The 42,347-nt window shown below is 60.7% G+C and carries 37 protein-coding genes, 1 tRNA gene and 1 pseudogene; 24 read left to right on the top strand and 15 right to left on the bottom strand.

Annotated features, from left to right (window positions below):
- Window positions 1–468, bottom strand: a 468-nt coding sequence (locus tag K7431_RS28075; RefSeq protein WP_370636187.1) for a glycine betaine ABC transporter substrate-binding protein, incomplete at its 3' end; no start/stop codon positions are given.
- 14 nt (window positions 469–482) lie between these two features.
- Window positions 483–2,543 (bottom strand): ATP-binding cassette domain-containing protein, encoded by a 2,061-nt coding sequence (locus tag K7431_RS28070; protein WP_043206189.1) that lies wholly within the window; start codon window positions 2,541–2,543, stop codon window positions 483–485.
- A gap of 323 nt (window positions 2,544–2,866) precedes the next feature.
- Between K7431_RS28070 and K7431_RS28065 the strand changes: the two are divergent.
- A pseudogene (locus K7431_RS28065) lies at window positions 2,867–3,016 on the top strand (helix-turn-helix domain-containing protein); the annotation flags it as partial.
- On the opposite strand, the gene K7431_RS28060 reads toward K7431_RS28065, so the two are convergent.
- The 5 genes from K7431_RS28060 to K7431_RS28040 are packed head-to-tail and all read right to left on the bottom strand — an operon-like array spanning window position 3,004 to window position 8,899.
- Window positions 3,004–3,879: an alpha/beta fold hydrolase gene (locus K7431_RS28060; RefSeq protein ID WP_012723457.1), complete on the bottom strand. Its 876-nt coding sequence runs from the start codon at window positions 3,877–3,879 to the stop codon at window positions 3,004–3,006. The pseudogene K7431_RS28065 and the gene K7431_RS28060 overlap by 13 nt on opposite strands.
- On the bottom strand, window positions 3,872–5,518 hold the full coding sequence (locus tag K7431_RS28055) for a dipeptide ABC transporter ATP-binding protein (protein WP_012723456.1): 1,647 nt from the start codon (window positions 5,516–5,518) through the stop codon (window positions 3,872–3,874). Before K7431_RS28055 ends, K7431_RS28060 begins: the two co-directional genes overlap by 8 nt.
- Entirely contained in the window at window positions 5,515–6,342 is an 828-nt protein-coding gene (locus K7431_RS28050) for an ABC transporter permease (protein ID WP_012723455.1), read from the bottom strand. The genes K7431_RS28055 and K7431_RS28050 overlap by 4 nt, the downstream gene beginning before the upstream one ends.
- Window positions 6,342–7,319 carry an ABC transporter permease gene (locus tag K7431_RS28045; RefSeq protein WP_012723454.1) on the bottom strand — a complete coding sequence of 326 codons (978 nt, stop codon included), beginning with the start codon at window positions 7,317–7,319 and terminating at the stop codon, window positions 6,342–6,344. Before K7431_RS28045 ends, K7431_RS28050 begins: the two co-directional genes overlap by 1 nt.
- Window positions 7,316–8,899 carry an ABC transporter substrate-binding protein gene (locus K7431_RS28040; protein ID WP_012723453.1) on the bottom strand — a complete coding sequence of 528 codons (1,584 nt, stop codon included), beginning with the start codon at window positions 8,897–8,899 and terminating at the stop codon, window positions 7,316–7,318. Before K7431_RS28040 ends, K7431_RS28045 begins: the two co-directional genes overlap by 4 nt.
- A 317-nt stretch (window positions 8,900–9,216) precedes the next feature.
- Between K7431_RS28040 and K7431_RS28035 the strand changes: the two genes are divergently transcribed.
- Window positions 9,217–10,557: a tetratricopeptide repeat protein gene (locus tag K7431_RS28035; RefSeq protein WP_012723452.1), complete on the top strand. Its 1,341-nt coding sequence runs from the start codon at window positions 9,217–9,219 to the stop codon at window positions 10,555–10,557.
- Window positions 10,558–10,660: 103 nt separating this feature from the next.
- On the opposite strand, the gene K7431_RS28030 is transcribed toward K7431_RS28035, so the two are convergent.
- A complete protein-coding gene (locus K7431_RS28030; RefSeq protein ID WP_012723451.1) occupies window positions 10,661–11,653 on the bottom strand; it encodes a P1 family peptidase in 993 nt (330 codons plus the stop codon).
- Between the two features lie 310 nt (window positions 11,654–11,963).
- On the opposite strand from K7431_RS28030, the gene K7431_RS28025 reads away from it, so the two are divergent.
- The 7 genes from K7431_RS28025 to K7431_RS27995 are packed head-to-tail and all read left to right on the top strand — an operon-like array spanning window position 11,964 to window position 20,777.
- Entirely contained in the window at window positions 11,964–14,399 is a 2,436-nt protein-coding gene (locus K7431_RS28025; RefSeq protein WP_012723450.1) for a TonB-dependent receptor plug domain-containing protein, read from the top strand.
- A 57-nt stretch (window positions 14,400–14,456) separates the two neighbouring features.
- A complete protein-coding gene (locus K7431_RS28020) occupies window positions 14,457–15,791 on the top strand; it encodes an LLM class flavin-dependent oxidoreductase (protein WP_043205149.1) in 1,335 nt (444 codons plus the stop codon).
- Window positions 15,788–16,702, top strand: a complete 915-nt coding sequence (locus tag K7431_RS28015) for a 5'/3'-nucleotidase SurE (RefSeq protein WP_012723448.1) — start codon at window positions 15,788–15,790, stop codon at window positions 16,700–16,702. The genes K7431_RS28020 and K7431_RS28015 overlap by 4 nt, the downstream gene beginning before the upstream one ends.
- The gene (locus K7431_RS28010) at window positions 16,699–17,679 is read left to right on the top strand and encodes an LLM class flavin-dependent oxidoreductase (protein WP_012723447.1); all 981 of its coding nucleotides are present in this window, start codon (window positions 16,699–16,701) and stop codon (window positions 17,677–17,679) included. The genes K7431_RS28015 and K7431_RS28010 overlap by 4 nt, the downstream gene beginning before the upstream one ends.
- Window positions 17,676–18,695, top strand: coding sequence for an LLM class flavin-dependent oxidoreductase (locus tag K7431_RS28005; protein ID WP_012723446.1), 1,020 nt, complete (start codon window positions 17,676–17,678; stop codon window positions 18,693–18,695). Before K7431_RS28010 ends, K7431_RS28005 begins: the two co-directional genes overlap by 4 nt.
- A complete protein-coding gene (locus tag K7431_RS28000) occupies window positions 18,671–19,648 on the top strand; it encodes an LLM class flavin-dependent oxidoreductase (protein ID WP_012723445.1) in 978 nt (325 codons plus the stop codon). Before K7431_RS28005 ends, K7431_RS28000 begins: the two co-directional genes overlap by 25 nt.
- Window positions 19,641–20,777 carry an LLM class flavin-dependent oxidoreductase gene (locus K7431_RS27995; RefSeq protein WP_012723444.1) on the top strand — a complete coding sequence of 379 codons (1,137 nt, stop codon included), beginning with the start codon at window positions 19,641–19,643 and terminating at the stop codon, window positions 20,775–20,777. The genes K7431_RS28000 and K7431_RS27995 overlap by 8 nt, the downstream gene beginning before the upstream one ends.
- 7 nt (window positions 20,778–20,784) lie before the next feature.
- Here K7431_RS27995 and K7431_RS27990 read toward each other — a convergent pair whose 3' ends face one another.
- Window positions 20,785–21,864, bottom strand: coding sequence for a sigma-54 interaction domain-containing protein (locus tag K7431_RS27990; protein ID WP_043205148.1), 1,080 nt, complete (start codon window positions 21,862–21,864; stop codon window positions 20,785–20,787).
- A gap of 295 nt (window positions 21,865–22,159) precedes the next feature.
- Here K7431_RS27990 and K7431_RS27985 point away from each other — a divergent pair, with 295 nt between their 5' ends.
- The 3 genes from K7431_RS27985 (at window position 22,160) to K7431_RS27975 (ending at window position 24,631) form a co-directional block, all read left to right on the top strand.
- Entirely contained in the window at window positions 22,160–22,897 is a 738-nt protein-coding gene (locus tag K7431_RS27985; RefSeq protein ID WP_012723442.1) for an SDR family NAD(P)-dependent oxidoreductase, read from the top strand.
- A gap of 15 nt (window positions 22,898–22,912) precedes the next feature.
- On the top strand, window positions 22,913–23,746 hold the full coding sequence (locus K7431_RS27980) for a CmcJ/NvfI family oxidoreductase (protein ID WP_043205147.1): 834 nt from the start codon (window positions 22,913–22,915) through the stop codon (window positions 23,744–23,746).
- A 102-nt stretch (window positions 23,747–23,848) separates the two neighbouring features.
- Window positions 23,849–24,631: an IclR family transcriptional regulator gene (locus K7431_RS27975; protein WP_012723440.1), complete on the top strand. Its 783-nt coding sequence runs from the start codon at window positions 23,849–23,851 to the stop codon at window positions 24,629–24,631.
- Here the strand turns inward: K7431_RS27975 and K7431_RS27970 are convergent.
- Both K7431_RS27970 and K7431_RS27965 read right to left on the bottom strand, forming a co-directional pair.
- Complete coding sequence (locus K7431_RS27970; RefSeq protein WP_043205146.1) at window positions 24,628–26,106, bottom strand: class I adenylate-forming enzyme family protein; 1,479 nt, start codon at window positions 26,104–26,106, stop codon at window positions 24,628–24,630. The two genes, K7431_RS27975 and K7431_RS27970, sit on opposite strands and share 4 nt — an antisense overlap.
- A gap of 2 nt (window positions 26,107–26,108) precedes the next feature.
- Window positions 26,109–27,131: an alcohol dehydrogenase catalytic domain-containing protein gene (locus tag K7431_RS27965; RefSeq protein ID WP_012723438.1), complete on the bottom strand. Its 1,023-nt coding sequence runs from the start codon at window positions 27,129–27,131 to the stop codon at window positions 26,109–26,111.
- A gap of 148 nt (window positions 27,132–27,279) precedes the next feature.
- On the opposite strand from K7431_RS27965, the gene K7431_RS27960 reads away from it, so the two are divergent.
- The 12 genes from K7431_RS27960 to K7431_RS27905 all read left to right on the top strand — a co-directional run bounded on the left by K7431_RS27960 (window position 27,280) and on the right by K7431_RS27905 (window position 40,065).
- A complete protein-coding gene (locus tag K7431_RS27960) occupies window positions 27,280–27,981 on the top strand; it encodes an enoyl-CoA hydratase/isomerase family protein (protein ID WP_012723437.1) in 702 nt (233 codons plus the stop codon).
- A 105-nt stretch (window positions 27,982–28,086) separates the two neighbouring features.
- Window positions 28,087–30,612: a TonB-dependent receptor plug domain-containing protein gene (locus K7431_RS27955; protein ID WP_012723436.1), complete on the top strand. Its 2,526-nt coding sequence runs from the start codon at window positions 28,087–28,089 to the stop codon at window positions 30,610–30,612.
- Complete coding sequence (locus tag K7431_RS27950; RefSeq protein ID WP_043205144.1) at window positions 30,612–31,925, top strand: MFS transporter; 1,314 nt, start codon at window positions 30,612–30,614, stop codon at window positions 31,923–31,925. Before K7431_RS27955 ends, K7431_RS27950 begins: the two co-directional genes overlap by 1 nt.
- 20 nt (window positions 31,926–31,945) lie before the next feature.
- Window positions 31,946–33,130, top strand: a complete 1,185-nt coding sequence (locus K7431_RS27945; protein ID WP_043205142.1) for an acyl-CoA dehydrogenase family protein — start codon at window positions 31,946–31,948, stop codon at window positions 33,128–33,130.
- Between the two features lie 9 nt (window positions 33,131–33,139).
- Window positions 33,140–34,456 carry an amidohydrolase gene (locus tag K7431_RS27940; RefSeq protein ID WP_012723433.1) on the top strand — a complete coding sequence of 439 codons (1,317 nt, stop codon included), beginning with the start codon at window positions 33,140–33,142 and terminating at the stop codon, window positions 34,454–34,456.
- A 511-nt stretch (window positions 34,457–34,967) separates the two neighbouring features.
- A complete protein-coding gene (gene ectB, locus K7431_RS27935) occupies window positions 34,968–36,221 on the top strand; it encodes a diaminobutyrate--2-oxoglutarate transaminase (RefSeq protein WP_198409088.1) in 1,254 nt (417 codons plus the stop codon).
- Window positions 36,218–36,685 (top strand): GNAT family N-acetyltransferase, encoded by a 468-nt coding sequence (locus K7431_RS27930; RefSeq protein ID WP_012723431.1) that lies wholly within the window; start codon window positions 36,218–36,220, stop codon window positions 36,683–36,685. The genes ectB and K7431_RS27930 overlap by 4 nt, the downstream gene beginning before the upstream one ends.
- A gap of 10 nt (window positions 36,686–36,695) precedes the next feature.
- On the top strand, window positions 36,696–38,000 hold the full coding sequence (locus K7431_RS27925) for a SidA/IucD/PvdA family monooxygenase (RefSeq protein WP_012723430.1): 1,305 nt from the start codon (window positions 36,696–36,698) through the stop codon (window positions 37,998–38,000).
- Between the two features lie 51 nt (window positions 38,001–38,051).
- The gene (locus K7431_RS27920) at window positions 38,052–38,675 is read left to right on the top strand and encodes a LysE family translocator (protein ID WP_012723429.1); all 624 of its coding nucleotides are present in this window, start codon (window positions 38,052–38,054) and stop codon (window positions 38,673–38,675) included.
- Window positions 38,676–38,684: 9 nt separating this feature from the next.
- A complete protein-coding gene (locus K7431_RS27915; protein WP_043205140.1) occupies window positions 38,685–38,984 on the top strand; it encodes a hypothetical protein in 300 nt (99 codons plus the stop codon).
- Between the two features lie 381 nt (window positions 38,985–39,365).
- The gene (locus K7431_RS27910; RefSeq protein ID WP_317845851.1) at window positions 39,366–39,536 is read left to right on the top strand and encodes a histidine phosphatase family protein; all 171 of its coding nucleotides are present in this window, start codon (window positions 39,366–39,368) and stop codon (window positions 39,534–39,536) included.
- Window positions 39,537–39,594: 58 nt separating this feature from the next.
- The gene (locus tag K7431_RS27905) at window positions 39,595–40,065 is read left to right on the top strand and encodes a bifunctional diaminohydroxyphosphoribosylaminopyrimidine deaminase/5-amino-6-(5-phosphoribosylamino)uracil reductase RibD (protein ID WP_012723428.1); all 471 of its coding nucleotides are present in this window, start codon (window positions 39,595–39,597) and stop codon (window positions 40,063–40,065) included.
- On the opposite strand, the gene K7431_RS27900 is transcribed toward K7431_RS27905, so the two are convergent.
- From K7431_RS27900 to K7431_RS27885, 4 genes are all read right to left on the bottom strand, one after another.
- Entirely contained in the window at window positions 40,059–40,391 is a 333-nt protein-coding gene (locus K7431_RS27900) for an Arm DNA-binding domain-containing protein (RefSeq protein WP_052308644.1), read from the bottom strand. The genes K7431_RS27905 and K7431_RS27900 overlap by 7 nt on opposite strands.
- A 221-nt stretch (window positions 40,392–40,612) precedes the next feature.
- Window positions 40,613–40,688 (bottom strand) — tRNA-Gly (locus K7431_RS27895).
- A gap of 63 nt (window positions 40,689–40,751) precedes the next feature.
- Window positions 40,752–41,312, bottom strand: coding sequence for a CDP-diacylglycerol--glycerol-3-phosphate 3-phosphatidyltransferase (pgsA, locus tag K7431_RS27890; protein ID WP_012723427.1), 561 nt, complete (start codon window positions 41,310–41,312; stop codon window positions 40,752–40,754).
- A 32-nt stretch (window positions 41,313–41,344) separates the two neighbouring features.
- A partial coding sequence (locus K7431_RS27885) for an excinuclease ABC subunit UvrC (RefSeq protein WP_224265923.1) occupies window positions 41,345–42,347 on the bottom strand: 1,003 nt, incomplete at its 5' end.

Here is a 42,347-nt window from a genome sequence, read left to right as displayed (position 1 = left end):
CAACTCAGCCTTACCGCCGCCCAGTGGCTCAAAGAGCTTGGCCACTTCAGGTTTTTTCAGGTCGTAGATGGATTTGACCCCGTACTTGTCCTGCAAATAACCGGGAATGTAAAACCCTTGTTCGCCCGCATACGGATGAGTGTTCGGCACCAAGGACCGGGTGCCGCCCGTGACGTATTTAGCCCAGGCTGCCGACTGGTTAGGCAGCCAGATATCGGTCAGTACGTCGACCGAACCATCGCCTTTGGCGGCTGCGCTGAACAGCACCGCGACATCCCCGGCCAGATACGACACATCGCCATCCAGTCGGCTTTTGATTACCTCACCAAGGATGTGTTGAATGGCGATAGCCCCCGTCCAGTTCTGCTCGCCAATGACAATTTTGTCCTTGGCGAAGACGGTGGCCGGGAGAATCAAGGATGCCAGCAATGCGGCCGCACCGAAGGTACGCGACAGATGTGTCTTCACGATAAATCTCTCAGTTAGTTGTGCCGGTGGTCTTGCTTGCGCAAGCTCGATTGAATGATTCGGTCAGGGATCAGTGCACACAGGACGATCGCCACGCCGGCGAGCACGCCTTCGCCGCCCTTGATGTTGCGCAGCGCCGTCATCACGTCATAACCCAGGCCGCCGGCGCCGATCAGGGCAGCGACCACCACCATCGACAAGCTCATGACGATGGTCTGGTTGATCCCCAATAACAGCGAGCGGCGAGCCAAGGGCAGTTGCACCTTGATCAGGGTCTGCCAAGGACTGGCACCGTGTGCCACCGCCGCTTCGACAGCATCCTTCGCAACTTCCTGGATACCCAGCGACGTCAGACGAATCATCGGCGCCAGGGCGAAAATCACGGTCGCGATCACGGCGGGGGTCTTGCCGACAGAAAAGAACGCCACGGCAGGAATCAGGTACACAAACGTCGGCAGGGTCTGCATGACGTCCAGCAGGGGCGTAATCACCCGCCGTAAAAGCGGACGCTTCGCCAGCAGGATGCCGGTGGGTACGCCAATGACCAGGGCAATCAGTACCGAAGAACCGACCAGCGCCAGCGTGGCAATGGTTCGCTCCCAAAAGCCAAACAGGCCGATGTACAACAAGGCTGCGCTGCTGGTCAGTGCCAGCGGCAAGCCAGCTGAACGCCACGCCAGAAACACCAGCGTCAGTGCCGAAACCGGCCATGGCAACCAACCTAGGAGGTTTTCAATGCCTTCGATGACGGTGCGAACGGCAACGATCACGCCGACGAATGCACCCTCGAACGTCACCTGCGACCAGCCAATGAATTCATCAATGCTCTGTGCCGCCAGCAGCAAGGCCTGGCGATTGACCGGGAACTGCAGCAACACACCAGTGGCGTCAGGTGTGACGACGCGCCAGATCACCAGTGCCTGACTGACCACCAGCACAGCCAAAGGCAGCCCCCAACCCGATACGTTGCGTAGCACAGGCTGGCGGCTCAACGAGAGCGCTGTGAAACGACTGGCCGCGAACACCATCACCGCCGCCAGAATCGCCAGCCATGATGAAGTGGCAATGCCCTGAGCCAGTGCCGCTAGCGCTGCGAGCTCAACGGCGAAGCCGAGCCAAAACAAACCGCCCTTGCCTCTCGCAGCAAGCGCAGCAGGCCCCAGCAACAATGCCTGCCACCCGCGCAAGCCGGGCTGGACGTGCGGCCCACGAGGAGCGGTTTCTGGGGGCTGAAGGCCAACGCTGTCGACGCTGTGAAGGGGTGTATGGGTTGAATTGAAGTCCCGGAAAAAGTCCGCAACTTCGGCGTCAACCGGATGCTCGAGCAACTGTTTGGGCGTGCCCAATTGCACCAGCCGTCCTCGGCGCAGCACTGCGATGCGGTCAGCAAGGCGTATGGCTTCGGCCGGGTCATGGGTGACCAGCAATGTGCTGATACCGCGCTCATGCACCAGTGCCAGGAAATGACTTTGCAGATCGCGTCGAATGGTCGGATCCAGCGCACTGAACGGCTCGTCCATCAGTAGAATGTCGGGATCAGTCACCAATGCGCGTGCCAGGCCAACCCGTTGCTGCATGCCACCGGACAACTCATGGGGATAATGTTCGCCCCACCCCTCCAGACCTACCGCCCGCAACTGCAGAATAGCCGCAGCATGACGAATCGACTCGGGTTCACCACGCAATTCGAGGGGCAGCGCGACGTTGTCCAGCACCGTACGATGGGGCAACAGGCCAAAATGCTGGAACACCATCCCGATGCGGCGCGATCTCAAGTCGCGCAAAGCTTTGTGGCTCAAACCGCTGATGGTCTGCCCTTCGATCAAGACATCGCCGCTCGAGGGCTCAATCAAGCGATTGATATGCCGCAGCAGCGTGGATTTCCCGCTTCCTGATGTGCCCATCAGGCACAAAACTTCACCGCGCCGCACCTTCAAACTGACATTGCTGACGGCCGGCAGCACTGACGAACCTTTGCGCAGATAGGCTTTGGTGACGTCTCGCAACTCAAGCACAACATCGGCCTCATTGGCGTGATCGCTGGAGGGTTGCGCACGCTGTTGAGATGAGTCGATCCGGGCAGTTGCCAAAGAGGTTTGAATAAGTGTCACAGGAGCTCCGGGCAAGCGACCCCTGGATGCGGGCAACGCGCTCGCCCCAGAGTAGAAAATTGGCTGAGCCTCAGGCCATGATCCGAACACCGTGTCCTGAAGCAAAAAAAGCGCCGCGCAGGGAGCGCAACGCTTTCCACAGACATAAAGCTAATCGATCTTAAAAAGAACAAATAAATATCTTTTTGGAATTAACTTAAGCCTTCTCACGCCGTCTATCTGCGTCTGATTATTAAAATAAAAATAACTAAAAGGTATCAATAAGTAAAAAATATGAATTTATAGTTATAAAAGTGTCGGAGACCGCCTTTCTCGAGCATTGGGCTTTCGAAGGCGTGGCCGTGTTGTCGGCGAGCCGGAGCAAACGCCTGGTCAGCGCCAACGGTGCATTTCTCAGCTGCGCGCTTTATCAACTGAAGCCAGCTCAACCGGACGAACCTGGACGCTGATCAAGTTTTTTCATCAGCCTCTGGAACGCCGCCAGCACCTGCGCAGGCCGCTCCAACATCAATTGATGACCACACCGCTCCAACACCTCAAAGCTACCCGTTGGCAGCTGTCGGGCGAGCGCTTCACCCCCACTGGAGGGCGTCAGCCCGTCGCTGTCTCCCGCTAACACATAAGTCGGCAACGTCAGTCGGGCCAGGGCATCGGCGTCGGGCCATTGGGCGTTTTGCAGTAGAGACTTGAACACATACAGACGATTGCGACGGGTCAGGTTTTCCTCGTAGGCCACCAGCCGGGGATCGGCTGCGGAGTGCCACGCACGCTGACGAAAGCCCTTGGCCAGCAACGGCCGCAGCAGCTCCAACACCCAGGCAGGCAGAGACATCAGACCACCACGGCTCAACGGGCGATGCAGTTGTGTGCCTAGCAACAGGGCGCCATCTATGGTCACCTGCGGCAACCTGCGTGGAAGCTCCAGCAAGGCACTCAACCCCAGTCCGGTACCAAAGGAATGTGCAACCAGGACATTCCGACGTGCAGCGTAGCGGCTCAGTATTTCCAGCTGATCTGCCACCAGTTCCGACCAGGCATAGGCCTGCGGCTGGCGCGGCTTTTCACTATCGCCGTGCCCCAACAGGTCCCACGCCACCAGGCTGTATCCCTGATCGGACAACGACTGCCATAACTCGCGCCATTGATCCTTGTGACCACCACCACCATGCCCGAAGAACAAGACTGTATCTGCCTGATGCGTGCCTGGTTGATAAGCGATGCTCAGGTACCGTCCTGGACGGATTTCCACCCGCTCGCCCCGCACCAGAGGTAAATCAGAAAATGCGTGTAAATCAGCCATGAGTGGGACAAGCCTCTTTGAATTCAAGGTTTTGAGGAGTGACTGTCGAAGGGAGGACGGTTCTGGAGAAACCACGCAATAAGGTCTGGGTATAAGCGTGTTGCGGATGGACCAGTAGCGTTGCCGCTTCCCCCTGCTCCACCACATGCCCGCCCTGCATCACGGCAATGCGATCACACAGTCTGGCGGCCACTCGCAAATCGTGGGTGATGAACACAATGCTCAGCTTGAGCCGACGTTGCAGGTCTTCAAGCAACTCGAGAATCTGTACCTGGATCAGCGCATCCAGAGCGGAAACGCATTCGTCCGCGATGAGTATTTTCGGCTCCACAGCCAAGGCACGGGCGATACCGATACGTTGGCGCTGGCCACCGGAGAACTCATGGGGATAGCGCTCGAACGCCGTGGCGGGTAGCCCAACCAACGCCAAAAATGAGCGCGTGCGCCGCTCGGCCTCGGCCTTTGAGTGCCCCTGTACCAGCGGGCCGGTCATGACGATACGACCGACGGTCTGGCGCGGATTGAGCGAGGCAAACGGGTCCTGGAAAATCATCTGCACATCGCTACGCAATGCTCGCAAACGCCCTTCGGAAAGCGCCGTTACATCCTGACCCAGCCATTGAATTTGACCACTGTCAGCACGTAGCAGCCGAACAAGGCAACGCCCCAGAGTGGATTTCCCCGAGCCTGACTCCCCAACAATGCCGAGGGTTTCACCCTCGCGCAGGGTCAACTGAACCTGCGCCAGGGCCTGGGTGGCACGCTTGCGCCACCAACCGCTGTTGCTGCGAAACACTTTATTGAGTTGCTCGGCCTTGAGCACCACACTCCCGTCCACCGTCGTGCGCGGGGCCCGAGGTTGCGCCCAGACCGCTGCCAGCAGTTGCTGGGTATAAAGCGCCTGAGGCTTGCGCAATACTTGATGGGCGCTGCCCTGCTCCACCAGTTGACCTTTTTCCAGCACCAGCACGCGGTCGGCAATGGCCTCGACCACGGCGAAATCATGGGTGATGAACAACAGCGACATGCCCTTATCCTGTTGAATCTTGCGTAACAGATCGATGATCTGCGCCTGGGTGGTCACATCCAGCGCCGAGGTGGGTTCGTCGGCGATCAGTAACGAGGGATCGAACGCCAACGCCATGGCGATGACCACGCGCTGACGCTGGCCACCGGAGAGCTCAAAGGGATAGACCAGGCGCAGGCGTTCAGGCTCGGGCAGGCCGACATAACCCAGCAACTCCACAACCCGTCGGCGACGCTCCTGGGCCGATTTCACCCCGTGGGCGCGCAGGGTTTCATCGATCTGCTCACCCACGCGCAGCAGCGGGTTCAGCGCGCTCATGGGCTCCTGGAACACCATGCTTATATCTCGCCCGCGCAGCTGGCGCATCGCGGTTTCACTGAGCTTCGCCAGGTCTTCATCACGAAACACCAGTCGCCCGCTTTCCACGCTCAGCGGCGTCGGTAACTGGCGCAACAATGCCTTGGCCAACATCGACTTGCCCGAGCCGGACTCGCCCACTACACATAGGCATTCGCCGCTGCGCAATTGCAGCGACAGGTCATACAGCGCGTGACTGCGGTCGGCACCGGCCGGCAAGGCGATACGCAGGTTTTCCACACTGAGCAACGTCATAGCGACCTCCCCGGTTCAAAGGCCACGCGCAGGCCTTCGCCCACCCGGTTCACGGCCAGCACGCACAGCACAATCGCCACCCCCGGCAAGAAACTCATCCACCAGGCATCCCGCAGCAGCCCACGTGATGCGTTGATCATGTAACCCCAGCTCATGGCCTCAGGGTCGCTCAGGCCGAGAAACGCTAACGCGGCTTCGGTGAGAACTGCAGTGGCCATCACAAAGGTCATGGTCACCAACAACGGCGCCAAGGCATTGGGCAGGATTTGTTGGCTGATGATGCCTAATGGCGATTGCCCCAGCACCCGCGCCGCCTGCACAAACTCACGTTGTCGCAGGGTAAGGAATTCGCTGCGCACTAGCCGCGCGACGCCCGGCCACGCTACCAGCGAAATCGCCAGCACGATGGAACCCAGGGACGGCTCCAGCACCGCCACCAGGATCACCGCCAACACTAGCTGCGGAATGATCTGAAAGAACTCGGCGATCCGCATCAGCGCGCCGTCGAGCCATCCACCAAAATAACCGGCGACAGCGCCGACGAGCAGCCCCACCAGCAAGGTCGCCAGACTGGTCAACACCCCCACGGCCAGGGACACACGGGCGCCGTAGAGCAAGCCGCTGCCGAGGTCGCGGCCAAGCATATCGCTGCCCAGCCAGTGCGCCGAATCGTGGAACGGCGGTAGCATCGGCTGGGTGTTCATTTCCCAGGGCGAGCTACTGGTGAGCCACGGTGCGGCAGTCGCTAGTGCTGCTAACACCAGCAAAAACACCGCGCCGGCCAGCGCCGACGGCTGGTGAATAAAGCGTGTGAGCACCGCCATCAGCCCTGTCCTCCAGCGCCAATACGTGGGTCGAGCAAACGGCAAATCACATCGGTCAACACATTGAAGCCCACCACCAAAATCGAGATCACCAGAAAGCCGCCCATCAACACACCGTAGTCACGCTGGGCCAATGAGTCATACATCAAGCGGCCAATGCCAGGCCAGGAGTACACCACCTCCACCAGTAACGCACCGCTGGCCAGTTGGCCGAGTTGCAAACCAGCGAAAGTCACCACCGGCAGCAGTGCATTGCGCAACACATGTACATACAGAATCCGCCGTGGATACAGGCCTTTGGCGTGGGCAGTGCGTACGTATTCCTGACCAAGAGCATCGAGCACGGCGGCTCGGGTGAGGTGGATATACAGAGCCAGAAACAGCACGCTCAGGGATAGGCACGGCAACAACAGATGCCGCAGGCGATCCAGCAGCGAGAAGTCCCGGCCCACGGTCTCCATACCGAACGCCGGCAACCAATCCAGACTGACGGAGAACAGCAAAATCATCAGCATCGCCAGCCAGAACGGCGGCATCGCGTACAGCAACAAAGCACCATGGGAGATCACGCCGTCCAGCCAATGCCGCTTCTGCCGTGCCCGCGCCGCCAGCACACCTAAGGTCACGCCGAGCACGGAAGAAACTACAAAGGCTGAGCCCATCAATGCCAGCGTCGCCGGCAACCGCTCGGCGATCAGCGACCACACCGAGGTCTGATTTCGGTAGGAATAACCCAGGTCCAGGTGGACGATATTGCCCAGGTATATCAGCAACTGCTGGAGCAACGGTTTATCCAGGCCCATGGTCTGGCGCAGTTGCTCGATAAACTGCACATCGTCCACTCCTGCCTCTCCGGCCAACAGCAATGCAGGATCGCCCGGCGCCAGTCGAATCAGCAGGAAACTCAGCACCAGCACCGCCACCACCATCAGCAACGCCTTGACGAGCCGCCCGCTGAAATACAACACGCCGTTCATGGCGTCAGGGCCTCGAGGTACACGCTCTCGTAGTCCTCATTAAGGCTGGTAGCGGTCTGCAGCAGGTTTTTCACCTGTTTGTGAAACAGCGTCGGGTAACGCATTTCGAAGATCGGTGCGATGGGCAGGTCGGTGTTCAGCAGGTTCTCCAGCTGGCTGTAGAGCTGTTTGCGCTCCGGGCCTTCCGGGGTATCGGCGACTTTCGCCCACAAGGCATCGGCCTCTGCGCTGTTGTAGCCGCTGACGTTGGCGAACGGAGAAGTTTTGAGTATGTAGTCGGAGCGGAACAGATAGGCGCTGGTCAGGTAGGGATCGCCGATCTGGAAGATAAAATTGTAGGTCAGGTCGAAGTCCCAGTCGCTCACGCGCTGGAACCAGGTCGCCGCGTCGGACGTCACCACCTGCACCTTGAAACCCAGGGGCTGCAAGGACTGCTTGGTGTATTCGGCCAGGCGCTCCCAGGCACCACCCTTCTCGCCATTGAGCAGGCGAATGCGCACCGCGCCGGCATCAACGCCGGATTCGGCAATCAGCGCTTTGGCCTTTTTCACATCATAGGCGTACTGCGGCAACTGGGGATCGTGGTAAGGCGAGCTGGACACAAACGGCCCCTGGGCGACCTTGCCCGAGCCGAAGAAGATGTTATCGACGATGAACTGTCGGTTCAGCGCAGACAGGATCGCCTGGCGCACCTTGAGGTTGTTCAACGGTGGCTTGCGCGTGTTGATTTGCAGGAAGGCCAGACCCGAGTACAACTCCCAGCCCTTCTCCGACGACTGCACATCGGGCAAGGCGGTTAGGCGCTTAAGGTCTGAGTAATCCGCATCGCCGCTGCGCAGCACTTGCACGTCGTTACGCTCGAACGCGGCGGCACGCGAAGAGGCATCAGGAATGACATGGAAGATGATGCTGTCGAGGTGCGGCAGGCCCTTTTTCCAGTAGTTGGGGTTCTTAGCCAGTTTGATATAGGCGCCTCGTTTCCACTCGACGAACACAAACGGCCCGGTACCCACCGGTTTTAGGTTATAGGGGTTGTTACGAAAGTCGGTGTTCTCGTAAAGGTGCTTCGGCACCACCGGGCGCAAGCCGCTGCCCAAGGCCGAAAGCAACGGTGCGAAAGGTTTCTTCAGGTGGAAGACCACCTGCAGCGTACCTTTGGCGGTGATGCTCTCGACGTACTCGGTGATGATACCGCCAAGGCGCTTGTCCACCTCGGGGTAGAAGGTCTGGAAGCTGAACACCACGTCATCGGCGGTGAACGCTGGACCGTCGTGCCAGTGCACGCAGTCCTGCAAGTCGAAGGTATAGGTGAGGCCGTCAGGGGAGATAGTCCAGGCTTTGGCCAATACCGGTTTGGGCGCAAGGTGTGTGTCGAAGGTGAGCAGGCCCTGGAGCACCTTGCCGCTCACGTATTGGGTCGACACATGGCTGACTACGCCGTGCATCAGCGAGGGCGGCTCCGGCTGGGCCACCAGGTTGAGCACCCCGCCCTCCTGGGGTTGCGCTTGAGCCTGGCCGGCCAACAACGTGGTGCACAGTGCCACGGACGTGAGGGCACGGCGGAAAGAGAATGAGCGCATGGAGTCTCCTCGAATTGAAAAATATAACGAGGGTTTTGCAAGCGTTGTGCCATGGCCGGTTGGGCGGGTATTGCTGGGGTTGGTGGTGATCGCGCTGATGAAAAAACCACAGAGCTGCGCCTGAGTGTGCAAAAAGCAGCAGCAAAGCATTTCAAATGTGGGAGGGGGCTTGCCCCCGATACCGGTCGGTCATCAATGAATGAGCCAACTGACACGCCTCTATCGGGGGCAAGCCCCCTCCCACAGAGGTTCATCGCTGGTCGATGGCACAAGGTTTGCCCCTGTAACCGTCATCTGAATAAACGAGCCTCGCCACTATGTCACTGGATTACCTGGGCAACCCCATCGACACCACCGACCCCACCACCCGCCAAGGGCTGGACGACTTCATAGGCGGCTTCCTCGGCTACCAGCCCCGTGCCGAACGCATCCTTGCCACCGCCGATGCCGATCCCGGCTCCGCGCTGGCCAATGCGTTTGCCGGCTTGCTGCTGATGTTCAGCGAGTCGCCCGAGGGCCCGGCACTGGCGGAAAAATACCACCAACGTGCGGCGCACGCCGCTCACCCGCGCGCTCAGCTGTACCTTGGCGTGCTGCAAGCCTGGATCAAGGACGACCTCGATCAGGTCCTGCATTTGAGCGAAAACCTGCTCGACCGCTACCCCCGCGACCTATTCGCCGCCAAGCTCAACCAGTACCTGGAATTCAACCGCGGCAACTGGCCCGCCCTGTTGCGCATCGGCCTAAAGGCCACCGCTGGCGCACCCGATATTGCCCACAGCCACGGTCTGCTGGCCTTCGCCTACGAGCAATGCCACCTGCTTGAAGACGCCGAAGCCAGCGCGCTGCAAGCCTTGCGCCTGCAACCCTCGGAGCCTTGGGCCCAGCACGCCCTGGCCCATGTGATGCTGACCCAGGGACGTATCGAGGAAGGCACGGTATTCCTGGAAAGCGTGACCCATCACTGGGACGGTTTGAACTCGTTCATGTACACCCACAACTGGTGGCACCTGGCGTTGTTCTACCTGGCGCGGGGCGAGGATCAGCGCGTGCTGGAGATTTACGACCAACACGTGTGGGGCATTCTCCCGGAATACTCCCAGGACCAGGTCGGCGCCGTGTCCTTGCTCGCGCGATTGGAACTGGCCGGCATCGATGTGGGCGAGCGCTGGCAGGCGCTGGCACCGTACCTGCAACGCCGGGTCTGCGATACGGTACAGCCGTTCCTGAGCGTGCAGTACCTGTATGGCTTGGCCCGGGCGGGCAAGCCGGAGGCGGATAGGTTGCTGGCGACGTTGCGCCAGTACAGCTTTGACGCACGGCCGGTGTGGGGCGAAGTGACCCTGCCGTTGGCGAAGGGCTTATTGGCCCATGCACGTGGCGACTGGCAACAGTCGCTGGCGCAACTGACGATCGCCCTTCCCCGGCTGAATGAGATTGGTGGCAGCCACGCACAGCGCGATCTGTTTGCCCTGGTGGAGCTGGATGCACGAGTGAAGGCCGGGGATTGGTTGGGGGCGCAGCAGACACTGGAATTGCGGCGCCGGTATGACGGGTGGGATGTGCCGACGAATCGGAGTTTGGTACGGGTGTATGAGGCGTTGAAGTTGCCGGAGCTGGCGGCAAAGGCACAGACGCGCCTATCACCTTTCACCTGAGCAGCAGGAGCCGGCTTGTCGGCGTTAGCGGTCTGTCAGTTAACACAGGCGCAAGCTAAACCGCCGCCGTCGCCGGCGAGCCGGTTCCTAAAGTGGATAGTGGCTAGCCCCTGGCACTGAACACCCCTCTGGCGATCGCCCGCGCCACGCAATCCGCAGCCGCCGAGCCAATACAACCAATCTCCACCTGCCGCCGTGGGCCATCGGTCAACTCAACCGCCGCCGACGCCAAGGCAAATACAGTGTCCCCATCAAACGGCAAATGCGCCGGACGCACCGCACGGGCAATTCCGTCCTGAGCCATGATCGCCACGCGCTTGCACTCAGCCACAGTGAGCCGAGCGGTACTGGCGACCACCACCAGCGTCGTGTTGGCCCCGGCTTGCAGGCGGCCCATCGAACCCAGGCGTGACAACTCCGGCATCGGGTCGCTGCAGTCCATCTCGGCTTCAGGCCGCCGGCCACCGAATTCCCCCGCGACTTCCCAGGGCCATGCCCAGAACGTTTTACCGTCGGGCATGTACACCGAGCCAATGGGGTTGGCGACGACCAGTGCGGCGACGATCAATCCGTCACCCAGGTCCAGCGAGGCGGTACCCAGCCCGCCTTTCAATACACCGGCCATGGCGCCACGGCCGGCGCCCACCGAGCCCAACTCGAAATCTTCTCCAGCATTGGCCAGCGCTTCAAAGCCCAGGCGTCGGTAAGGCGGGTCCAGGCCCCAGTCCTTGTCGCCGCCGTTGGCCAGGTCGTGCAACACGGCGGCGGGCACTATGGGGATTGCCGGGGCGCCGGGTTTCAAGTGCAGGCCCACCTCGTCCTGAGACAGTTTTGCCGCCACGGCATCCGCCGCGCCCAGGCCGAACACCGAGCCGCCGGCGAAAACCAGAGCGTGGAGTTGGCCGACCATGTTTTCCGGCTCCAAGGCGGCGGTTTCACGCCCGCCAGGGCCACCGCCGCGAATGTCGATGCTGGCAGTCCAGAAACCATTGGGGCGAATCACTGTGACGCCGGTGTCGACGCGCAGGTCCGTGGCGTGGCCGACCGTGAGGCCTGGGATATCGGTGAGGGCATTGCGCGGGCCGGGTCTAGGCATACAGAAATAGCTTCCTTGGGTTCAGGGTGTTGCGTGGGGAGAGCAAGTCGTGTGCCAAGCACAACCACCCAAGCCTTACGGCTCAATACCCGGTTGCCGATGAAAGCCCCTGCACAAAAACCAACACCCTGCCCTTCGGCCTGTTAAAAAAACACCAGCACCCCCGCTTACTACGCAATAAGCCTATGTTTTTAAACATTTTTAACAGATGGCACAGCCCTTGCTCTCCAGCCTTCCCACCAGAGCTTGAACTCAACAAGCCGTCCTCTATCAAGGCCCAACACCTTAAACCACTGGAGTATTTCCCATCATGAATGCATCACGCGCCACAGGTCGCCGACCCAGTAAGGCCTTCGCCCACACGTTGTTGTTTATTGCCCTGTACGAAGCCGCCAGCTACAGCAGCCTGACTCTCGCCGCCGACGCGCCGGCCAGCGATAACCCCTTGGACACCGTTGTGGTGATCGGCAACCGTGGCCAGGCGCGCACCCTGGCCGAGAGCACCGCACCGGTGGATGTGATCTCGTCCAAACAACTGCTCGCTACCGGCCAGGGCGACCTGACCCGCGCCTTGAGCAGAGTGCTGCCGTCCCTCAACCAGCCGGCGTCGTCGGGCTTCGGCTCAACCTCGGTGGTGCGCCCGATCAGCCTGCGTGGCCTCAATGGCGACCAGGTGCTAGTACTGGTCAACGGCAAGCGCCGCCATAACAGCGCGCTGCTCAACAACGGCACCTACCTCAACTCTGGCTCGCAACCAGTCGACCTGGACATGATCCCCACCGCCCTGGTGGATCACGTCGAAGTGCTGCGCGACGGCGCCTCGGCCCAGTACGGTTCGGATGCGATCGGTGGAGTGGTGAACATCGTGCTCAAGCAGACCGACCACGGCGGCAGCCTATCCACCAGCTACGGCCAGAACTATGAGAACGGCGACGGCGAAACCGCGCGGCAAACCGGCAATATCGGCCTGGCGTTGCCCAATGACGGCTTCCTCAACCTCGCCCTGGACGTGAAGAAACAGAAGATCTCCGACCGCTCCGACAACGCGCCGTACACCGACTCCGCCGGCAACACCAGCCTGCAGCACACCTACTACGGCACCGGCCTGCCCGAAGCGCGCAACTTCAGTTTCGGCTACAACGCCGAGCTGCCGGTGGACGATGCCCTCACGCTCTACTCATTCTCCACCTACACCCGCCGCAACTCGGAAAAACCGCTGGCTTTCCACCAGCCCGCCAGTTTCGATGGCATCCGCACCCCCTTCCCCGAAGGCATCGAAGACACCCTGCGTTTTATCGAAAATGACTTCCAGGTAGCGTTTGGCGGCAAGGGCGAACTCGCCGGCTGGGACTATGACCTGTCCAGCACCTATGGCCAGGACCACGCCGAAGCGACCCTGCGTCACACCTACAACCTGAGCTACGGCCCGGACTCGCCGACCTCGGTGGACACCGGCGTCAAGACCTTCAGCCAATGGACCAACAACCTCGATCTGACCCGCGCATTTGAACTCGGCCTGCACAAACCCACGCAGATTTCCTGGGGCCTGGAGCAACGCTACGAGAACTACAAGATCGGCAAGGGTGACCTCGCCTCCTACGCCAGCGGCCCTTTCACCACCGGAGCCAGCGGTGGCCTGATCGCACCGGGCACCATCTCCGGTGCCGGTACCACCCCGCAGGATGCTGCGCAAAAAGGCCGGACCAGCCTCGCCGGGTATGGCGAGATCGGCCAGGACTTCACCGATAAATGGCACGTCGACCTGGCCGGTCGCTACGAGCACTACAACGATGGCTCGGGCACCACGACTAACGGCAAGTTCTCCACCCGCTACCAACTCACACCGATCCTGGCAGTACGCGGCACCTTCAGCACCGGTTTCCGTGCGCCTTCACTGGCCCAGCAGATTTACAGCTCCACCTCGCAAACCAGCGTCAACGGCCAGCTGTTCGACTACCGTAACGTTGCAGTCAACTCCGACGTGGCCAAGGCGCTCGGTGCCGAGACTCTCAAACCTGAGAAGTCCACCAACTTCAGCCTGGGCCTGACTCTGCAACCGACGGATGCCACCAGCATCACCCTTGATGCCTACCAGATCAAAATCAAGGACCGTATCGCGCAAACCGGCTACCTGGGCGGCACGCCTCAGATTAGCGCGATCCTCGCCGCCGCCGGCCTCAACCCGAACCAGGCCGTCACCTACTTCACCAACGCCCTCGACACCACCACCCGCGGCGTCGACCTGGTGGGCGACTACCGCCAGAGCATCGGTGCTTACGGCAACCTGCGCTATACCCTGGGCTTCAACTGGAACACCACGCAGATCGACGACATCCACGCCTCCAGCGTGGCCCAGCAAGCCCTCGGCCCAACCGGTGGTTATGACCGCCAGCGCCAGGGCAACCTCAAGTACGGCCTGCCGCAATCCAAATTGCTGCTGGGCACCACCTGGACCTACGAAAAACTCGAACTGGGCCTGAACCTGACCCGCTACGGCGAATACACCCAGTACGGCACCGCCGAAGCCTTCGACCGCACCTTCTCGCCGGCGTGGATCACTGACCTGAACATCGACTACCACCTGACCCCGGCAATCACCCTGAATGCCGGTGCCAACAACCTGTTCAACCAGTACCCGGAGCGCACAAAGCTGGCCAGCAGCTCCGGCGCGTTCCCCTACGGCAACTTCTCGCCGTACGGCACCACCGGCGGCTATTGGTACACCGGCGTGACCTACAACTTCTGATCCCGCTCCACGGGCCGGTTCGCCGGCCCCTTGCCTGACTCAAATGGGAGCCTGTCCATGACCCGCCGTACCGATCAACTCAAACTGGGGGCCTTCCTCGCCAACAGCGGCCATCACGTCGCCGCCTGGCGCCACCCACTGGCCCAGGCCGATGCGAGCCTGGATTTCGAGCACTTCAAGCACATCGCCCAAACCGCCGAACGCGGCAAGTTCGACGCCCTGTTCATCGCCGACGTGGTTGCGCTGTGGGGGCATCATCACGACGCGCTCAGCCGTACCGCCCGTGCCGAGCACTTCGAACCGCTGACCTTGATGTCGGCCTTGGCGGCCGTCACACACAAGATCGGCCTGATCGCCACCGCGACCACCACCTACAACGAGCCGTACCATATCGCGCGCAAGTTCGCCTCCCTGGACCACCTGTCCAAAGGCCGCGCCGCCTGGAACCTGGTGACCTCGGTCGTCTCCGATGAAGCCTGGAATTTCGGCCGCGAACACCATGTGGACCACGGCGACCGCTACCAGCGCGCCGAAGAGTTCCACGACGTGGTCAAGGGCCTGTGGGACAGCTGGGACGACGACGCCTTCACCCGCGACAAGGCCAGCGGCGAGTATTTCGACCCGACCAAACTGCACACCCTCAACCACCGCGGCGAGCATTTCTCCGTGCGCGGCCCACTGAATGTGGCGCGCCCGCCCCAGGGCCACCCGGTGCTGGTGCAGGCCGGTGCATCGGAGCCGGGCAAACAGCTCGCCGCCCGTGTGGCCGAGCTGATTTTTGCCCACGCCCATCATCAGCAAGACGCCCAGGTGTTCTACCAGGACATCAAGGCCCGTGCCGCCGCCCTGGGTCGTAACCCGGACCACGTCAAGATCCTGCCCGGCGTCACGCCATTTATCGCCGACACCCGCGAACAGGCCCAGGCGTTGTTCAAGGAATTCCAGGCCCTGATCGACCCAGTGCTGGGCCTGCGCCTGCTAGCCGATACCCTCGGCGATGACATCGACCTGTCCGGCCATGACCTTGACGGCCCGTTGCCGGATACACCGGTGGGCCAACGTGGCAGCCGTCGCGACAAGGTGCTGGAACTGGCGCGCACGGAAAACCTCAGCATCCGCCAACTGTACCTGCGCCTGGCGGGCGGCAACCCGGTGATAGGCACCGCCGAGGACGTGGCCGATCACTTCGAGACATGGTTCCAGGCACGCGCCTGCGATGGCTTCAATGTGTTCTTCCCCTACTTCCCTGGCGCCATCGACGTGTTCGTCGATCAGGTGATTCCGTTGCTGCAGGCGCGTGGGCTGTTTCGCCAGGAATACGAGGGCACCACCCTGCGCGAAAACCTCGGCCTGCCGCGCCCGGACAACCGCTTTACGGGAGAGAGGGCATGAAACGCAGCACCTGGATGCTCGCCTTCGCCTGCTTGATCGCCCCCAAAGCCTTCGCCTTGAACATCTTGCTGAGCAATGACGACGGCTATCAGCATCCGAACATTCGCGCACTCTACACCCAGCTGAAAGCCCAGGGGCACACCGTGAAGATTGCCGCGCCGCAAAGTGACCAGAGTGCACGCGGCGGCGCGTTCTTTTTCGGACGCGAAGTCACGGTCGGCCACGACACCGACCCAGCCTACCCCGACAGCTACTACATCAGCACCTCCGATAAAGGCGTGTGCCAGAGTCCCGAATGCGCCGGCAAAGAGGTCCAGATCGAAATCAGCGGCACGCCGGTGATGGCCCTGCTGATGGGCCTGGACAAGGTGCTGCCCCACCCCGACCTGGTGATCGTCGGCCCCAACCCCGGCAATAATCTTGGGGCGATCAATATGGCTTCCGGCACCTTCAATGCGGCCAGCGTGGCGTTGCAATCGGGTATTCCGGCATTGGCGGTGAGCACCGACCTGAAGGAGCAAGACCCACAGCGCGCCGCCCAATTGGTGGCAAAACTGGTCGACACCCTCGACCGGCATCGCCAACCCGACGGAGCCCTGCTACCGCCGGGACTGGGCTTGAATATGAACCTGCCCAAGGGCACGCAGATCAAGGGCGTGAAACTCACCCGTGTGGGCAGTTACGTGGGCTTCGAAGCGCGCTACAGCGATGACCTCAAGCAATTCAACCTGCCGGGCAAACCGGGCATCGGCTTCCAATACAGCCCCGCCGCGACTGCCGCGCAGCAAAACGATGAGGCGGTGTGGCTGAACAAGGGCTACCTGACCATCAGCCCGTTCAGTGGCCTGCCGGAATCCATCAACGCCGGACCCGCGTTGCAAAAGCAATTGGCCCGTGAGGTGAAGCCATGAGTGGCGGTTTTTCCCTGGGCTTTTTGAGCCGGGTCTACAGCCCGCAATTTGATCCGAGGGTATATCGCGACACCCTGGAACTGTTCAGAGTCGCTGAAGAACTGGGTTTCGACAGCGGCTGGGTGGCGCAGCACCACTTCGCCAGTGAACACGGGCGCCTGCCCGCGCCGCTGGTGTTATTGGCCGCCATTGCCCAGCGCACGCGACATATCAGCCTGGGCACCGGGATTGTCGTACTGCCCCAGGAAGTGCCGCTGCGCCTGGCCGAAGATGCGGCCGTGCTGGATGTGTTGAGCAATGGCCGGCTGGAACTGGGCCTTGGCGCGGGTTTCGATCCCGAGACATTCCTGGCGTTTGGCCGCGAACATGAGGCGCGCCATCGTGACTACGAACAGCACCTGCAACAACTGCGCAACGCCCTGGGCAATATGCCGCTGACCGACAGCGGCTCACGCCTGTTGCCACGCGCCAACGGCTTGAGACATCGCCTGTGGGAAGCCACTTCGCGGGTAGAACAGGTCGCCGAACGTGGCCACGGCCTGATCATGGCACCCAATCCGCATTTGCCTGCCCAAGCCGGTGTTGAACTGGTGAACCGCTACCGCAGCGCCTGGACCGGCGACAACGGCACGCCCGCCCGCGTCGCACGGGTGCAGGCGTTGCTCGCCGCACCGGACGACGCCACACGCCGTGATATCCAGGCCTATGTGCAACGCCAGCAAAGCATCGGCGTACTCAAGGGCACGCTGGACGCTGACTTCGACACCACCCTCAAGCGTCTCGGTGTGTTGCACGGCCCGGTGGAGCAGATCATCGAGCAATTGCAGCAAGGCCCGCCATTGACAGCCCACGACCAACTGATCCTGCAAGTCCAAACCACCAGCACGCCGTTGCGCGAGGCGATCCGTGCGCTGGAGATCATCCGCCAACACATCGCACCAGCACTGGGCTGGCAGCCCACAGGAGCCCCCTCATGACGTTCAAATTGGGTTTCCTCAGCCACGCTTTTGGTGATGACCCCCGGCAGGTCTACCGCGACCTGATCGAACAATTCGAAGTGGCTGAAGCCCTTGGCTTCGACGGTGGTTGGATTGCCCAGCACCACTTGAGCAATGGCTTTGGTCGTCTTCCTTCACCCTTGGTGCTGCTGGCGGCCGTTGCCGAACGCACGCGGCATATCGAACTGGGCACCGGGGTGATTGTGTTGCCATTCGAGGACCCGATCCGCCTGGCCGAAGACGCTAGTGTGCTGGACGCTCTGAGCAGCGGGCGCTTGCAATTGGGCCTGGGCAGTGGTGGCGCCAACCTCGATAACTTCAGCGCTTTTGATCGCGACCCAAGCAGGCGCCAGGCGGATTTTGCTGAGCGCCAGCAACGTTTGCAGCGCCTGCTGGAAGGTAAACCGCTGACCGGCGAATTAACGTTGCAACCGCCTGCAATCGGTCTGGGCGAACGCCTTTGGCATTCCCACGGCAGCACTGACGGCGCGGTCTATACCGCCCGACAAGGCAATGGACTGCTGCTGGGCACAGCTACCCATGATCCGCTCACCGTGCAAAAGCCTTTGGCGGATGCCTACCTGCAAGCCTGGTCGCGCACTGACCGCGCACCGCGTATCGGCGTGGTTCGTGCCATTTTCCCTGCCATCGACCGCGCCAGCGCCCAGGCCGAACTGTCGGTGGATATCGAGCGGCATATCCCGCGCCTGCAACGTGAGGGCCTGATCGACGAAGCCTTGGATTTGCAGGAACACCTGCGCTTGATGAACGTGCACTACGGCCATCCCGATGAAGTGATCGAAAGCTTGCAACAGGACCCGTCGCTGCTGCCTTATGCTGACTACATGATTGCTGTGGTTCAGGCCGAAAGCTCGACCCAGGCACAAATTCTCAAACGTTTGGAAATCCTGGCCCAGGACATCGCCCCCGGCCTTGGGTTGGAAAAAACGATGAATAATGGAGCTTATGCATGCCCCTGGAATTCAGCTGGTTGATACCCTTGTGTACCCCAGACTGGGCGGCGCGGCCGGGACAATGGGTTCAATTGGCCCAGGCTGTGGAATACGCCGGGCTCGATGGCCTTTGGATTCCCGGCGGCGTGTTATGTGCCGACAGCCTGGGCGTGGCGGCAGCCTTGTGTGCGCATACACGCAGCGTGCAGTTGTCGGTGAGTGTGCCGCCGGAAGTGATGCTTCCAGCCGCGCTGGCCACTACCCTGCAAAGCCTGCAGTCGATCAGCGGCCACCGTGTGCGGCTACATTTACCCAATAGCGAACACAGTGCCTTTGGGGAGTGGCTCAACCGCGACCAACGCAGCGAACGCATTGGCGAATATCTGGAACTGTTGCAACGACTGCTGGCTTCCAACACCGGCGGGTTCGACTATCAGGGCCGTTATTTCCAACTGGAGAACGCCGGCTTCACCCGCCGCGAAATACCCGCCCCATCGTTGCTACTGGACGACACCCAGAGCCATGCGCTGGTGGCGGCACATGCCCAGACCTGCCTGTTAGCGCCTGGCCATCCACAACGACTGGCCCAGGAGATACAGCACTGGCGACAGGTCCAACCTACGCTCGACTTTGCCTGCACGTTTGGGTTGATCCTCGGCGACAGCGAAGACCTCGCCTGGGAGACCGCCGCCGCTTTATTATCGGCTCCTCAATTGCCCGAAGAACCCCTGGCCACCCTGCCCCGTGCACGCCACCCGCTGCGCCAGTGGGAAGTGCATCCCAACCTGCTGCAAAGGGAAGCCGGCCAACCGCTGATCCTGGTGGGCACCCCGCAACAAGTCGCTACACGCCTGCAAGAACTGCACGGAATTGGCTTGAATCACCTGATCCTGGAGGGCGGGCCGTCAGTCAGCGAAGTGCTGCGCTTTGGCGAACAGGTTTTACCGTTGCTTTTCCAACAGGGTTTGCGCAAGGAGCGCCTGCACCATGACTGATGATTTACGCCCACCGATCCAACTGGACTGGTTTTTACCCACCAATGGCGATGGCCGTCACCTCACCAGCAGCGGCTTGCCAAAGGTCGGATTGTTCCAGCAAGGCGAGCGTGCACCGACGCTGAACTACCTGCGCCAGATCGTACGCGCCACCGAGCAGGCCGGCTTCGACGGCATCATGGTGCCCACCGCTGCCGGGTTTGAAGACCCATGGCTGATCACTGCGGTGCTGGCCCAGGAAGTGCGCCGCCTGAAATTCCTCCTGACGCTGCGACCGGGCACCGAGCTTCCAGCCTATACCGCCCACCGCGCGGCGACGTTGCAACTGCTCAGCGAGAATCGTCTGGCGTTGCATGTGGTGACCGGCTCCAGCCGTTTTGAACAGCGCTCCCTCGGGGATTTTCTCGAACACGATGAACGTTACGCACGCACCGCAGAATTTCTGCAGGTGTTCCAGTCCGTGTGGGCAGCCCAACCGCCCGCGCATCAGGGACGTTACTACCGCAGTGGCATTCAAACGCCGATTGCGCCAGGCGCACACGTACCGCCAATTTACTTTGGCGGCGCCTCCGAAGCCGCCGAGCGTGTCGGTGCGGCCCATGGGCAAACATATCTGATGTGGTGCGAACCGCCGGTCATGATCGCCGAACGCATCCAACGCATGCGTGACCTGGCTGCCGCCCAAGGCCGTACTCTGCGCTTCGGTCTACGTCTGCACGTGTTCGCCGCTGTCACTGACGACGCGGCGTGGGCCCACGTGGAACGGCTGCTGGAAGAAATCCCAACGGATACCATTGACCATGCACAACGGCAGATGGCGGCATATGAGTCGGTGGGGCAAAGCAGGCAGACGCAGTTGATGCAGGGCCGTGGGCGCGGCGCTCGGGAACTTGAGGTGTCAGCCAATCTTTGGGCCGGGGTAGGCTTGGTACGCGGCGGCGCAGGAACAGCGTTGGTCGGCAGTTATGCGCAGGTGGCAGAGCGAATCGAGGAGTACCACCAGTTGGGGGTGGACAGTTTTATTCTGTCGGGTTTTCCCCATTTGGAGGAAGCGATTCACCTGGGCGCGCAGTTGCTGCCTCAGCTACGCCGTATAGGTAACCCACCCAGCCAGGTCAAACAAGATTGAACGCAGATCAGGGTTTTGCTCGACCTTTGAGCATGCCGTGATTGACCAGTAAGGTGCGCATGGCGTTGCGGGTAATACCCAGCAGTTGCGCGGTGCGTAACTGGTTGAAATCGCAGTAGGCAAAAGCCTCGCGAACCATCAGCTCCTCAATATCGTGCAAGAGCGAATCACCTGGAACGTCGAACAATCGCAAAAACTGTTCGCGAAGCACTTCCTGAGGAAGTTTTTGCACCCCGTTGGAACTTGCGTCTTGCAATGCACTAAGGCCTGCCGAGAACTTCAAGTGCTCGGGGCGGACCGGTCTGTCGCCGGCCACCAGTAAAGCCAAGTGAACAACGTTCTCGAGCTCTCGGATATTCCCCGGCCAGGGATAATCGAGCAGCGCCTGAGTAGCCGACTCCGAAAGCATAGGCTCATTGATTTTAAGGCGGGCGCTGTAGAGTTTCCTGAAGTGTTCCACCAACGGCAGAATGTCCAAGGGACGTGCCCTTAACGGCAGAACTTCCACTTGGGCGACGTTTATTCGATAGAACAGATCGAGCCGAAAATTGCCAGCTTCAATGGCCTGTTCCAAATTGACGTTGGTAGCCGTCACCAATCGGATGTTGATCTTGATCGGTTTGCGCGAGCCGACCCGAACCACTTCCTGTTCCTGTAGGACACGCAGCAATTTAACTTGCAAAGGCAGCGGCAGATCACCAATCTCATCGAGAAACAGTGTCCCTCCATCTGCCTCCTCGAACCAGCCGGCTCGCCGACCGACAGCTCCGGAAAACGAACCGGCCTCATGGCCAAAAAACTCGCTTTCAGCCAGGGTCTCACTGATCGCACCGCAATTGACCGCAATAAAAGCGCCAGTGCGGCCACTGCTCGAATGGATGTAGCGCGCCACCAACTCCTTACCGGTGCCCGTCTCTCCATTGATCAACACTGGCGCGTCACTGGGCGCCACCCGCTGCAGATACTCCAGCAACTGCCGAGACCGGGGGTCGGCAAATACCAGCGCTTTCGCTCGGATTGAAAGAGGATCTTTATCGCCCTGAGGCAATGTCAAAATCGGGCTGGGGTGTCCGCGCGGGATGTTCATAGACAATTTCCAATGGCGGCCATGAAGGAATTAACAGTACTTTACTGCTCGCGCCATATAACAAGAAATATTAAAAAAACATGAGGATATAACCTTGCAACCAGAACACTATTCGACCTGCCATACGCCAATCGCTTACATGGGCGAATGATAAGAAAGGATCCAGGGGGCTTAATTGCAGGCCGGGCCTTCTGATCCCCTACGCGTGAAAAGACGAGCATAACCTTAGCTGTCGATATTCTTATTCCTCCCGCCCGGCCATGGGTAGATTGGTAGCCACTTACCCCATTGGAGGATGTGGCGCATCGCTGAATCAGTGGTGTGGATTGCCGGGGTCGGCGCGGTTGCCGGGCTGGGTGCAGCCTTAGCACGGCGTTTTGCCCGCGAGGACTACCGCGTAGCGGTCAGCGGCAGGAGCCAGGACAAGTTGCAGACGGTGGTGGCTGATATAGAAGCGAACGGCGGCAAAGCCAATGCAATCGTGGTCGACTTGGGTATCGAAGCCGACGTGCTCGCCGCCATCGCCCAGGTCAATGAGCTCGGCACACTCAGGGCGGCGATCTTCAACGTGGGCAATTCGGTGTCCAAGCCGGCGCTCGAGTTGAGCGCCGAGTTGTTCGAGCAAACCTGGCGCGCCTCGACATTGGGGGGCTTTTTATTCGCCCGCGAAGCCACCCGCACCTTGCTCGCCAATGGTGGCGGCAGCCTGTTATTTACCGGCGCCACCGCCTCACTGCGCGGCAAGCCGCCGTACACCGCGTTTGCGGCAGGCAAGGCCGGGCTGCGCTCGGTAAGCCAGTCGTTTGCGCGGGAATTCGGCCCACAGAATGTGCATGTCGCCCATGTGGTCATCGACGGTTCCATCGATGGCGAGCGCGTGAAAAGCCGTGCGCCCGACTACCTGACCAAGCTGGGCGAGGACGGCGCATTGCGGCTCGAAGACATCGCCGACGCCTATTGGTATCTGCACACCCAACCGCGCAGCGCCTGGACCCAGGAGCTGGACTTGCGGCCATTCAAGGAACCGTTCTGACACCGGGAGATGGTTATGGGAACCCATCAGACACAACTCGCGCCCGCCTCCGTGCTCGGCGTGCTCAATTACCTGAAAGACACCGGCGAGCGCCCGGTGAACTACACCTACCCGCCACCCGATGGCGCGGCCCAGCGCAGCGGCGTACTTGACCCTACCCAGGTGACCATCCATAACGCGCGGTTGCTGGATACATCTGCGAGCCTGCAGCGTGAGGGCTTCGAGAAGGTCGAGCACGCCAGCGCAGTGGTCAACCTGGAGGATGACGAACAGGTGCGCCTGCATTACTACCCGGAAACCGAAGCCCTGCTCAAACAGCAGACTGGTGCGATAAAGGTGGTGATTTTCGACCATACGATTCGCGTCGATGACCCTGGCCGTGAGGCGCGTGGCCTGCGCGAGCCGGTGCGCTACGTGCACAACGACCAGACCGAACGCTCGGCGATTCGCCGTGTGCGCGACCACCTCGACCCAGACGAAGCCGAACAGCGCCTGCTCAAACGCTTTGCGATCATCAATGTGTGGCGGCCCATCGGCGCGACAGTGCTGAGCACGCCCCTTGCCTTGTGCGATGCGCGTAGCATGGTCGATAGCGATTTGTTGCCCAGCGACCTGGTGTATCGCGACAAGGTCGGCGAAACGTTTTCGGTCAAGGCTAACCCGGCTCACCGCTGGTTTTACTATCCGCAGTTGCGACCAGACGAGGCCTTGCTGTTGAAGATCCACGATTCGCGGCGGGATGTAGCCAGGCTGAGTGCACACACCGCATTTGATGACCCCACCACGCCAAAGGACGCGCCGCCACGGCGCAGCATCGAATTGCGCGCACTGGTGTTCTTCGACACGTAAATCAAGGCTTCACCCAGCAACGGATCGCGGCTAACCTTGGTCACCGGCCAAGCCTGCGATCCGCGCTTGCCGAACAAAATGATTTCGGAAGCCGCTGCCACCATGGATATTTCTTCAGCTCCTCCCCCGCCCACCAGCAGTAAGGAAAACGCCGGTGGGCGCGTTCAGGTTATCGACCGTTCGATCGTACTGTTGCGCACCCTGTCGGGCCTCAAGCATGGCGCCAGCGCGCTGGACCTGGCGCGACTGACCGGTATAGACCGCACCACCATTCATCGCCTGCTCAAGACCCTGACCCACTGGAGCCTGATCGAATCCCAGGGCGGCACCTATCGCATCGGCCCGGAATGCCTGATCTACTCGGCGGCGTACCTGAACCGCCTGAACCTGCGCAAGATCGCCCTGCCCTACGCCATCGAGTTGCAACGGGTGATCGGCGAGCGCCAGGCGATTGTGTCGTTGTCGGTGCCGGTGGGTGACCAAGTGGTGTTGATCGAGCGGATGTGGACACCGACCACGCCGCTCAACGTGATTGTCGACCTGGCCGACCAATTCCCCATCGACGGCAGCCCCAGCGGGCGTGCGGTACTCGCCACCTACAGCGAGACGGCCGCACAGGCAATCCTCGGCGAAGCGCGTTACGCCAAAGCCCTGCCGGCACTGGAGCAAATTCGCAGCCAGCAGGACTTCGCCTTCGGCCACGGCGAGTTCAAGCCGGGCCTGTCTTCGGTGGCGTTTCCGATTCGCGTGGAAGCCGGGCAAGCCATTGGCGCGGTCGTCGTTGCCGGGCTTGAGATGGAAGACGAAACCCACCCCGGCTCTTCCCTGGCCAGCCACGTGCGCCGCGCCTGTGAAGGTATCGCGGCGCAGTTGGGCAACCTTTAGGGCTTGAGGCCCAGTGCGGCGAGCAGGCGGTTTTTCTGCACCTTGCCGTAGTGGGAGCGCGGTAGTTCGTCGATGAAGTAAATGCGGCGCGGCACCTTGTAGCGCGACAAACCGGCGCGGCAGTGGTCCATCAACTGCTGTGCCGATAGCTCTCGCGAACCCTCCAATACCACGGCTGCGCATACTTGCTCGCCCCACTCCAGGTCCTCCAGGCCAAACACGTGGGCGTCCTGCACGCCGGGATGGCTCAGCAGGTTCTGTTCGACTTCACCGGGCTGCACGGATTTGCCGCCGCTGCGGATGATGTCCTTGCAACGCCCCAGCACTCGCAGCAGCCCATCGGCGCCAATGCGCCCTAGGTCACCGCTGCGCAGCCAGCCGTTGTCCAGGGTCTTAGCACTGAGCGCTTCAAGTTGCCAGTAGCCACTCATCAATTGCGGGCCGCCGAGCAGAATCTCGCCCACACCGTTTGCGTCCGGTTGATCGATACGGATCGCGGCGCTGAACAACGGTCGGCCCACCACACCTTCGCCACTGTCGCCGGCCGCGCGCACCGCCGACATTTGCGCGGGCGAGAGGTAGCAACTCCAGGGCGCTTCGGTCATGCCGTAGAGCACGCCGATGCGTTCACTGAACAAACTGCATGAGCCTTCCAGCACGTCGCCGGTCAACGCGGCAGCGCCGATATCGAGGCTCTTGAATACCGGAAGATCGGCCGCTGCAGGGCCAGTTTCGCGCAACAGACGCAGTAATTGCGTAGGCACAAGAGAGCTGAACGCCACATGGTACTCAGTAAGCTGAGCGATGAATGCCTTGCCGTCGAAGCGACCACCCAACACCACTCGGCCGCCGCTGAGCAAATGGGCCAGCACCGCCACCGCTGCAATCGGCCATAGCGGGCGGACGTTGAGCAGTACATCGCCGACCACGGCGCCGCGGCCCATGACGATGTTCTGCAACACCGCGCACAAGCTGGCATGCCGATGCATCACCGCCTTGGGCGTGCCGGTGGTGCCGCCGGTGTAGTTGAGCGAGGCCAGCGCCTGGGGTGATTGCGCCGGGCGTGGAAGGATGTCGACGGGGTTGGAGTCGGTCACGGCTTGCAGCGGCAGGCAACGGATGCCCAAGCCTTGCGCCACACCGGCGTACTGCTCGGAAAACAGCAGCAAGGCAGCGCCCGCGTCCTGTAGCTGAGCAAGCAATTCATCAAGCGCCAGGGCCGGATCCAGCGGCACGCGCACACGGCCGCTGGCCATGCAGCCATAGTCGGCCAGCAGGTAGTCGAGGCTGGCGTCGGCCAGTAAGGCCACCCGCGCACCCACCGGGATTTGCAACCGATCCAACGCTTGTCCGACGCCACTGAGGGCGCGGTCCAATTCGTCAAACGTGAGGGTGCGAGCACTGGCCGGTTCGTGCAGTGCGATGTGGTCGGGCCATTTAAAGGCCGCCTGGCTGAGCAGCGTACTGATGTCCATGCTTACCACCCGCTCAACACAATGCGCCCATTGACCTGACGCGATTCCAGCAGCGCGTGGGCCTCGGCCACTTGGTGAAACGGCAGCACACGGTCAATCAACGGCTTGACCTGCCCGCCCTTGATCAATGCCAGCGCCAGGCGCACTTCTTCGAGGGTGGCGCTGCCGGAGCCTTGTACCCGCAGGCGTCGGCCGATCAACAGCCCTGGGTTGATCGGCACACTGACGGGCGTCACATTGCCCAATACCACCACGCGCCCTCCGAGGGCCATGCTGCGCAGAGTGTCTTCAAGGGTGCTGCCGAGGTTTTCCATGGCCACGTCCACGCCGCGTTTGCCGGTTAGTTTCCAGACCTCGGCACTGTAGCTGCCGCTGCTCACAATCACGTCATCGGCGCCCAGGCTGTGGAGAAAATCACGCTTGTCCGCACTGCCTGTGACGGCGATGACCCGCGCGCCTACCGCCTTGGCCAATTGGATCTGATGGGCGCCCAGGCCACCGCTGGCGCCATTGATCAACACGCTTTCGCCGGGTTTGAGCGCGGCCTCGCCGTGCAACGCGCGCACGCTGGTGCCGATCGGGCAGGACGCCAAGGCGGCCGGGATGTAGTCCAGACCGTCGGGCAGTTCGATGGCGGAGATCGCGGGTACTCGCAGGTATTCGGCATAGGCGCCTTCCGTGTCCACCGATGGCAGGCCCAGGGCCCGGCACAGATCCTGGCGACCGCGCAGGCAGTCACGACACTGACCGCAAAAGCGTCGCTGGTAAACCACCACCCGGGCGCCGACCGTCAAATGGTGCACACCCGCGCCCACCTCAACCACTTCACCCGCCACTTCATGGCCCAGTACCACGCCGGTATGGGCTCCCGGTAACCGCCCGGCACGATGCAAAAGGTCATGATGGCAAACCCCGGCTGCCGCGACCTGGACCAGCACTTCACCCGCGCCAACCTGCGGGGTCGGCACCTCCTCGACCTGCAATTGCTCCGGCCCGCCGAAGGCTTTTAGAACTATGGCTTTCATTTTTTATAACCGTTTTTGACCCGATAAGAATATGTTCATATAACAAACATCTTGTTTGCATTGTGCACATCAATTAAGTTTTCCTCACTTTGGCGCTGACCTCAAGGGGTAATCGCGTCTTTCTTTCACACCGGATAAAAAGCACCCCATGACAGTCGAGTATCAAAATATTGGCGAAGGAATCCTGGTGGTCACCCTCAACCGCCAGGAGCGCCTCAACGCACTGGACAGCCAGGCCAAGCACGCGCTGGCCGAGGTTTGGCAGCGCGCGCAGCAAGACACCGCCGTGCGCGCCATCGTGCTGCGCGGTGCCGGCGAGCGGGCGTTTTGCGCCGGCTCCGACCTCAAGGAGATCGACGCCACCGGCGAGACCGTCAGCAGCGAAGTCCTGGCCCGTGCCCTGCCCGGTGTCGGCAACGATTTGAGCAAGCCGGTGATTGCCGCGTTGCACGGCCACACCCTGGGCCTGGGCATCAGCCTGGCGATTCATTGCGATTTCCGTATTGCGCGGCACGACACGCGCTTTCACTTCCCCGAAGTGCAGCACGGCATGTTGTCCGGCTTCAGTGCGATCACCCTGCCCAGCCTGATAGGCGAAGCAGCGGCCCTGGACATCATGCTCAGCGCGCGCAAATTCGATGCCCAAGAGGCTTTGGCCATCGGCCTGGTCAACCAAGTGGTGGACGACGCCTACGCCAGCGCGCTGGAACTGGCCGCACGCCTGGCCAGCCATTCCTCTAAGGCCGTGGAATGGACCAAGACCTTGCTGCTGGCCGAACGCAAAGCCCGACTGACGCGGCAGATGGCACTGGTCGACCAGGCCCGCCAGGACGTGATGCTGGGGCGTTGACCTCAACCCATAACTAGAAACAGCCAACACATAAGCCTCCCCAGTACTGTCAGGAACTCCCACCACCAGGAATGGAAAGCGGCACCTAACCATCGGAGCCTCACCATGTCTCGCCCATACACTCGCTTTCGTCCCAGGTTCAGCCTGCTGACCGCCGGCATCCTCGGGCTGTGCGCCCAGCCGGCAGCCCACGCTGAAGAGAACCCGTCACGTCCGTCGGCGGCCAGTGACACCGCCCTGCAAACCGTGGTGGTCACCGGTGCCCGGGACAGCGGTCGCACCGTCGCCAAGAGCCTGGCGCCGATCGATGTGATCAGCGCCGACGACCTCGCCCGCTCCGGTAAACAGAACCTACGCGACGCCCTGGCCGCCAGTGTGCCGTCCTACACCAACGCCGCAGGCTTTACCGGCGGCACCGGGTTGTCGGTCAAGTCCGCGACTTTGCGCGGTCTGGGCGGTAACCATGTGCTGGTGCTGGTCAACGGCAAGCGCCGCCACAATACGTCGCTGATCTTTGTGCAGACCGCAGCCACCTCAAGCGGCCAGTCGCCCGCCGACCTCGACCTGATCCCCATCGCCGCGGTGGACCACGTGGAAGTGCTGCGCGACGGCGCGGCGGCGCAATACGGTTCGGACGCGATTGCCGGGGTGATCAACATCATCCTCAAGACCAACCGCTCCGGCGGCAGCGGCAGCGCCCTCTATGGGCAGTACGCCAACCGTGTGGGCGGCAAGGGTAATTTCGGTGCGCGGGGCCAGGGTCAGATCAACCAGGGCTTCGAGCTGCCCAATGACGGCTTTTTCAGCCTCAGCGCCGATATCGGCCTCCAGGAAAGCTCCAACGTGGCCGGCGCCGTGCCGGATCGCACCAGCATCTATTTCCGCCAGAACGGCCAGCCCGACCCGCGCGAAACCAGCGAAAGCCGCTACCGCCAGCAACTGGGCCAACCTCGTTCGCAAACCTATAACTTCGGCTACAACGCCGAACTGCCGCTGAACGAGGACTACACGCTGTACTCGTTCTCCACCCTCAGCCACCGCAACTCCACCAGTTGGGGCACTTACCGCACCGCCAACTCGCCGCAGAACATTGTCTCGGTGTACCCGGACGGTTTCTCGCCGCGTTTCGTCGTGGAAGAAGACGACTTCCAAAGCGTGTTCGGCGTGCGCAACGACGACCTGCTGGGCTGGGCTTGGGACCTGAGCAGCAGCTACGGCTACAACAACGCCAACACCCGCAACGAACGTTCGCTGAACCCGTCCCTGGGACCAAACAGCCCTCAGGATATGGACGGCGGCAACCTGATCGCCAGCCAATGGACCAATAACCTCGACCTGACCCGTGCGTTCGATACCGGGCTGTTTGCCAAGCCGCTGAACGTGTCGACCGGCCTTGAATTCCGCCGCGATGGGTTCGAGATCCAGGCCGGCGAATACGCCTCTTATGCCGATGGCGGCTACGTGTTCCCCACCGGCAGCCCACTCGCCGGCCAGCGCCCCAACCCCGGCGCGCCAGGGTTGGTGGGTTTCACCCCGGCCGACGCGCACAATTACTCACGCACCAACACCGCAGGCTACGTCGACTTCAGCCAAAGCCTGACCGATCAATGGGATGTGAGCCTGGCCGGGCGCTTCGAGCACTACAGTGATTTCGGCGACACCGGCAGTGGCAAGTTCTCCACGCGTTACGCGTTCACCCCGCAATTCGCCGTGCGCGGCACCGTGAGCAACGGCTTCCGCGCGCCGTCCCTGCAACAGCAGTTCTATTCGTCGTCGCTGACCGCCTGGCGCACCAGCCCGCTCACCGGGCAACTGGAGCAGGCCACCACGCGCTACGTCACCGTCAACGACGCCGCCGGCCAGGCCCTGGGCGCCAAGGAGCTCAAGCCTGAACGCTCGATGAACTACAGCCTCGGCTTTGTCGCCACACCGACCGAGAACCTGGACATTACGGTCGACCTGTACCAGATCGACATCAAGGACCGCATCCTGCAGACCAGTAACCTGCAAGGCACGGCGGTCTCCAACGTGCTGGCCGCCCAGGGCCTGAACCCGAACCAGATCGTCTCCTACTTCGGCAACCTGGCCGACACCCGCACCCGTGGCATCGACCTGGTAGCCGACTATCGCTATGACCTGGGCCGCTACGGCAAGACCAAATGGACCTTGCTCAGCAACCAGAGCCTGCAAACCATCGAGAAGATCAAGGAGCCCGCAGCGCTGGCCGGCACCGGCGTCAGCGTGATGGGCCGTGACCGCCAGGGCAACCTGACCTCGGCCTACCCGAAAAACACCACGTCGCTGAATGCCGCCTGGCAACTGGGGGATTTTGAGGTGAATCTCAAGGAAACCCGCTATTCCAAGGTCACCGGGCGTAACCAGATTTCGGCCAGTCGCGATGAAAAAATTCGCCCGGCATTCATCACCGACCTGAGCGTGGGCTACTGGCTGAGCGACGCGGTGAAAGTCACCGTCGGCGGCGAAAACATCTTCGACCGTCGCCCCCAGCAACTGAATGACGAGGCCAAGCGCTTCTACTTCTTCCCCACCGACAACCCGACCTATAGCTGGTACTCGCCCTACGGCCTGGAAGGTGCTTATTACTTCGCTAAAGTCGACGTGAGCTGGTGATGACGAACTTCGAACGCCCGCAGGCGACCTTCGACCAACGCCTGTACCGCAAACTGGCGTGGCGGATCATGCCGTTCCTGTTCCTGTGCTTCGTGCTCAACTGGCTGGACCGGGTCAACATCAGTTTCGCGCACTTGCAGTTCAAGACCGACCTGAACATCAGCGACGCCACGTTCGGCATCATCGTCGGCGTGTTCTCCATCGGTTACCTGCTGTTCGAGATCCCGAGCAACCTGCTGCTGGAAAAGATCGGCGCGAAAAAAACCATGATGCGCATCATGGTGCTGTGGGGGCTGGTGACCATCGCCACCGCGTTTGCCCAGACCCCGGCGCAGTTCTATGTGCTGCGGGTGTTGCTGGGCGCCGCCGAAGCCGGGTTCTTTCCGGGGGTGATCCTGTACCTCACCTACTGGTTCCCGGCCAGCCACCGCGCGCGTATCACCTCGCGTTTCATCATGGCGATTGCGGTGTGCGGGATCATCGGCGGGCCGCTGTCGACTTCGATCATGGCGCACTTCGCCGGTATCGGCGGGTTTACCGGCTGGCAATGGCTGTTCGTGATCACCGGCATACCGCCGGTGCTCGCCGGGCTGTTCGCTTGGTACTGGCTGGACGACAAACCGGCCTCGGCCAAGTGGCTGAGCGACGATGAAAAACACGCCATCGAGCAAGCCCTGGCGCGTGAACGGCTACAGCGCAAACCCGGCGGGCATACGCGCTTCGTCGAGGCATTGAAGGACCGCAAGGTGTGGTTTATCACCCTGGCCTACTGCCTGACCATCATGTGCACCGGCAACGTCACCAATATCTGGGCACCGTCGATCATTCGCGATTCGGGCGTGAGCAACCTTGGGCAACTGGGCTTGCTCTCGGCTTTGCCCTATGTGGTCGGCGTGTGCGTGATGCTGTGGGCGTGCCGCCATTCGGATGTGAATCAGGAGCGGCGCTGGCACTTCGCGCTGGGCGGCCTCACGGCGGCGCTGGCAATGCTGGTGCTGCCCAACTTTCTGTTCAGCCCGTACTCGGCAATCGCCGTACTGACCCTGATGACCAGCGGCTACCTGGTGGCCACGGCGATTTTCTGGACCATCCCCACGTATTACCTGTCGGACCACGCCAAGGCCGCCGGCCTGGCGCTGGTCAACTGCTGCGGGCAGATCAGCAGCCTGCTGACGCCCATCATGATCGGTGCGATCAAGACCTCCACCGGCAGCATCAGCCTGGCGCTTTATATCGTGGCGGCGCTGGTGGCCTGCGGCACCTTGATCCTGTTGCTCGGCGTACCGCGTAGTGCTCTGCGCGACGCTTCCTGACCTCTTTGATGGACCTTTCCATGACCGATTACCTTGCCCTCGCCCACCAACTCGCCGCGCAGATCCAACCCGGTGCCGCCGACCGCGACGCCGGCAGAATCCTGCCTTATGCGCAGCTCGACCTGATCCGCGAATCCGGCCTGGGCGCCGCCCGGGTCCCCACTGAGCTGGGCGGCGGCGACGTCAGCCAACTGCAGGTGGCACAGATTTTCATCACCCTGGCCAAGGCCGATCCGAGTGTGGCCCAGGCGCTGTTTCCGCATTTCGCCACGGTCGAGCACCTGCGCCTGATCGCCAACCCCGAACAGCAGCGTGAGTACCTCGGTGCCTTTGCCGAGCGCCAGTTGTCATCTGGCGCGATTGCCGAACGCAGCGGCACCTTTCGCGGTGAAATCCACACGCGCCTGGAGCGTCGCGGCGATCAACTGGTGCTCAATGGCAGCAAGTTCTACAGCACCGGTTGCCTGTTTGCCGACCTGCTGAAGATCCAGGCCGTGGACGAGGCCGGCAACGCGATCTACGTGATGCTGCCCGCCGACACTGCGGGCATTACGCTGCTGGATGATTGGGACGGCATGGGCCAGCGCGTCACCGCCAGCGGCAGTACCCTGCTGGAAAATGTGCCGGTACGCCCTGGGCAAGTGATCCCGTTGGCGCAGTGGTATCAACGCCGCAACTATGTCGGCGCCAGTGCGCAATTGATCCACTGTGCCCTCGATGTCGGCATCGGCCTGGCGGCCTTGGATGACGCGGTAGCGTGGGCGCGCACGGGCTCGCGACCGGTGCGCGAAAGTGGCGTGGACCAGGCACGCCACGACCCGTACATCCTGCACACCCTCGGTGATCTGGCCGCGCGCATCCATGGCGCCGAAGCGCTGGTGGAGAAAGCCGCCGGGGCGGTCGACCTGGCCGCGCGCACGCAGTTGCAGGGGTTGGCGCAGGGTGAGGAATTGGAAGCTATTTTGGTCAAGTCTTCGATTGCCGTGGCCGAAGCCAAAATCGCCTCAACCCGCGCCGCCCTCTTCGTGTGCGAACGCCTGTATGAAGTCGGCGGCGCAGCCACCACCCAGTCGCGCTACAACTTCGACCGTCACTGGCGTAACGCACGCACCCACACCACCCATGACGCCCTGGCGTACAAGTACAAGGCAATTGGCGATTATTTGCTGAACGCGAAAGCACCGCCGATTGCGTTTACTTATTGAGCCCTGGATATGTTGAAGCTACCGATTTCCCTGCTGCTTCTGTCCGGTTCCGTGTCGGCCGCCGAGCCTTGGGACGACCTGGACGCGCAGATCAGCCAGGCATTGCCCGGCGTGATAGAGCTGCGTCACGCGATTCACCAACAACCCGAGCTGGGCAATCGCGAGTTCCACACCGCCGAGCGCATCGCCCAACGCCTACGGGAACTGGGGCTAGAGGTGCAGACCGGCATCGCGCATACCGGTGTCATCGGCATTTTGCGTGGCGGCAAACCTGGCCCGGTGGTCGCGATTCGCGCCGAACTGGACGCGCTGCCGCTCACCGAGCAAACCGGCCTGCCGTTTGCGTCGACCGTGCGCAGCAAAGATGAAGGCGCAGACTTTCGCAGCAGAGGCAAGGACGTCGGCGTGATGCACGCCTGTGGTCATGATGCACATATGGCGATGGCGCTGGGGGTTGCCGAGGTCTTGGCGGCCCATCGCGAGCAATTGCCGGGCACGCTCAAGCTGATTTTCCAGCCGGCCGAGGAAGGGCCGCCGCTGGGCGAACAAGGTGGCGCGCAATTGATGATCAAGGAAGGCGCGCTGCAAAATCCAGCGCCAGCGGTCATTTTCGGCATCCACGTAACGGCGGGCACGGCGGGGACTTTCACGCTCAGCCGGCAACGCACCACGGCGGCGGCCGACACCTTTGTCGCGCGCATCATCGGCCGCCAGACCCATGCGGCCTTCCCCTGGACCGGCATCGACCCTGTGCCCGTCGCCGCCCAGGTGATCCTGGCCTGGCAGACCATTCCCAGTCGCCAATCCAACCTCAGCCTGTTGCCGGCGCCGGTGATTTCCGTAGGGCGTATCGAGGCCGGTGACCGCCACAACATCATCCCCGCCGAAGTGCGCCTGGAAGGTTCGATTCGCACCGTCAGCGATGAACAGCGTGAGGACGTGTTGCAGCGCATGACCCGCACCGCCGAGCACATCGCTGAAGCCTCGGGGGCCACCACCAAGGTGGACTACCTGCCGGGGAATTACCGCGCTGGCTACAACAACACTGCATTGGTTGACCAGTTGATGCCGGTGCTGCAACAGGTGTCGACCACGCCGGTGCGGATCGACAACGGTACCTACGGTGCCGATGACTTCGCTGAATACGCCCGCCAGGTTCCGGGAGTTTTCATGCGTATGGGCGTGACACCCCCCGCGCTGGAGGGCAAAACCGTGTGGCCTACCCATTCGCCGGGCTTCCAGGTGGATGACCCGAGCCTGGCAGTGGGGATCCGGGCGCTGAGTCGGATGACGTTGAGCTACATGATTGACGCTCCTCGGTCCTAGTGAAAAAACGGATCAACCCCACTTCACAACCACGCCGACCTCTACCGACTCGGCACCTCGCTGCTCAAGCGAAAGCGACAGCAGCGCAGTGACTGTACCGATTTGCACCCTCTGCGACAGGCGCCGACAGGGTATTTATATTGGTGAGGGCATATCCGCCTCATTGACCTAAGGTGTCGGCGGTGGCAGGCATGCCTATCATCGCGACCATCCAAAAATGGGTCATAAGCATATGAATTTATAATTAGTGGTTCATTCCTAAATTGCTGCTAGTTTAATTAGCGAAAGACGTCATTGTTCCTGCTGGCCAACAGAGCGGGTCATGTTTCACGGGATGAAAGTTGCACGCGGACTTCAAGGGATTAAAGTCTTCTCAGCATTCGCTACATGGCCACTGGGAAATCGCTATATCTGTTGTAAGTCCATTGACATGGATTGATAAACGGTACCTGACATGACGGCTACGCTGAATTACTCGTTTTCAAAAATTGCGCCTACGGCGCCACAGCCCCTGGATATATTCGAGCTTAAAGAATCTAACGTTCGCTCTTATTGCCGGGACTTCACCGCCACCTTCCATACCGCCGAAGGCTCAACCTTGACCAGTGAGCAAGGCCAGGTATTCATTGATTTTTTCAGTGGTGCAGGAGCCTTGAACTACGGGCATAACAACCCGGTCTTGAAGGCAGCACTGCTCGATTACATCGGTAACAATGGCATCACCCATGGCTTGGATTTCAAGACCACGGCCAAGAAAGCCTTCCTCACAACGTTCGAAGAGCAGATCCTGGCACCGCGTAACCTGCACTACAAAGTGCAGTTTCCCGGCCCCACTGGCACCAACGCGGTGGAGGCCGCCATCAAACTGGCCCGCAAGTACACCGGGCGCCAGAATGTCGTGGCGTTCACAAACGCGTTCCATGGCATGTCCCTGGGCAGCCTCGCCCTGACCAGCAACCCGCGTAAACGCGCAGGGGCCGGCGTCAGTTTGAACAACGTGACGTTCATGCCCTATGACCGGTACTTCGGCGACGGTGTGGACACCTCGTTGTACCTGGCCAACATGCTGCGCAGCGGCAGCGGGGTCGACAAACCGGCGGCTATCGTACTAGAGACGGTGCAGGGCGAAGGCGGCGTGAACAGCGCTTCCGCCGCCTGGGTACGAGCCGTGCAAGCCATCGCCCATGAGCATAACGTTCTGCTGATCATTGACGATATCCAGGCCGGCTGTGGTCGCACCGGCGAGTTCTTCAGCTTCGAAGCACTGGGTGTCACCCCGGATATCGTGACCTTATCCAAATCGATCAGCGGTTATGGCTTGCCCATGTCCCTCGTCTTGTTGGCTCCCCATCTGGATGTCTGGGAGCCGGGAGAGCACAACGGCACATTTCGCGGCAACAACCTGGCATTCGTCACGGGCAAGGCGGTGATCGATCACTACTGGAGCAACGCGGGTTTTACCCAGGTGCTCAGGGACAAGGCAGAACAGTTGCATCAGGGGTTGCAGGAGTTATCCCTGGGCTTTGCCGCCAAGGCACCTAACCGTCTCAAAGGGAGGGGGTTCTTCAGGGGCATAGAGTTTGACGACTCGGCCCTAGCGCAAAAAATTGCAGCGCAGGCCTATGCTGGCGGGCTCATCATTGAAACCTCCGGCATCGACAATCAGGTACTCAAGTTCCTCCCGGCGTTAACGATCACTCCCGTGCAGATCACCCAAGGCTTGCACATACTCAAGCAAGCCTTTGCCGAGGTGACCGCGCCATGAGCGATCCGATCATCACCCGGCACGCGTCCCTAGACGACGCCGCGGTCATCGCGCCGTTGCTGGACAAATACCGCGAGTTCTATGGCGAAGCACCCGACTTGGCCCGCTCCCTGGCATTTATTCAACAGCGCTTCTTTCTGGGCGAGTCAATAATCATCGTGGCGCAAGTTAACAATGAAGTCATTGGGTTTACGCAACTCTTCCCCAGCTTTTCAAGTGTCACACTGGAGCGTCTGTGGATACTAAATGACTTATATGTCGAAGCCTCCAAACGCAGTACGGGGGTGGGCCTAGCGTTATTGAATGCTGCAAAAGCGTTCGCCCAGACAACCGGGGCCAAACAGTTATTTATTGAAGGCGCGGACGACAACCCTAAGGCACGCAACTTATACACGCGCTTCGGGTTTATCGAAAACACCGCGTACCACTATTACCATCTTCCATTGAAGCCAATCCAGGGATAGGAGCTTTTCCATGTCAGACACTGTTTTCGATATCGTGGGTATTGGTTTCGGCCCCTCAAACCTGGCGCTGGCTATAGGATTGGAAGAGTCAGCTTCTGCGCTGACCTATCGCTTTCTGGACGCCAAGCCAACGCCGGACTGGCAGGATGAAATGCTGCTCAGCGGCTCGGACATCCAGAACAACCCGTTGCGGGACCTGGTCACGCCGCGCAACCCGCGCAGCCGCTATGGCTTCGTCAATTACCTGAAAGAAACTGGCCGCCTGTTCGACTACCTCAACCTACCGCTGACATACCCGCTACGGCGCGAGTATGCGCAATACATCAAATGGGTTGCCGGGCATTTTCTCGGCAGTGTCGAATCCTCGGCGTTCGCCCAACGTGTCGAGCCGTTGCTGTTACAGGGCGAGCATGTATGGAAGGTCACCTATAACAATCAGCGGGTCATTTACGGGCGCAGCCTGGTATTGGGTACCGGGCGCACGGCGAATATCCCGGCGGTTTTCGACGGCCTGTCCAGCCCGCAGGTGTTCCACCTTAATCACTACCTTGAACGCATCAATAGGTTGCCATCGAACGTGCAGCGCATCGGTGTAGTCGGCTCCAGCCAAAGCGCCGTGGAGATTGTGCTCGACCTGACCGCCAGGTTTCCGGACAAGGAAATCTACTCGCTGCACCGCAGCTTCAGTTTCCGACTCAAGGACACCAGCCCGTTCAGCGACAAGGTGTATTTCCCGGAGTTCATCGACTACTACTTCAACCTGCCGCCAGAGGCCAAGGCGCGGGTGGATAAGCAATTGCGAGGCACCAACTACAGCTCGGCTGATGAAGATGTGATCAATGCGCTGTACGTGCGCATCCATGAGGAAAAGTTGCAGGGTAAGCAGCGCATCCACATCCTCAACAATATTGCCATCGAGCAGGCGCAGGTTAATGCCTCAGGGCATGTGCAGTTGGCGCTCAAGGAGGTCAATCAACTCACGCACTCGACCCTTGAGCTGGATGCACTGGTGCTTGCCACCGGGTTCAAGGACATTGCCGCCAAGGAAAATGGCGAGTTGTATCCGCCGTTACTGGCGCCTTATCACCGTCGGTTTCGCGCCGATGCGCACGGCGCGCTCGTGGTGAATCGCGATTACAGCCTGACCTCTTTGGATGATCTGCCCACGGTGTTCCTCAACGGTCTATGCGAAAGCTCCCATGGCCTGGGGGACGCCGGTTCATTCAGCCTGATTTCGTTGCGGGTGGAACACATTCTCTCGGCCCTGGAGGCACAGTTGGCGCAGGTCGAGGCTCCGGCGCACGCATTGGCCTGAATCAGCCCCGGTAGCAGCCCCGCGGGCTGCTGCTTCACACAAGGAGGTCACATGTTTACAGCAGCATTGATTTACATACTGGCGGTGATAAGTCCCGGGCCGAATTTCATCATCGTCAGCCGGTTCTCTTCATTAGGGTCGGTCACTACCGGCCTTGGTGCAACCTTGGGGATCTGCACCGTAGGCGTATTCTTCTCGACCATTTCCTTGCTGGGCCTGGCGGCATTGCTGCATCAGTACCCGGCCTTTTCCAAGGTCGCCACCCTGTGTGGTTCAGCGTACCTGCTGTACATCGCCTACAGCATCATCAAAAGCGTGCTGGCAAAAAACACCGGTACTGCCGAAAGCACCACACCTGGCGTCACCAGCTTCGCCAAGGCGTATCGCGTGGGGGTCATCACTAACATCAGCAACATGAAAACCATCGCCTTCATGATCAGCATCTACGCCGGCTTTCTTTCTTCGCCACGTACCGACCTCGAAAAGGTACTGGTGGTAATGTTGTGCTCTACCTTGGAAGTCATCTGGTACTCCCTGGTCTCGCTGCTCTTCGGCCAAGGCCCGATCAAGGCGCTGTTTCTCAAATACACCCGCCAGATCGATGTGGGATTGGCTGTATTTCTGGTGGCGTTCTCCCTCAACAACGCGATTCCCGTGTTGATTGCCAGTCGATGAGGCCGTGTCATGGAATGGAACGATCTGCTCAAGGACGTGAGCGCGCGCTTCAAATACCGCAGTTGGCTGCTGATCGACCTACCCCGCGATCGCTTACCACTGAACTGCCCAATACCGAACTTGTCGAGCAATTGCGAAGCCACCTTGATCCTCGACTGCGGCCTTGAAGATATCTTCCCCATCATCGATGCTTTGGGCCTGGGGGTAAGCTACGCAGCCTCGTTACAAGCGACAAGGCGCCGGATTGAAGCTTTAGTGGCAGCGCCACCGGAGGCGATGGCTTTTCACGATTTCAGATGGGCGTGTTGATACCGGTCCACGAAAAAGCCCCAGGTCAGCGAAAAGCCGGAATCGCCGGTCATTCCGGTAGGACTAAATCCAGCATAGCGGGATGTCGCCAAACAGCTGATTCCCGGGCGGCTGGTCCAAACGCTAAAGCGGCCAATTTTCAGGATAAAACGTGTACGTAAAACGAGGTTTCCACACCTGCCTAGTGGCTATCAAGGACGAAAGATAAAACCAGTTCGTTCACCGAGCGTCGTCGGGCAGCGACGGTACTGGCTGCTGGGCAAGCGTATTTAACAGGCATTGAGTAGAGCTTGCTGTTCAGTTTTAAGCGCTCCGTACCAGACTCGTCAAAACAGCCCCAAGCGGTTTGGAGTTGATACAGTTCCCACGTTTAACGCTGAGATGGATCTCATGTATTTATACCTCATACGGCACGGGGAAACCTGGGCCAATGCCGAACAACGCTACCTCGGTTCGCTTGATCCAGGGCTGATCGAGCTGGGGCGGCAGCAGGCTGAAGCTCTCAGTCGAGATAATGGCGTGTTTCCGAGAACGGGATGTCGGGGTTTTTGAGGGTTTGACTCAAGCTGAGGCAAGAGCGTTGGTTAACTAGGATGAGATCTAATCAAATATGCCTAACACTCTCTCCAATACCGATTTCATGCAGCTTGCTCTTGCCCAAGGGCGTTTAGCCTTACCTGAATGCCTTCCAAACCCGCCAGTAGGTTGCGTACTGGTACAGGACAACATGGTGATTAGCCAAGGCTATACGCAGGCACCGGGGTTCCATCACGCGGAAGCGATGGCGTTAAGCCGATTAACGAATGAATGCTCCGCAGTGACTGCTTTTGTCACGCTTGAGCCATGCTCCTTTCATGGTCGAACGCCGTCATGTGCTCTGGCACTGATAAACAGCGGAGTCGAGACAGTGTTTGTTGGGTTGCTTGATCCCGATCCGAGAAACTCGGGAGCAGGCATAAGGATGCTGCGCGATGCAGGCATTACAGTCATTGTCGGCTTATTGGCGGAGGAAACTGCTGAGGACTTAGCTGATTTTTTGGTAAGCAAACCGCTTGGATCGTCGGATCGCAATGATCAGTAAATCGTTGACCCAAGTGCCGATCTAAAATTGCCCCACTTTACTTCGGCTTCAGCTTCTTGGCGCGCCTGCTTTCGGTGCGCGCAAGGGTTGATATTTTCGGCCAATAGCTCGCGCGCTTCGTCACGACGCTCACGTGCGTGTTTCAGGCTAACGTCAGGATACGCCCCAAAGGACATGCGTTGCTGGCGCCCTTCCCAATAGTAGCGGAACAGCCACAGCTTACCGCCCGCTTTGGTCACCCAGAGGGATAGACCGTCGAAGTCGCCGAGGGTGTAGTTTTTACCAATAGTTCGAGCATGCCGAGTGGTGAATTCTAAGAGAGGCATGGCGAGCTCCTGTTGGAGAGCCAACACCCGATGCTCGTCTGGAGGCCCGAGGGAGCGAGTTACAATACGGACTCGAACGGGCCCGTCTGTTGTACTTAATCCTGTCCTTGTTCGTACCGGATTACCCTGGTTCCCAGTGGTTTTCCGCAGAAACGAAAAAAGACGCCTAAGCGTCTATTTCGTGGACCCCAGCGTCCAGTGGACATCTGTGGATCAAATTTTGGAGCGGGAAACGAGACTCGAACTCGCGACCCCGACCTTGGCAAGGTCGTGCTCTACCAACTGAGCTATTCCCGCGTCTTGGTGATGCGCATTCTATAGAATTATCAGAACCCGTCAACCCCTTGATTCAAAAAAGTTTTATTTCTTTTCAACGGTGGTACGCAGATGCGGCCAGGCGGCGCGCAGATACTGGAGCATGGACCACAAGGTCAGGCCGGCGGCGATGAGCAGCAAGGCGTAGCCCAGCAGGACCCAGAAGGTGAAGTCCGACGGGTTGGCCAGCAGGATGACCAGCGCGAGCATCTGCGCGGCGGTTTTCCATTTGCCCATGTTGGAGACGGCGACGTGGGCGCGGGCGCCGATTTCGGCCATCCATTCGCGCAGGGCCGACACCACTATCTCACGGCCGATGATCACGGCGGCCGGCAGGGTCAGCCACAGGTTGCCGTGTTCCTGCACCAACAGGACCAGCGCAACGGCCACCATGAGTTTGTCGGCCACCGGGTCGAGGAACGCGCCGAAGGGCGTGCTCTGTTCCAGGCGGCGGGCCAGGTAGCCGTCGAGCCAGTCGGTGGCGGCCGCAAACGCGAACACCGAACTGGAAGCCATATAGCTCCATTCGTACGGCAAATAAAACAACAGAATAAAAATCGGAATAAGCAGGACGCGTAGAACGGTGATCAGATTAGGGATATTCATCGGCACAACTGGCTACGAGGTGGAAAGGCATTCTATTCGCTATGCAGATTCGCATAAATCAACTCAGCGAGCTTTTTACTGATACCGGGTGCTTTGGCTATTTCGTCAATGCTGGCACGGGATAGCTCCTGCAAGCCACCAAAATGTTTAAGCAAGTCGCGACGCCGTGTCGGCCCAACGCCCGCCACCCCTTCCAGGGTTGAGGTTCGCCGGGTTTTGCCGCGCCGGGCACGGTGGCCGGTAATTGCGAAACGGTGGGCTTCATCGCGGATCTGTTGGATCAGGTGCAGCGCCGGTGAGTCGCCCTTCAAGGTGAACTCATGGGCGGAATCATTCAAGTACAACGTCTCGAAACCGGCCTTGCGCGTGGCACCCTTGGCCACGCCGAGCAGGATCAGATCGGGCACCGCCAGTTCGTTGAGTACGTCGCGGGCCATGGACAACTGGCCCTTGCCGCCGTCCACCAACAGGATATCCGGCAACTTGCCTTCGCCGTCCTTCAGCTTGCTGAAGCGCCGCGTCAGGGCCTGGTGCATGGCGGCATAGTCATCGCCGGCAGTGACGCCTTCGATGTTATAGCGCCGGTAATCGGATTTGATCGGCCCTTCCGGCCCGAACACCACGCAGGACGCCACGGTGGCCTCGCCGCTGGAGTGACTGATGTCGTAGCACTCCAGGCGCTGGGGCGGTTCGTCCAGGTTGAGGACTTCGGCCAGGGCGTCAAAGCGTGCGGCGACGTGCTGTCGATTGGCCAGACGTGCGCCCAGGGCCTGTTCGGCATTGGTCACGGCCAGTTGCTGCCAACGCGCGCGGGTGCCGCGTACGCGGTGGCTGATGTCCAGCTCGCGGCCGCGCAGCTCGTGGATCGCCTCGATCAGCGTGGGAAAGTCTTCATGCACCACGTTGACGATCAGTTCCGACGGCAAGTCGCGCTCGGGGCTGCTGACGTAATACTGGCCGAGGAAGGCGGCCATGACTTCGGCCACTTCTTCGTCAATACCGGTCTGCGGAAAGAAATTCTTGCTGCCCAACACC

It is taken from the genome of Pseudomonas fluorescens group sp., from assembly GCF_020093335.1.
GTDB classification, from domain to species: Bacteria; Pseudomonadota; Gammaproteobacteria; order Pseudomonadales; family Pseudomonadaceae; genus Aquipseudomonas; species Aquipseudomonas petroselini.
The sequence above is the reverse complement of the archived record's forward strand: the minus strand, read 5'-3'. Positions and strand labels throughout refer to the sequence as shown.

Bases quoted from the DNA above. Each gene is read 5' to 3' on its own strand.
- K7431_RS28060 (WP_012723457.1), bottom strand. From the start codon at position 3,879: ATGGCTGATTTACACGCATTTTCTGATTTACCTCTGGTGCGGGGCGAG.
- K7431_RS28055 (WP_012723456.1), bottom strand. From the start codon at position 5,518: ATGACGTTGCTCAGTGTGGAAAACCTGCGTATCGCCTTGCCGGCCGGT.
- K7431_RS28050 (WP_012723455.1), bottom strand. From the start codon at position 6,342: ATGGCGGTGCTCACACGCTTTATTCACCAGCCGTCGGCGCTGGCCGGC.
- K7431_RS28045 (WP_012723454.1), bottom strand. From the start codon at position 7,319: ATGAACGGCGTGTTGTATTTCAGCGGGCGGCTCGTCAAGGCGTTGCTG.
- K7431_RS28040 (WP_012723453.1), bottom strand. From the start codon at position 8,899: ATGCGCTCATTCTCTTTCCGCCGTGCCCTCACGTCCGTGGCACTGTGC.
- K7431_RS28035 (WP_012723452.1), top strand. From the start codon at position 9,217: ATGTCACTGGATTACCTGGGCAACCCCATCGACACCACCGACCCCACC.
- K7431_RS28030 (WP_012723451.1), bottom strand. From the start codon at position 11,653: ATGCCTAGACCCGGCCCGCGCAATGCCCTCACCGATATCCCAGGCCTC.
- K7431_RS28025 (WP_012723450.1), top strand. From the start codon at position 11,964: ATGAATGCATCACGCGCCACAGGTCGCCGACCCAGTAAGGCCTTCGCC.
- K7431_RS28020 (WP_043205149.1), top strand. From the start codon at position 14,457: ATGACCCGCCGTACCGATCAACTCAAACTGGGGGCCTTCCTCGCCAAC.
- K7431_RS28015 (WP_012723448.1), top strand. From the start codon at position 15,788: ATGAAACGCAGCACCTGGATGCTCGCCTTCGCCTGCTTGATCGCCCCC.
- K7431_RS28010 (WP_012723447.1), top strand. From the start codon at position 16,699: ATGAGTGGCGGTTTTTCCCTGGGCTTTTTGAGCCGGGTCTACAGCCCG.
- K7431_RS28005 (WP_012723446.1), top strand. From the start codon at position 17,676: ATGACGTTCAAATTGGGTTTCCTCAGCCACGCTTTTGGTGATGACCCC.
- K7431_RS28000 (WP_012723445.1), top strand. From the start codon at position 18,671: ATGCCCCTGGAATTCAGCTGGTTGATACCCTTGTGTACCCCAGACTGG.
- K7431_RS27995 (WP_012723444.1), top strand. From the start codon at position 19,641: ATGACTGATGATTTACGCCCACCGATCCAACTGGACTGGTTTTTACCC.
- K7431_RS27990 (WP_043205148.1), bottom strand. From the start codon at position 21,864: ATGAACATCCCGCGCGGACACCCCAGCCCGATTTTGACATTGCCTCAG.
- K7431_RS27985 (WP_012723442.1), top strand. From the start codon at position 22,160: ATGTGGCGCATCGCTGAATCAGTGGTGTGGATTGCCGGGGTCGGCGCG.
- K7431_RS27980 (WP_043205147.1), top strand. From the start codon at position 22,913: ATGGGAACCCATCAGACACAACTCGCGCCCGCCTCCGTGCTCGGCGTG.
- K7431_RS27975 (WP_012723440.1), top strand. From the start codon at position 23,849: ATGGATATTTCTTCAGCTCCTCCCCCGCCCACCAGCAGTAAGGAAAAC.
- K7431_RS27970 (WP_043205146.1), bottom strand. From the start codon at position 26,106: ATGGACATCAGTACGCTGCTCAGCCAGGCGGCCTTTAAATGGCCCGAC.
- K7431_RS27965 (WP_012723438.1), bottom strand. From the start codon at position 27,131: ATGAAAGCCATAGTTCTAAAAGCCTTCGGCGGGCCGGAGCAATTGCAG.
- K7431_RS27960 (WP_012723437.1), top strand. From the start codon at position 27,280: ATGACAGTCGAGTATCAAAATATTGGCGAAGGAATCCTGGTGGTCACC.
- K7431_RS27955 (WP_012723436.1), top strand. From the start codon at position 28,087: ATGTCTCGCCCATACACTCGCTTTCGTCCCAGGTTCAGCCTGCTGACC.
- K7431_RS27950 (WP_043205144.1), top strand. From the start codon at position 30,612: ATGACGAACTTCGAACGCCCGCAGGCGACCTTCGACCAACGCCTGTAC.
- K7431_RS27945 (WP_043205142.1), top strand. From the start codon at position 31,946: ATGACCGATTACCTTGCCCTCGCCCACCAACTCGCCGCGCAGATCCAA.
- K7431_RS27940 (WP_012723433.1), top strand. From the start codon at position 33,140: ATGTTGAAGCTACCGATTTCCCTGCTGCTTCTGTCCGGTTCCGTGTCG.
- K7431_RS27930 (WP_012723431.1), top strand. From the start codon at position 36,218: ATGAGCGATCCGATCATCACCCGGCACGCGTCCCTAGACGACGCCGCG.
- K7431_RS27925 (WP_012723430.1), top strand. From the start codon at position 36,696: ATGTCAGACACTGTTTTCGATATCGTGGGTATTGGTTTCGGCCCCTCA.
- K7431_RS27920 (WP_012723429.1), top strand. From the start codon at position 38,052: ATGTTTACAGCAGCATTGATTTACATACTGGCGGTGATAAGTCCCGGG.
- K7431_RS27915 (WP_043205140.1), top strand. From the start codon at position 38,685: ATGGAATGGAACGATCTGCTCAAGGACGTGAGCGCGCGCTTCAAATAC.
- K7431_RS27910 (WP_317845851.1), top strand. From the start codon at position 39,366: ATGGATCTCATGTATTTATACCTCATACGGCACGGGGAAACCTGGGCC.
- K7431_RS27905 (WP_012723428.1), top strand. From the start codon at position 39,595: ATGCCTAACACTCTCTCCAATACCGATTTCATGCAGCTTGCTCTTGCC.
- K7431_RS27900 (WP_052308644.1), bottom strand. From the start codon at position 40,391: ATGCCTCTCTTAGAATTCACCACTCGGCATGCTCGAACTATTGGTAAA.
- pgsA (WP_012723427.1), bottom strand. From the start codon at position 41,312: ATGAATATCCCTAATCTGATCACCGTTCTACGCGTCCTGCTTATTCCG.